This is a genomic window from Ferrovibrio sp. (assembly GCF_046297895.1).
In the GTDB taxonomy this organism is placed as follows: domain Bacteria; phylum Pseudomonadota; class Alphaproteobacteria; order Ferrovibrionales; family Ferrovibrionaceae; genus Ferrovibrio.
The window spans coordinates 334,056-389,131 of the sequence record NZ_JBKBHC010000001.1 but is presented as its reverse complement, the minus strand read 5'-3'; the positions used below and the strand labels follow the sequence as shown (position 1 = coordinate 389,131).

The 55,076-nt window shown below is 63.0% G+C and carries 55 protein-coding genes (2 of these 55 cut by a window edge); 31 read left to right on the top strand and 24 right to left on the bottom strand.

The window, feature by feature from the left end:
* The 4 genes in view from ACK4FK_RS01880 to ACK4FK_RS01865 are tightly spaced (at most 30 nt apart) and all read right to left on the bottom strand, a layout consistent with a single transcriptional unit that may run on beyond the window.
* Positions 1-503 carry the start of a mandelate racemase/muconate lactonizing enzyme family protein gene (locus tag ACK4FK_RS01880; protein WP_409740314.1) on the bottom strand. The gene continues 583 nt to the left of window position 1, outside the view, so only the first 503 of its 1,086 coding nucleotides appear in the window; its start codon is at positions 501-503; the stop codon falls past the left edge of the window.
* A 2-nt stretch (positions 504-505) separates the two neighbouring features.
* Complete coding sequence (locus ACK4FK_RS01875) at positions 506-1,327, bottom strand: NAD-dependent epimerase/dehydratase family protein (protein WP_409740311.1); 822 nt, start codon at positions 1,325-1,327, stop codon at positions 506-508.
* A gap of 11 nt (positions 1,328-1,338) precedes the next feature.
* Positions 1,339-2,250, bottom strand: a complete 912-nt coding sequence (gene kdgD, locus ACK4FK_RS01870) for a 5-dehydro-4-deoxyglucarate dehydratase (RefSeq protein WP_409740308.1) — start codon at positions 2,248-2,250, stop codon at positions 1,339-1,341.
* Positions 2,251-2,280: 30 nt separating this feature from the next.
* Positions 2,281-3,012: a FadR/GntR family transcriptional regulator gene (locus ACK4FK_RS01865; protein WP_409740304.1), complete on the bottom strand. Its 732-nt coding sequence runs from the start codon at positions 3,010-3,012 to the stop codon at positions 2,281-2,283.
* Between the two features lie 326 nt (positions 3,013-3,338).
* Here ACK4FK_RS01865 and ACK4FK_RS01860 point away from each other — a divergent pair, with 326 nt between their 5' ends.
* The 5 genes from ACK4FK_RS01860 (at position 3,339) to ppk2 (ending at position 7,853) form a co-directional block, all read left to right on the top strand.
* Entirely contained in the window at positions 3,339-4,319 is a 981-nt protein-coding gene (locus tag ACK4FK_RS01860; protein ID WP_409740301.1) for a TRAP transporter substrate-binding protein, read from the top strand.
* A gap of 40 nt (positions 4,320-4,359) precedes the next feature.
* Positions 4,360-4,860, top strand: a complete 501-nt coding sequence (locus ACK4FK_RS01855) for a TRAP transporter small permease (RefSeq protein ID WP_409740298.1) — start codon at positions 4,360-4,362, stop codon at positions 4,858-4,860.
* On the top strand, positions 4,851-6,140 hold the full coding sequence (locus ACK4FK_RS01850) for a TRAP transporter large permease (protein ID WP_409740295.1): 1,290 nt from the start codon (positions 4,851-4,853) through the stop codon (positions 6,138-6,140). The genes ACK4FK_RS01855 and ACK4FK_RS01850 overlap by 10 nt, the downstream gene beginning before the upstream one ends.
* A gap of 61 nt (positions 6,141-6,201) precedes the next feature.
* Positions 6,202-7,077, top strand: a complete 876-nt coding sequence (locus ACK4FK_RS01845; protein ID WP_409740292.1) for a pirin family protein — start codon at positions 6,202-6,204, stop codon at positions 7,075-7,077.
* Between the two features lie 2 nt (positions 7,078-7,079).
* On the top strand, positions 7,080-7,853 hold the full coding sequence (gene ppk2, locus ACK4FK_RS01840) for a polyphosphate kinase 2 (RefSeq protein WP_409740289.1): 774 nt from the start codon (positions 7,080-7,082) through the stop codon (positions 7,851-7,853).
* A gap of 10 nt (positions 7,854-7,863) precedes the next feature.
* Here the strand turns inward: ppk2 and ACK4FK_RS01835 are convergent, their stop codons facing one another.
* The 3 genes from ACK4FK_RS01835 to ACK4FK_RS01825 are packed head-to-tail and all read right to left on the bottom strand — an operon-like array spanning position 7,864 to position 9,383.
* Positions 7,864-8,073, bottom strand: a complete 210-nt coding sequence (locus ACK4FK_RS01835) for a ChaB family protein (RefSeq protein ID WP_409740286.1) — start codon at positions 8,071-8,073, stop codon at positions 7,864-7,866.
* 15 nt (positions 8,074-8,088) lie between these two features.
* Complete coding sequence (locus tag ACK4FK_RS01830) at positions 8,089-8,916, bottom strand: SDH family Clp fold serine proteinase (protein WP_409740283.1); 828 nt, start codon at positions 8,914-8,916, stop codon at positions 8,089-8,091.
* Positions 8,917-8,924: 8 nt separating this feature from the next.
* Positions 8,925-9,383: a host attachment protein gene (locus tag ACK4FK_RS01825; protein WP_409740280.1), complete on the bottom strand. Its 459-nt coding sequence runs from the start codon at positions 9,381-9,383 to the stop codon at positions 8,925-8,927.
* Positions 9,384-9,501: 118 nt separating this feature from the next.
* Between ACK4FK_RS01825 and ACK4FK_RS01820 the strand changes: the two genes are divergently transcribed.
* From ACK4FK_RS01820 to ACK4FK_RS01805, 4 genes are all read left to right on the top strand, one after another.
* The gene (locus tag ACK4FK_RS01820; protein WP_409740278.1) at positions 9,502-10,494 is read left to right on the top strand and encodes a zinc-dependent alcohol dehydrogenase family protein; all 993 of its coding nucleotides are present in this window, start codon (positions 9,502-9,504) and stop codon (positions 10,492-10,494) included.
* A gap of 91 nt (positions 10,495-10,585) precedes the next feature.
* Positions 10,586-12,043 carry an NAD-dependent succinate-semialdehyde dehydrogenase gene (locus ACK4FK_RS01815; protein WP_409740275.1) on the top strand — a complete coding sequence of 486 codons (1,458 nt, stop codon included), beginning with the start codon at positions 10,586-10,588 and terminating at the stop codon, positions 12,041-12,043.
* 119 nt (positions 12,044-12,162) lie between these two features.
* On the top strand, positions 12,163-13,296 hold the full coding sequence (locus ACK4FK_RS01810) for an NAD(P)/FAD-dependent oxidoreductase (RefSeq protein ID WP_409740273.1): 1,134 nt from the start codon (positions 12,163-12,165) through the stop codon (positions 13,294-13,296).
* Entirely contained in the window at positions 13,293-15,368 is a 2,076-nt protein-coding gene (locus ACK4FK_RS01805; RefSeq protein ID WP_409740270.1) for a molybdopterin oxidoreductase family protein, read from the top strand. Before ACK4FK_RS01810 ends, ACK4FK_RS01805 begins: the two co-directional genes overlap by 4 nt.
* A gap of 70 nt (positions 15,369-15,438) precedes the next feature.
* Here the strand turns inward: ACK4FK_RS01805 and ACK4FK_RS01800 are convergent, their stop codons facing one another.
* The 6 genes from ACK4FK_RS01800 to ACK4FK_RS01775 form a co-directional block, all read right to left on the bottom strand.
* On the bottom strand, positions 15,439-16,215 hold the full coding sequence (locus ACK4FK_RS01800; protein WP_409740267.1) for a 3'(2'),5'-bisphosphate nucleotidase CysQ: 777 nt from the start codon (positions 16,213-16,215) through the stop codon (positions 15,439-15,441).
* A 9-nt stretch (positions 16,216-16,224) separates the two neighbouring features.
* Complete coding sequence (locus ACK4FK_RS01795) at positions 16,225-17,580, bottom strand: TldD/PmbA family protein (RefSeq protein ID WP_409740264.1); 1,356 nt, start codon at positions 17,578-17,580, stop codon at positions 16,225-16,227.
* A gap of 25 nt (positions 17,581-17,605) precedes the next feature.
* Complete coding sequence (locus tag ACK4FK_RS01790; protein WP_409740261.1) at positions 17,606-17,887, bottom strand: hypothetical protein; 282 nt, start codon at positions 17,885-17,887, stop codon at positions 17,606-17,608.
* A 51-nt stretch (positions 17,888-17,938) separates the two neighbouring features.
* Positions 17,939-19,381 (bottom strand): adenylate/guanylate cyclase domain-containing protein, encoded by a 1,443-nt coding sequence (locus ACK4FK_RS01785; RefSeq protein WP_409740258.1) that lies wholly within the window; start codon positions 19,379-19,381, stop codon positions 17,939-17,941.
* A gap of 133 nt (positions 19,382-19,514) precedes the next feature.
* On the bottom strand, positions 19,515-21,029 hold the full coding sequence (locus ACK4FK_RS01780) for a UbiD family decarboxylase (protein WP_409740255.1): 1,515 nt from the start codon (positions 21,027-21,029) through the stop codon (positions 19,515-19,517).
* Between the two features lies 1 nt (position 21,030).
* Positions 21,031-21,942, bottom strand: a complete 912-nt coding sequence (locus ACK4FK_RS01775) for a DMT family transporter (RefSeq protein WP_409740252.1) — start codon at positions 21,940-21,942, stop codon at positions 21,031-21,033.
* Positions 21,943-22,048: 106 nt separating this feature from the next.
* Here ACK4FK_RS01775 and ACK4FK_RS01770 point away from each other — a divergent pair, with 106 nt between their 5' ends.
* Complete coding sequence (locus tag ACK4FK_RS01770) at positions 22,049-22,762, top strand: hypothetical protein (RefSeq protein ID WP_409740250.1); 714 nt, start codon at positions 22,049-22,051, stop codon at positions 22,760-22,762.
* On the opposite strand, the gene ACK4FK_RS01765 is transcribed toward ACK4FK_RS01770, so the two are convergent.
* Together ACK4FK_RS01765 and ubiA are read right to left on the bottom strand one after the other, a co-directional pair.
* Entirely contained in the window at positions 22,747-23,499 is a 753-nt protein-coding gene (locus ACK4FK_RS01765) for a hypothetical protein (protein WP_409740247.1), read from the bottom strand. The two genes, ACK4FK_RS01770 and ACK4FK_RS01765, sit on opposite strands and share 16 nt — an antisense overlap.
* A 47-nt stretch (positions 23,500-23,546) precedes the next feature.
* Positions 23,547-24,476 (bottom strand): 4-hydroxybenzoate octaprenyltransferase, encoded by a 930-nt coding sequence (ubiA, locus tag ACK4FK_RS01760; protein WP_409740245.1) that lies wholly within the window; start codon positions 24,474-24,476, stop codon positions 23,547-23,549.
* Between the two features lie 37 nt (positions 24,477-24,513).
* On the opposite strand from ubiA, the gene ACK4FK_RS01755 reads away from it, so the two are divergent.
* Positions 24,514-25,245 carry a 16S rRNA (uracil(1498)-N(3))-methyltransferase gene (locus tag ACK4FK_RS01755; RefSeq protein ID WP_409740242.1) on the top strand — a complete coding sequence of 244 codons (732 nt, stop codon included), beginning with the start codon at positions 24,514-24,516 and terminating at the stop codon, positions 25,243-25,245.
* 148 nt (positions 25,246-25,393) lie between these two features.
* Positions 25,394-26,758, top strand: a complete 1,365-nt coding sequence (locus ACK4FK_RS01750) for a glutamate--cysteine ligase (RefSeq protein ID WP_409740240.1) — start codon at positions 25,394-25,396, stop codon at positions 26,756-26,758.
* Here ACK4FK_RS01750 and ACK4FK_RS01745 read toward each other — a convergent pair.
* The 4 genes from ACK4FK_RS01745 to ACK4FK_RS01730 form a co-directional block, all read right to left on the bottom strand.
* Positions 26,739-27,674, bottom strand: coding sequence for a hypothetical protein (locus tag ACK4FK_RS01745; protein WP_409740238.1), 936 nt, complete (start codon positions 27,672-27,674; stop codon positions 26,739-26,741). The two genes, ACK4FK_RS01750 and ACK4FK_RS01745, sit on opposite strands and share 20 nt — an antisense overlap.
* Before the next feature lie 13 nt (positions 27,675-27,687).
* On the bottom strand, positions 27,688-28,500 hold the full coding sequence (gene cysE, locus ACK4FK_RS01740) for a serine O-acetyltransferase (protein WP_409740235.1): 813 nt from the start codon (positions 28,498-28,500) through the stop codon (positions 27,688-27,690).
* Between the two features lie 28 nt (positions 28,501-28,528).
* Positions 28,529-29,968: a metalloprotease TldD gene (gene tldD, locus ACK4FK_RS01735; protein ID WP_409740233.1), complete on the bottom strand. Its 1,440-nt coding sequence runs from the start codon at positions 29,966-29,968 to the stop codon at positions 28,529-28,531.
* A 119-nt stretch (positions 29,969-30,087) separates the two neighbouring features.
* Positions 30,088-33,402 carry an EAL domain-containing protein gene (locus ACK4FK_RS01730; protein ID WP_409740230.1) on the bottom strand — a complete coding sequence of 1,105 codons (3,315 nt, stop codon included), beginning with the start codon at positions 33,400-33,402 and terminating at the stop codon, positions 30,088-30,090.
* A 218-nt stretch (positions 33,403-33,620) separates the two neighbouring features.
* Here ACK4FK_RS01730 and coxB point away from each other — a divergent pair, with 218 nt between their 5' ends.
* The 14 genes from coxB (at position 33,621) to ACK4FK_RS01660 (ending at position 48,290) form a co-directional block, all read left to right on the top strand.
* The gene (gene coxB / locus ACK4FK_RS01725; RefSeq protein WP_409740227.1) at positions 33,621-34,502 is read left to right on the top strand and encodes a cytochrome c oxidase subunit II; all 882 of its coding nucleotides are present in this window, start codon (positions 33,621-33,623) and stop codon (positions 34,500-34,502) included.
* A gap of 29 nt (positions 34,503-34,531) precedes the next feature.
* Entirely contained in the window at positions 34,532-36,151 is a 1,620-nt protein-coding gene (gene ctaD, locus ACK4FK_RS01720) for a cytochrome c oxidase subunit I (protein WP_409740224.1), read from the top strand.
* Between the two features lie 33 nt (positions 36,152-36,184).
* A complete protein-coding gene (locus ACK4FK_RS01715; RefSeq protein ID WP_409740221.1) occupies positions 36,185-37,117 on the top strand; it encodes a heme o synthase in 933 nt (310 codons plus the stop codon).
* The gene (locus ACK4FK_RS01710) at positions 37,114-37,248 is read left to right on the top strand and encodes a hypothetical protein (protein ID WP_409740218.1); all 135 of its coding nucleotides are present in this window, start codon (positions 37,114-37,116) and stop codon (positions 37,246-37,248) included. The genes ACK4FK_RS01715 and ACK4FK_RS01710 overlap by 4 nt, the downstream gene beginning before the upstream one ends.
* Positions 37,245-37,829, top strand: coding sequence for a cytochrome c oxidase assembly protein (locus tag ACK4FK_RS01705; protein ID WP_409740215.1), 585 nt, complete (start codon positions 37,245-37,247; stop codon positions 37,827-37,829). Before ACK4FK_RS01710 ends, ACK4FK_RS01705 begins: the two co-directional genes overlap by 4 nt.
* Before the next feature lie 29 nt (positions 37,830-37,858).
* Positions 37,859-38,671: a cytochrome c oxidase subunit 3 gene (locus tag ACK4FK_RS01700; protein WP_409740213.1), complete on the top strand. Its 813-nt coding sequence runs from the start codon at positions 37,859-37,861 to the stop codon at positions 38,669-38,671.
* 11 nt (positions 38,672-38,682) lie between these two features.
* A complete protein-coding gene (locus ACK4FK_RS01695) occupies positions 38,683-39,063 on the top strand; it encodes a DUF983 domain-containing protein (RefSeq protein WP_409740211.1) in 381 nt (126 codons plus the stop codon).
* 4 nt (positions 39,064-39,067) lie between these two features.
* Positions 39,068-39,814 (top strand): SURF1 family protein, encoded by a 747-nt coding sequence (locus tag ACK4FK_RS01690; protein ID WP_409740209.1) that lies wholly within the window; start codon positions 39,068-39,070, stop codon positions 39,812-39,814.
* Positions 39,815-39,817: 3 nt separating this feature from the next.
* Positions 39,818-41,308: a carboxypeptidase M32 gene (locus ACK4FK_RS01685; RefSeq protein ID WP_409740207.1), complete on the top strand. Its 1,491-nt coding sequence runs from the start codon at positions 39,818-39,820 to the stop codon at positions 41,306-41,308.
* Between the two features lie 8 nt (positions 41,309-41,316).
* Entirely contained in the window at positions 41,317-42,729 is a 1,413-nt protein-coding gene (gene thrC / locus ACK4FK_RS01680) for a threonine synthase (RefSeq protein WP_409740204.1), read from the top strand.
* Positions 42,726-43,988, top strand: a complete 1,263-nt coding sequence (locus ACK4FK_RS01675; RefSeq protein WP_409740202.1) for a M16 family metallopeptidase — start codon at positions 42,726-42,728, stop codon at positions 43,986-43,988. Before thrC ends, ACK4FK_RS01675 begins: the two co-directional genes overlap by 4 nt.
* 18 nt (positions 43,989-44,006) lie before the next feature.
* Positions 44,007-44,591: a GNAT family N-acetyltransferase gene (locus ACK4FK_RS01670; protein WP_409740199.1), complete on the top strand. Its 585-nt coding sequence runs from the start codon at positions 44,007-44,009 to the stop codon at positions 44,589-44,591.
* A 96-nt stretch (positions 44,592-44,687) separates the two neighbouring features.
* The gene (locus ACK4FK_RS01665; RefSeq protein ID WP_409740196.1) at positions 44,688-45,866 is read left to right on the top strand and encodes an ABC transporter substrate-binding protein; all 1,179 of its coding nucleotides are present in this window, start codon (positions 44,688-44,690) and stop codon (positions 45,864-45,866) included.
* A gap of 24 nt (positions 45,867-45,890) precedes the next feature.
* Positions 45,891-48,290 (top strand): methyl-accepting chemotaxis protein, encoded by a 2,400-nt coding sequence (locus ACK4FK_RS01660; protein WP_409740193.1) that lies wholly within the window; start codon positions 45,891-45,893, stop codon positions 48,288-48,290.
* 9 nt (positions 48,291-48,299) lie between these two features.
* On the opposite strand, the gene ACK4FK_RS01655 is transcribed toward ACK4FK_RS01660, so the two are convergent.
* The gene (locus tag ACK4FK_RS01655; RefSeq protein ID WP_409740190.1) at positions 48,300-48,878 is read right to left on the bottom strand and encodes a YqgE/AlgH family protein; all 579 of its coding nucleotides are present in this window, start codon (positions 48,876-48,878) and stop codon (positions 48,300-48,302) included.
* 112 nt (positions 48,879-48,990) lie between these two features.
* On the opposite strand from ACK4FK_RS01655, the gene ACK4FK_RS01650 reads away from it, so the two are divergent.
* Together ACK4FK_RS01650 and ACK4FK_RS01645 are read left to right on the top strand one after the other, a co-directional pair.
* A complete protein-coding gene (locus ACK4FK_RS01650) occupies positions 48,991-49,791 on the top strand; it encodes a protein-disulfide reductase DsbD domain-containing protein (protein ID WP_409740187.1) in 801 nt (266 codons plus the stop codon).
* 123 nt (positions 49,792-49,914) lie between these two features.
* The gene (locus tag ACK4FK_RS01645) at positions 49,915-50,397 is read left to right on the top strand and encodes a peroxiredoxin (RefSeq protein ID WP_409740184.1); all 483 of its coding nucleotides are present in this window, start codon (positions 49,915-49,917) and stop codon (positions 50,395-50,397) included.
* A gap of 48 nt (positions 50,398-50,445) precedes the next feature.
* Here ACK4FK_RS01645 and rnhA read toward each other — a convergent pair whose 3' ends face one another.
* Genes rnhA through ispH form a run of 3 tightly spaced genes read right to left on the bottom strand, consistent with a single transcriptional unit; the run spans position 50,446 to position 52,865 of the window.
* Positions 50,446-50,901 carry a ribonuclease HI gene (gene rnhA / locus ACK4FK_RS01640; RefSeq protein ID WP_409740181.1) on the bottom strand — a complete coding sequence of 152 codons (456 nt, stop codon included), beginning with the start codon at positions 50,899-50,901 and terminating at the stop codon, positions 50,446-50,448.
* A 4-nt stretch (positions 50,902-50,905) separates the two neighbouring features.
* Entirely contained in the window at positions 50,906-51,895 is a 990-nt protein-coding gene (locus tag ACK4FK_RS01635) for a homoserine kinase (RefSeq protein ID WP_409740178.1), read from the bottom strand.
* Positions 51,896-51,902: 7 nt separating this feature from the next.
* Positions 51,903-52,865 (bottom strand): 4-hydroxy-3-methylbut-2-enyl diphosphate reductase, encoded by a 963-nt coding sequence (gene ispH, locus ACK4FK_RS01630; protein WP_409740175.1) that lies wholly within the window; start codon positions 52,863-52,865, stop codon positions 51,903-51,905.
* A gap of 210 nt (positions 52,866-53,075) precedes the next feature.
* On the opposite strand from ispH, the gene ACK4FK_RS01625 reads away from it, so the two are divergent.
* Complete coding sequence (locus tag ACK4FK_RS01625; RefSeq protein ID WP_409740172.1) at positions 53,076-53,621, top strand: hypothetical protein; 546 nt, start codon at positions 53,076-53,078, stop codon at positions 53,619-53,621.
* 13 nt (positions 53,622-53,634) lie between these two features.
* Positions 53,635-54,618: a YeiH family protein gene (locus ACK4FK_RS01620; protein ID WP_409740169.1), complete on the top strand. Its 984-nt coding sequence runs from the start codon at positions 53,635-53,637 to the stop codon at positions 54,616-54,618.
* Here ACK4FK_RS01620 and ACK4FK_RS01615 read toward each other — a convergent pair.
* The gene (locus ACK4FK_RS01615; protein WP_409740166.1) at positions 54,615-54,938 is read right to left on the bottom strand and encodes a winged helix-turn-helix transcriptional regulator; all 324 of its coding nucleotides are present in this window, start codon (positions 54,936-54,938) and stop codon (positions 54,615-54,617) included. The genes ACK4FK_RS01620 and ACK4FK_RS01615 overlap by 4 nt on opposite strands.
* 84 nt (positions 54,939-55,022) lie before the next feature.
* Between ACK4FK_RS01615 and ACK4FK_RS01610 the strand changes: the two genes are divergently transcribed.
* A protein-coding gene (locus ACK4FK_RS01610; protein ID WP_409740164.1) for a carboxymuconolactone decarboxylase family protein crosses the window boundary here: on the top strand, positions 55,023-55,076 show its beginning. The gene runs 495 nt beyond the window's last position; 54 of the gene's 549 nt are visible here — the first part of the coding sequence; the start codon lies at positions 55,023-55,025; the stop codon falls past the right edge of the window.

The window sequence follows — 55,076 nt, the reverse complement described above, 5'->3', positions numbered from 1 at the left end:
TCGTGCAGCTTAACGTCTTCATAGCCCTCCGCCACGGCTTTCTGCGCCATCGCAGCGACTGGCTCAGGGCCGCCATAGCGTACCAGGCTGGCATAGGCCTGCACCTGCCCGCGCCGCCGCCCCAGCAGGGCGGACAGGCTCTTACCGGCGCGTTTGCCGGCGATGTCCCACAGGGCGATATCAAGGCCGGAGAGCGCAAAGATGGTGATGCCGTAACGTCCCCAGATATGCAGTTCCTTCTGCAGGTCGCGGCTGAGTCCCGGGATATCTGCCGTATCCCGTCCAATGGCCAGCGGTGCCACCATGTCGATCACGGCGGCGCGCACAGCCGAAGCGCAGCTATAGGCGAAAGCCTCACCCCAGCCGACAATGCCGTCTTCAGTCTCGACTCGCACCAACAATGTGTCGAATTCGGTCCAGCCGCGGCGTTTGGCTCGTGGGCCATCGTATAGGTCGCCGAAGGGGATTTTCAGCGTAACGGTATCTATGCTTTTGATCCGCATCCTTATAGCCGCTTCTTCAGGGTCTCGAAATCGCCGTCAAATTCCTGACTGCAGAATGGCGTGCCGCCCTGAAAATGATCGCCGATGGGATCTTTCGGCAGTGTCTTCTGCGTTTCCAGCGCCTCGACCGCGAAATCTTCCGACTGCCCCGCTGGATGATAGCCAAGCCGCAGGGCATTGGCATTGTCCCACCACGCCCGTTTATTGTCGGACATGCCATAGACCACTTCATAGACCAGGTCCGGTTTTTCCAGGCCAATGCGGATCAGTTGTACCAGATCATCGGGTTTCAGCCAGATCGCCAGCCGTCGCTCGTCGATCGGTTTGTCGCCAAAATTGCCGATACGGATGCTGAGCACGCCCATGCCATGCTTGTGCGCGTAGAGCGCACCGACGCCTTCGCCGAACAGCTTGCTCAGGCCATAGCGGGTGTCGGGTTTGGGCACGGCTTCGATGCCGATTTTGCGGCTGCGCGGATAGAAGCCCATCACATGATTCGATGATGCGAAGACCACGCGCTTCACGCTCTTGCGACGGGCGGCTTCGAACAGGTTGTAGGTGCCGATGATGTTGGCGTTCAGGATGGTTTCCCAGGGGCCCTCCACCGAAAAGCCGCCCAGATGGACGATGCCCTCGATGCCGTCGCAGATCTTCTCGACGGCTGCCATATCGGCCAGATCCGCCTGGATGAAGGTCTCGTCCGGGCGTAGGTCGGATGGCGGTTTGATGTCGCTCAGGAGCAGATCGGGATAGATCGGCCTGAGCAACTGACGCAGGCGGGTGCCGACGCCGCCGCTGGCTCCGGTGAGCAGAACGCGTTTCATGCCGGCCTCCGTTATTGCGGACCCAGTTTGTCGATCAGTATCTTCAGCATGGCATGCTCTTCCTCGCTGCAATCCACCAGCGGCGTGCGTACTGGTCCGGCATCATAGCCGACCAGGCGGGCGCCCGCCTTGATGATGCTGACTGCGTAACCCGGCCGGCGGTTGCGAATCAGGGAATAGGGCATGAAGAAATCGTCGAGAATCCGCGTTGCGGTGACACTGTCATCCTTCGCAATGGCGCGATAGAAATCCATCGCGGTTCTCGGGATGAAATTGAACACGGCCGAAGAGTAGACCGGCACGCCCATCGCCTTGTAGGGGGCGGCGAAGAATTCGGCCGTTGGCAAGCCGCCCAGATACGCAAAGCGGTCGCCCAGCTTACGCCGGATGGCCACCATCAGTTCCAGATCGCCGATGCCGTCCTTGAAACCGATCAGGTTCGGGCATTGCTCGGCCAGGCGGGCCAGTGCGTCGGGGCCCAGGCGGCAGACGCCGCGATTGTAGACGATGGCCCCGATCTTCACTGATTTGCATATGGCGGCAATATGCCGGCTGATTCCCTCCTGATCGGCCTCCACCAGATAATGCGGCAGGATTAGCAGTCCGGCGGCACCCAGGCGTTCAGCCTCCTGCGCGTAGGCGATGGCTTGCCGGGTGCCGAAACCGGTGCCGGCCAGAATCGGCACCCTGCCTTTGCAGGTTTCAACGGCGGTGCGGATGACATCGCTGTATTCTTCCGGGGCCAGCGAAAAGAACTCGCCGGTACCGCCCGCGGCAAACAGGGCAGTGGCGCCATAGGGCATCAGCCATTCCAAGCGGCGGCGATAGCCCTTCGGCTCGAAATTTCCGGCAGTATCGAAATCGGTTACAGGGAAAGAAAGCAGGCCGCTGGAAATGGCCTCTTTCAGGACATACGGTTCCATTCTCTTCTCACCTTCAGGAAAATAATGGGTCTAGATGCTGGTTGCCGCGGTGGATTGCTCCATCGCCTTGCGCAGGCGTTCCCGGCTGTTGCTCAGATGCAGTCGCATGGCAGAGCGGGCGGCGTCGCTATCCTGCCGCAGGATCGCCTGGTAGATATCTTCATGTTCACGGTTGACCCGGCGCAGGTACTCGCTGCGGTCATCAGCAAAGAAGCGGAAAGTCTGCACCCGGGCGCGCGGGATCATCAGAGCGCCCAGGTAGCTGAACAGATGGGTGAAATGCGTATTGCCCGTTGCCTCGGCGATCGTCTGATGAAAATCAAGATCAGGGGCCACGGCATCCTCGGCCGCTTCGATCGCCGCTTCCATCAGATCCAGGGCCCGGCGCATTGCTTCCACATGCTCTGGCTTGCGCCGCTGCGCGGCCAGGGCGGCGGCCTCGGCCTCCAGCCCGATGCGCAACTCCAGCACGTTGATCACTTCCTTGATCAGGTCGAGGCTTGTTTCATCGATGCGGAAGGGTTGCGCGCTGGCGCCCGGCTGCACGAACGCGCCGACGCCCTGCTGGGTGGCGACCAGACCAGCGGCGCGCAGGCTCGAAATCGCCTCGCGCACCACCGTGCGGCTGACGCCGAATTCCTCGATCAGTTCCTGTTCGCTGGGCAGTTTGTCGCCAGGCTTGAGGCTGCCCTTCGCCACGCGCTCTGTCAGGGTCCTGACAAGCTGGGATGTCAGTGTCTCGCGTCGGCGCAGAGCCGTCACCGGTTGGTCTCCTGGTCCATGGCCGAACAAGCAGCCGGGGGATGATTGTCACGATTAGCACCCTTTATCTTGTATGACAACTGATAGGTTGTTCGAGTAGCGGAATGACAGGCACGAACGGGGTCATAAATCTGTTTTGTATTAAATATTTGATATATATCATATATATATATAGAATTTCTAGGTGGCGATGCAAAATTGATCAAAACCCCGCCAAAGGAGGATTGACTCAAAAATCCCCCCATGTTGTATGATGTCACGACGACTAAGCCATGTCGTTCAATCGGCCGGGCCGCAAAAACGCCCTGTATCACGGGAGGAAAAATATGAAGTCCAGAACAGCTATGCGCGCCCTGCTTGGCGCGGCCGTCGCGGTGGCGCTTTCGGGTGCGGCGACGGCGAAAGAGTTCCGCTCCGCGGATGTCCATCCGATGGACTATCCCACCGTTCAGGCGGTGGCCTATATGGGCAAGCTGATCAACGAGCGCACCAGCGGCAAGCATTCGGTGAAGGTGTTCGGCCAGAGCTCGCTGGGCTCGGAAAAGGACACGATCGAGCAGACCAAGCTCGGTGCGCTCGACATGGTGCGCGTCAACATCTCGCCATTCAACAATATCGTGCCGGAAACCATCGTTCCTGCGCTGCCTTTCGTGTTCAAGTCGAAAGATCACATGCGCCGCGTGCTGGATGGCCCGATCGGCGAGGAGATCCTGAAATCGCTGGAGTCGCAGGGCTTCGTCGGCCTGGCCTTCTATGACAGCGGCTCGCGCAGCTTCTACACCACCAAGAAGCCGATCAGGTCGGTTGCCGACATGAAGGGCATGAAGATCCGCGTGCAGCAGTCTGACATGTGGGTGGCGATGATGCAGGCGCTTGGTGCCAATGCCACGCCGCTGCCCTATGCCGAGGTTTATACCGCGCTGAAGACTGGCGTGGTGGACGGTGCCGAGAATAACTGGCCGTCCTACGATTCCTCGCGGCACTATGAAGTGGCCCAGATGTACAGCCTGACCGAACATTCGATGGCGCCGGAACTGCTGGTTTTCTCCAAGCGGGTATGGGACAGCCTGTCGAAGGACGAGCAGGACGTGATCCGCAAGGCGGCCAAGGAATCGGTACCCTACATGCGCAAGCTGTGGGACGAGCGCGAGGCGGCTTCGCGCAAGACGGTGGAGGCCGGCGGTTCCAAGATCATCAGCGATCTGGACAAGAAGTCATTCCAGGACGCGATGCAACCGGTCTATGCCAAATTCGCCGGCGATGCCAAGCTGCAGGCGCTGGTGAAGCGCATTCAGGAAACCAACTGACGTCCCGCAGGTCCTGTAACGTCAAGAACCGGGAGTATCCATGCTGCGCTGGCTCAGCCCCATCAACGCCTGGATCTCCCGGCTTTGCATGTATGTTGCCGTTGCCGGACTGCTCGGCATTGTCGGCGTGGTCGCCTATCAGGTTTTCGGACGGTACGTGCTGAACGACACGCCAACCTGGGCAGAAAGCCTGGCGCTGGTGCTTGTGCTCTATGTCACCATGTTCGGCGCCGCAGTCGGAGTGCGGGATGCCGGCCATATAGGCCTTGAATCCGTGCTGGTCATGGTGCTGCCTGAGCGGCACCGCATCTGGGTCGAAATCCTGATCCATGTTCTGGTCGCCTGCTTTGGCCTTGTGATGGGCTGGAATGCCTGGCTGCTGGCCGATTCCGTGATGGCCTACAAGATTCCCACCCTGGGCCTCCCCGAAGGGCTTAACCATCTGCCGCTGTCGATCGCCGGCGGCCTGATCGGCCTGTTCTCGCTTGAGCATATTCTCGCCCTGATCGCGGGCGAAGAGGTCCACCCCTCATGGCATTGATCATCCTGTCCGTAAGTTTCTTCGGCTTACTCGTTCTCGGCGTACCGGTCGCTTTCTCCATCGGGTTGTCCGCCGTCGCCACCATCCTCTATGAGGGTCTGCCGCTCGCCGTGGTATTCCAGCGGATGACAGCCGGCATGAACATCTTCTCGTTTCTGGCGATCCCGTTCTTCATCTTTGCCGGCGAATTGATGCTTTATGGCGGGGTAGCTGACCGCATCGTGCAATTCGCCAAGAACCTGATCGGGCATATCCGCGGCGGACTCGGCATGTCGAATGTGGTGGCCTGCACGCTGTTTGGCGGCGTGTCGGGTTCTCCGGTGGCCGATGTCTCGGCCATGGGCGCGGTAATGATCCCGATGATGAAGAAGGAGGGTTACGACGCCGATTACGCCGTCAATGTGACCACTCATGCCTCGCTGGTTGGCGCCTTGATGCCGACCAGCCACAACATGATCATCTATTCGCTGGCCGCTGGAGGCAAAGTCTCGATTGCCGCGCTGATCCTGGCCGGCATGATCCCGGCCGTGCTGCTCACCATCTGTATGCTGGTGGCCGCCTATCTGGTGGCGATTCGGCGCGGTTATCCGGCAGGTGTGTTTCCGGGCCGCCAGGCCGTGCTGCGTTCGGCGGCCGCTGCCATTCCCGGGCTGTTTGTCGTGGTGATCATCATCACCGGCATTCTTTCCGGCGTGTTCACCGCCACGGAGTCGGCTGCCATCGCGGTGATCTACGCGATCCTGCTGGCGACCCTGCTGTACCGCTCGCTGAAATGGGAGCATCTGATCAAGGCCGCCGCCAAGGCGGTCAAGACCACTGGCATTGTGCTGTTGCTGATCGGCGTGTCGAACACCTTTGGCTACCTGATCAGCCTCTACAGCGTGGCCGACCTGACCGGCCAGGCGCTCAGCAGCATCACGACATCGCCCTGGATGATCTTCCTGCTGGTCAACGTGATCCTGTTCGTGCTGGGCACCTTCCTGGATATGGCGGCCACCATCCTGATCTGCACGCCGATTTTCCTGCCGATCTGCATGCAGTACGGCATGGGTCCGGTGCAGTTCGGCATGCTGATGCTGATCAATTGCGCGCTCGGTCTCAATACCCCGCCCGTCGGCACCACGCAGTTCGTCGGCTGCGCCATCGGCGGAGTCTCCATCGGCACGGTGATGCGCACCATCTGGCCTTTCTATGGCGCCCTGATCGCGGCACTGTTCCTGGTCACCTATGTGCCGGCCTTCTCCCAGTTCCTGCCCGACTATTTCCTGGGCCGTCACTAAGCCCATCAAGAGGGTTGGGCCAAAAGGCATCCCGCGCTAGTCTGGCGTCGGAGGTGCCGCCATGTCCGAAGCCATCGATCTTGTCATCACCCCGCGCAGCCGCGATCTGGGCGAGGGTTTCATGGTGCGGCGCATTCTGCCTTACGCAAAGCGGCGCCATGTCGGGCCTTTCGTCTTTCTCGATCACATGGGGCCAGCGGATTTCCCGCCCGGGCATGGCCTCGATGTGCGCCCGCATCCCCATATCGGGCTGGCCACCGTCACCTACCTGTTCGAGGGCGAGATCATGCACCGCGACAGTCTTGGGGTGACGCAGCCGATCCGTCCAGGCGACGTGAACTGGATGGTGGCCGGGCGCGGCATCGTGCATTCCGAGCGCACGCGCGATGAACTGCGCCGCAGCGGAAGCGCCCTGCATGGCATCCAGTCATGGCTGGCCCTGCCGCAGACGCACGAGGAAACCGCACCTGATTTCCGTCACCACCCGGCCGCCAGTCTGCCTGAGATGGAGCAGTCCGGTGCACGCATGCGCCTGATCGCCGGGGCTGCCTTCGGTGCTGTGTCGCCGGTACAGACCTTTGCGCCAATGTTTTATCTCGATGTAGTCCTCGACGACGAGGCGGTGTTGCCGCTGCCCGGGGAATACGAGGAACGGGCTGTCTATGTGGCCATCGGCATGGTGGTGCTGGATGGCGAGCGCTATGAAGCCGGCAGCATGCTCGTGCTCAAGCCGGGCAGCCAGCCACGCATCATAGCCCAGGGGCCGGCACGGCTGATGTTGCTGGGCGGCGCGCCGCTGGATGGCGAACGGTATCTGTGGTGGAACTTCGTTTCATCGTCAAAAGACCGGATCGAGCAGGCCAAGACGGACTGGAAGAGCGGCCGTTTCACCATGGTGCCGGGCGATCCAGAGTTCATTCCCCTGCCAGAGGCCTAGGCATGGCCAAGCCAAAGGATAACGGCGAATATCGTGCGGCCCTGCGTGACCTGCAGATCGAACTGGTCAAGCTGCAACGCCATCTGATCAAGCACGAAGAGAAGGTGCTGATCGTTCTGGAGGGGCGGGATGGTGCGGGCAAGGATGGCACGATCAAGGCCGTCACCGAGCATATGAGCCCACGCGAGACCCGCGTCGTCGCACTGGGCAAACCATCTGACCGCGAACGCAGCCAATGGTATTTTCAGCGGTATGTGCCGCATCTCCCGGCAGGCGGCGAGATCGTGCTGTTTAACCGCAGTTGGTATAACCGCGCCGGCGTCGAGCGTGTGATGGGTTTCTGCACCAGGCAGGACTGTGAGGATTTCCTTGTCGCAGTTCCGATTTTTGAGGACCTGCTGGTGCGTTCCGGCATTCACTTATTCAAATACTACCTCGATATCGACAAGGACGAGCAGAAACAGCGCCTGCAATCCCGCCGAGGCGACCCGCTGAAGCAGTGGAAAATCAGCCCGATTGATAATGCGGCGCTGAAACACTGGAAGGATTACAGCAAGGCCCGCGATGCCATGCTGTCGCGGACCAGCAGCGCCGTGGCGCCATGGACCATCGTACGGGCCAACCACAAGCCGACGGCCCGGCTGAACCTGATCCGCGACTTGCTCGGGCGGCTGGATTATGCTGACAAGGCGAAGGCCAAACAGATCGCGCCCGACCGCGGCATCGTGTTCCCCTTCGATCTGGATGCCCTGCACGACGGCCGCCTGTCGGCTTGAGTCTGTCGGCCTAATCCTTTTCCACCCAGCGATCGCGCTGCTTGCGGTAACGCCGCTTCACGGCGGCCCAGGCGATGCGGTGGGCAATGGCTTCGCGGTCGGGATCATGACGGTGATCCTGCCAGGCATGATTGAAGACCGCGCGGAAGATGTCCTGCGCATGCGCGGGCAGAATGTCGCGCAGGTTATCCGGCAGATCGATATTGCTGGCGTATGGCATGACGCCCTCGCCGATTCAGCGCGGCGGGGCTTCGCGGCGCGGCGGGGCCGGCACGTATTCCACGCTGGGCGTGGCGCGCACCGGCTGCGGATACAGCGTCATCAATTCGGCAACTTCATCAGGCATGTCCGTGCTGACCGGCAGGCCCAGGCTGGCGGCCTCGTCGGCTGTGATCGGGTAATCGTGGGTCCACTGCCCTTTGCTGAGCTGGTCGGCCAGTTCGGCCGCTCTGGCCGCATCCATATGACGTCCCAGCAGTTGCGTGGCAGCAGCGCGCAACTGGCGCGTTGCCTTCTCGCCGATATCGGCCAGGATTACGGTCTGGTCATCGATCTCGGCCATCGGCTTGTCGCGCAATACCCGCGCGACCGAGGCCGCCGGAAAGCCACCCACCTGCGGATCGATCGGCCCCAGCATCGCATGCGGCGCCATCACAATACTATCGGCGGCCAACGCGATCAGCGTGCCGCCCGACATCGCCAGGTGCGGCACGAAGGCTGTGACCCGCCCGCCATGGCGGCGCAGGGCAGCAGCGATCTGCAGCGTGGCGATGGCCAGTCCGCCCGGCGTGTGCAGGATGATGTCGATCGGCATGTCCGGATCGGTGTCGCGTATCACCTGGATCACGTCCTCGGCATCGTCGATATCGATGTAACGCACCAGCGGGAAGCCCAGCAGGCGCATGGTTTCCTGCCGGTGCACCAGGGTGATGACCTGGCTGCCGCGCTGGCGCTGCAGTTGCATGGTCTTGCGGGCTCGCATCATGACCAGGATGCGCTGCCGCAGCATCGGCTGCAAAGCCATGCCGATAAAGAAGATCCAGATCAGGTCGCTGATCGACACTGCGGAACTCAGCTCAATTCCGCTTTGACATGGGCCAGAATGTCGGCGTTGTCGGCCTTTACCAGATCCTTGTGAATTTCGGCAGCCACCAGTTTCTGCACGGCAGCGCTGAATTCATCCCGCAGCACACCAAGCATCCGGGGTGGGGCGATCACCACCAGCTGGGCGAACAGCTTCTCCTCGCAGGCATGGTTAAGCCGTTCGGCCACGCTTTTGGCGAATTTGTCCTCGGCCATCTGGTGCGGATCGTGGCGCGGTTCCATGGCCGACCGCTGCCCGGTGCTGGCGAAGGCGCGACCGGGCTTGTCGCTTTTCAGGTCGCGCGAGAAGCCGTGCGTATCGGCGGCGGTCATGTCATAACCCGGCACGGCTCGCAGCGGTCCGGCCAGGATCGAGATTTCATACACATGGGCCTGACTGGCATCGGTGACCAGGATCCAGGTCGGGATCGGAAGCTGAAATGCCATGGCGCTTCTCCTCGTTCGGAACTGTGGCAGGCTGCCACAATTGCAGTCACGGCGGGTTGATATGCGTCAAAACGTCCGGCATTCGGTCTCGTTAGCATATCAGGAATGGAGGCCAGTGATGCGGGCGATGATGCTGCGGGCCGTTGGCCGGCCCTTGGTGATGACCGATCTGCCGGAGCCGCAACCCGGTCCCGGTCAGGTGGTTGTCGCCGTGCATGCCTGTGGCGTCTGCCGCACCGATCTGCATGTCGTAGACGGCGAATTACCCGATGCCAAATACCCGCTGGTGCCAGGACACGAGGTCGTCGGCCATGTCATCGCGCTGGGCGAGGGGGTGGCGGGATTTGCCCTTGGCGAGCGTGTTGGGATCCCCTGGCTGGGCTGGAGTTGCGGCACTTGTCGCTTTTGCATCGCTGGTGAAGAGAATCTCTGCGACCAGGCACGCTTCACCGGCTATCAGGTCGATGGCGGTTACGCCGACCGTATCGTGGTCGATCATCGCTACTGTTTCCCTATTCCCGATGGGATCAGCGATATCGAGGCTGCGCCGCTGCTCTGTGCCGGCCTGATCGGCTATCGCGCCTATCGCATGGCGGGCGCGGTCTCGGCGCTGGGGTTATATGGTTTTGGCGCGGCAGCACATATCCTGATCCAGGTGGCGGTGGCGCAGGGCATGCGGGTCTACGCGTTTACCCGGCCGGGCGACGCCGCGGCACAGGATTTTGCCCGCCGCCTGGGTGCGGCCTGGGCCGGGCCATCCGATGTCTTGCCGCCGGAGCCACTGGATGCCGCCATCATCTTCGCTCCAGTTGGCGATCTGGTGCCGCTGGCGCTGAAGGCCGTGCGCAAGGGCGGCCAGGTGATATGCGCCGGTATCCACATGAGCGATATCCCGGCTTTTCCCTATCGTCTGCTGTGGGGCGAACGCATGGTGAAATCGGTCGCCAATCTCACGCGGCAGGATGCCATCGATTTTCTGGCCCTGGCGCCTCTGATTCCCGTGCGTACACACCCCGTGCCCTATGCACTGCGGGATGCCAACCGGGCGCTGGACGATCTGCGGGCTGGTCGGCTGCAGGGTGCTGCCGTTCTGGTCACGGAAAGCGCATAGCGCCTGCCTTGCCACAGCTGGCGGATTGGGGAATCCTCTGCCATTCGCAACGGGCAGGCCACCTGTCCGGGATGCCAAAGGGAGGATTGCCGTGACCCATCTGAAACATGCCGATCTGCTGCGGCGCCAGGCCTATATCGATGGCGCCTGGGTGAATGCCGACAGCGGCAAGAGCTTCAAGGTCTCCAACCCCGCCGATGGCAGTCTGATCGCCGAAGTGCCCGATATGGGCCGTGCCGAGGCGAAGCGCGCCATCGACGCTGCTCATGCTGCCTGGCCGGCCTGGGCAGGACTGACAGCCAAGCAGCGCGCCGCCCTGCTGCGCAAATGGTATGACCTGATCCTGCAGCACCAGGATGATCTCGGTGCGTTGATGACGCTGGAACAGGGCAAGCCCTTGGCCGAAGCAAAGGGCGAGGTAGCCTACGGTGCCAGCTTTGTCGAATGGTTTGCCGAGGAAGGCCGCCGGATCTATGGCGACGTGATCCCCGCCCATGCGCCCGACAAGCGCATAGTGGTGATCAAGCAGCCGATCGGGGTGGTGGCTGCGATCACGCCCTGGAATTTCCCGGTCGCCATGATCACCCGCAAGGTGGCGCCGGCCCTTGCGGCCGGTTGCCCCGTGGTGGTGAAACCGGCCGAGGACACGCCGCTCTGTGCGCTGGCCCTGGCACGGCTGGCGGAAGAGGCCGGCATCCCGAAAGGCGTGTTCAACGTCGTCACTACCATGGATGGTCCGGGCGTGGGGATCGAACTCACCACCAACCCGAAAGTGCGCAAGGTCTCCTTCACCGGCTCCACGGAAGTCGGCAAGATCCTGATGCGGCAGAGCGCCGACACGTTGAAGAAACTGTCGCTGGAGCTTGGCGGCAATGCGCCCTTCATCGTGTTCGACGACGCCGATATCGATGCCGCCATTGCCGGCGCTATGGTCTCGAAATACCGTAACACCGGCCAGACCTGCGTCTGCGCCAACCGCCTGTTCGTGCAGGACGGCGTCTACGATGCCTTCGCCGCCAAACTGACCGAGGCGGTAAAAAAACTGAAAACCGGCCCGGGTTTCACCGATGGCGTCAACCAGGGCCCGCTGATCAACCAGGATGCATTGGACAAGGTCGAGCGCCTGGTGGCCGATGCCACTGCGAAAGGCGCGAGAGTTCTGGTCGGCGGCGCAAAGCATGAGTTGGGGGGCACCTTCTATCAGCCCAGCGTGATCACCGAGGCAACCACCGACATGGCCTGTGCGCAGGAAGAAATTTTTGGCCCGGTCGCCGTGCTGTTCCGTTTCAAGGATGAAGCCGAGGCAATCCGCCTGGCGAATGATACGCCTTACGGCCTGGCCGCCTATTTCTACAGCCGCGATATCGGTCGGGTGTGGCGCGTGGCCGAGAAGCTGGAATATGGCATCGTCGGGATCAATGAAGGGCTGATCTCCACTGCCGAGGCGCCATTCGGCGGCGTAAAGGAGTCCGGCACGGGGCGCGAAGGCTCAAAATACGGCATCGACAGCTTTGTGGAGATCAAATACCTCTGCTTCGGCGGGGTCTGACGGCTACAGCATCGCGCCATGCCGTCAAGGCATTGGTCGCCCGCATCGCCAGTCACTATAGTCAGGGTTGAGCCGACGGCGCATAGAACGCCGCGGTCCCCCTGACTGCGAGGATTGCGATGAACGAGCGTTGCGATGTGGTGATTATCGGCGGCGGAATTGCTGGCGCCGGAGCGGGCTATGCGCTGGCGCGCGACGGCAGAAACGTCGTTCTGCTGGAACGCGAGAACCAGCCAGGTTATCACACCACCGGCCGCTCGGCGGCTTTGTTCGCCGAGACCTACGGCAATGCGCCGATCCGCGCGCTAACGGTGGCCAGCCGCGATTTCCTGATGCACCCGCCGGCCGGCTTCAGCGACGTGGCAATCCTCACGCCGCGCGGTGCGCTCCATGCGGGCGGCGAGCAGAATGCCGCCCATCTGGACGCAGCCTTTGCCGACATGCACAGGCTGGTGCCCAGCGTCCGTCGCCTGAAACCGGCCGAGGTGATGGAGATCATGCCCGTGATGCGGCCTGAAGCTGCCGCTGGCGGCGGGCTGTATGAACCCGATGCCATGGATATCGAGGTCCATGCCCTGCATCGGGGATTTCTGCGCGGCATGACGGCGGCCGGCGGCCGCATGGTGACGGATGCTGAGGTGAAGGGTGTTTCGCGTGCCGGTGCTGACTGGCAGGTCGAAACCACACAGGGCCGCTTCAGCGCGCCGGTGGTGGTCAATGCCGCCGGCGCCTGGGCCGATGTGATCGCAGGCATGGCCGGCGTGGCGCCGATCGGCCTGAAACCGAAGCGTCGCACGGCGCTGACTTTCGATCCGCCGGCCGGCACCGATATTCACCGCTGGCCGATGGTGATCGATGCCCACGAGGACTGGTATTTCAAACCTGATGCCGGTCGCATCCTGCTGTCGCCCTGCGACGAGACCGATTCGGAACCCTGTGACGCCCAGCCCGACGAGATGGATCTCGCCATTGCTATCGACCGCCTGGAAACCGCCACCACGCTGCAGGTGCGAAGGCTGGCGGCGAAATGGGCTGGCCTGCGCAGCTTTGTGGCCGATCGCACCATCGTGGCCGGCTTTGATCCCGCTGCGCCGGGGTTTTTCTGGCTCGCCGCCCAAGGCGGCTATGGTATCCAGACCTCGGCGGCGATGAGTCGGGTGGCCGGAGCGCTGGCATCTGGCCGGACTTTGCCGCAGGATATCCTTGATCTCGGCGTGACCGAGCAGGATCTGAGCCCGACCCGATTGCGATGAATGCCCCCTTCGCCCCGGCCAAGCCGTCCGTCGGCTATAGCGCCTGTCCGCATGATTGTCCCTCCACCTGCGCGCTGGAGATCGACCTTTTGCCGGACGGCAGGATCGGGCGGGTGCGGGGCGCGGAAGCAAACAGCTACACCGCCGGCGTGATCTGCGCCAAGGTGGCGCGCTATGCCGAGCGGGCCAACCACCCCCAGCGCCTGCTGCATCCGCTGCTGCGGACTGGACCCAAAGGTTCGGGACAGTTCGCCCCGATTTCGTGGAGCGAAGCGCTGGACCGTACGGCCGAGGCCTTTCTGGCGGCGGAAAAGAAATACGGCAGCGAAACCGTCTGGCCCTATTACTATGCCGGCACCATGGGCCTGGTGCAGCGCGACGGCATCAACCGTCTGCGACATGCCAAACGCTATTCCGGCCAGCATTCCACCATCTGCGTCACGTTGGCGCGTGCCGGCTACATCGCCGCCACCGGGCATCTGAGCGGTCCCGATCCGCGCGAGATGGCGAAAAGCGATTGCGTCGTGATCTGGGGCACCAATGCCGTGCATACCCAGGTGAACGTGATGACCCACGCGATCCGCGCCCGCAAGGAACGCGGCGCCAAGATCGTGGTGGTCGACGTCTACAACAATGCCACCGCCCAGCAAGCCGACATGGCCCTGATCCTGCGGCCGGGTACCGACGGTGCGCTGGCCTGCGCGGTGATGCATGTGCTGTTCCGCGACGGCTATGCCGACCGCGACTACATGGCGCGTCATACCGACGTGCCGGCCGAACTGGAAGCACATCTGCAAAGCCGCACGCCGGAATGGGCCGCGGCCATCACCGGCTTGAGCGTGGCCGAGATCGAGACATTCGCGCGGCTGCTGGGTGAAACCAAGCGGCATTACATCCGTCTGGGCTATGGTTTCGCACGCAGCCGCAACGGCGCGGTAAACATGCATGCCGCCACCTGCATTGCCAGTGTGACCGGGTCCTGGCAATACGAGGGCGGCGGTGCCTTCCACAATAACGGCGCGATCTTCCACTGGGACAAGACGCTGATCGACGGGCTGGATGTGGTCGATCCCACGATCCGCATGCTGGACCAGTCGCAGATCGGGCCGGTGCTGACCGGCGATGCAAAAGCCCTGAAGAATGGCCCGCCGGTGACGGCTTTGCTGATCCAGAGCACCAATCCGATGGAGGTGGCGCCGGATTCCAATCTGGTGAAGCGCGGCTTCGAGCGCGACGACCTGTTCGTCTGCGTGCACGAACAGTTCATGACGGCGACGGCCAAGATGGCCGATATCGTGCTGCCCGCCACCATGTTCACCGAGCATGACGACATCTACCAGGCCGGGGGACAGCAGCATATCCTGCTGGGGCCCAAGCTGGTGGAAGCCCCGGGCGAGGCGCGTGAGAACCATTATGTAATCTGCGAACTGGCGAAGCGGCTGGGTGCCGAACACCCGGGGTTTGGCATGAGCGCCATGGATATGGTGGAGGCCACCCTGAAGAGTTCGGGCTGGCCCGATGTGGCCACCCTGCGCAGCCAGCGCTGGCATGATTGCCAGCCGGATTTCGAGACGGCGCATTTCCTCAACGGCTTTGGCTGGCCGGACAGAAAATTCCGCTTCGCGCCGGACTGGGCGGCGATGGGTCCGAACCATACCGGCATGCCGCGCCTGCCCGATCACTGGACCAGCATCGAGGAGGCGACGGAAGAACACCCCTTCCGCCTGGCCACATCGCCGGCGCGCAATTTCCTCAATACCAGCTTCACCGAAACGCCGACATCGACCAGCCGCGAGGCGCGGCCGACCGTGTTCATCCACCCCGAGGATGCCGCCGGCCTGCAGATTGTCGACGGGCAACTGGTGCGGCTTGGCAACCGGCGTGGCCAGATCCGCATCCATGCCAGGCTTTATGACGGCGTGCAGCGCGGCGTGGTGATCGTGGAAAGCATCTGGCCCCATGCCGCCTTCGTGGACGACATGGGCATCAACGCCCTGACCGGTGCCGATGCGGCCCAGCCCAATGGCGGCGGCGCCTTCCATGATAACGCTATCTGGATCCGCGCAGCCTAGGTCATCTGGAGTTCGTTAAGGTCCACGGCAGTCAGTGCAGATTGGGCTCCGCAACCCTGACCGGTTTGTGTCAGCGTGTTTTCAGCAGGTCGACCAAGTCATCGAATATATAGACGCCCGTGGCGATGACCGATGGATGACGGTGCTTGTCAGTGCCGTAGGCCAGCGGCGCGCCGTCGGCGGTGGAGACGCGACCACCGGCCTCGCGCACCAGCAGGTCGGCGGCGGCGATGTCCCAGTCGCTCTTTTCGGTCAGGCTGATGGCAGCATCGTATTTGCCGCAGGCCACCAGGGCCATGCGATAGGCGATGGAGTTGCGATAAGCGAAGTCGGCCTTGGCGGTGTGCGCCATCCAGCCGTGGCGCTCGAAGGTACGACGGCTGGCCAGGAAGCGGGCTTCCATCAGGCTGGCATGGCCTGAGGCATGGATCGGCTTGCCATTCAGCTTTGCGCCGCCGCCATGGGTGGCCTCGAAGAACTCATCGCTCGCCGGATTGAAGATCGCCGCCAGCACCGGCCGGGCGTCGTGCATCAGCGCGACACAGATGGTGAATTCCGGCTTGCGATCGATGAAGGCGCGGGTGCCGTCAATAGGATCGATGATCCAGGTGGCGCCGTTCCTGCCATGCTGGAGGCCGCTTTCCTCGCTGAGCCAGCCGTAATCGGGCCGCGCACCCAGCAGCCGGTCGCGCAGCAGGGCGTCGACGGCAATATCGGCTTCCGAAACCGGATCATTCGGCTTCTTGTTCCAGGACTTCAGGTCGCCTTTGAAATACTGCAGGGCAAGCTGGCCGGCCTCGCGTACTGCAGCGAGCAACAGGTCATGATCCTGCCTGAGGGACGTCATGGCGCGCCGTCAGCGGCCGGCGACGGTCATGCCGTCGATGCGGATTGTGGGCGCATCGGTGCCGAAACGAAATTCAAGGTCGTTGGCCGGGATGAGACGCGGGAACATCTCTTTCAGGTTGCCGGCAATGGTGATTTCCGAGACCGGTTCCGCCAGTTGGCCGTCGCGGATCACAAAGCCGGCGGCGCCGCGGCTGTAATCGCCGGTCACGCCGTTGACGCCCATGCCGATCAGTTCGGTGACGTAGAGGCCCAGTTTGATATCGGCCATCAGTTCTGCCGGCGTCTGCTTGCCGGGATTGAGATAGATGTTGGTCGGCGCGGGCGAAGGGGGTGACGAGGTACCGCGCGAGGCATGGCCGGTGCTGGCCATGCCCAGCTGCCGCGCCGTGGCGCAATCCAGCAGCCAGGTAGTCAGTCGGCCGTCCTCGATCAGGGTGCGGGCCTGGCGTGCCACGCCCTCCATGTCGAACCAGCGTGAGCGGAAGCCGCGCTGGCGCAAGGGGTCGTCGGTGATGGTGATGCCGGGTGCGAAAACCATCTGGCCGAGCTTGTCCTTCAGGAACGACGTGCCGCGCGCCACCGCGGCACCGTTGATGGCGCCGGCCAGGTGCCCGACCATGCTGGTCGCTACCCGCGGGTCGAACAGGATGGGCATCGCGGAACTGTCCAGTTTCACGGGATTGAGGCGACGCACCGCCCGTTCTCCGGCCTTACGACCAATGCTGGCCGGATCCGGCAGGTCGCTGAAATGGGTTTTCGCCTCATAATCCCAATCGCGCTCCATGCCGGTATCCTTGCCGGCAATGGCGGCGGCCGAAATGCTGTGCGAACCGCTGAAGCCACTGCCGCTGAAGCCGGCGGTATTGGCATAGGCGACCAGACCAAAGCCGCGGCCGGCGCTGCCTCCCTCGGAATTGGTCACGCCAGGTACCGCCAGTGCGGCTGCTTCCGCCGCCTTGGCGCGTTCCAGCAGTTGCGGCATTTCGAGCTCGATGCCGTCGAACAGATCGAGTTCGACCGGCTGACTGGCAAGTTGAGCGGGTTCGGGCAGGCCGCAATATTTGTCGTCCGGTGCCGCGCGCGCCATGCTGACGGCGCGGGTCACCAGTTCCTGCAACGCGGGTCGGGCAAAATCGGTGGTGGAGACGCAGGCCTGGCGCTGGCCGACCAATACTCGCAAACCAAGATCGCGGCTTTCCGAGGATTCGACATCTTCAGGCTGCCCCAGGCGTACGCTGGCACTGAGTGAGCGTGATTCATGATAGACCGCGTCGGCGGCATCGGCTCCGGCCCTGCGGGCGGCTTTGATCAGATCGGCAATCAGGCTCTGCGCATCCAGGGCGCGCTGGCGGGGATCGGACATTGGAATGCTTTTCTAAACGGGAGGGTCAGCTATCGGCCTTGTCGTCCATTCTATAGGACATATAGGAAACGAAAGCGACAAAACAACCGACCAGCCAGGCCAGCGGCTGCAGCGGATCGATCCAGTCACGCCAATGATCTCCGGCGATTTTCGCCACGATCTGGGCCGTCAGATCCAGGACGATGGCGCCGATGCCTACCCCCAGAGCAATTGAAAATGCCAGATTCCACACAGCCCGCAGCAGGGCATGGGGATGCCACCAGGGCAGGATATCGCGGTCGGAGGGTTTGGGCGGGCGGAACAGCATGCTTCCGTCATGCCACAGGCCGGGGCGACGCTTCCACGGTTTTCTTCCACCTCAATGGATCGTCGGCGTTGCCTTGGGGGCGTCGGCCTCGCTTCCCAGCGGTTGGCGCGGCAGGATCCACAGCACCATACGGTCGCGCAGGCCGCGGATCGGCTGCGGTTTCAGCGTCACCATGTCGCGCACCGCGCCCAGGTCGCCGCGGGTTTCATCGACCAGCTTGTCGATGAAGGCCTGGCTGAGGCAGAGCTGGGCATTCAGGCTGCGGGTCATCTGTTCCAGCCGGTGCGCAACATTCACGGTTTCGCCGATCAGGGCGAATTCCACGCGGCTTTCATCGCCGATATTGCCCAGGGTAAGAGGGCCGAAATGCACGCCGACTGCCAGATGTAGCGGCACCTGGCGCAGCAGGGCACGCTGGCGGTTGAGATGATCCATCTCGCGCAGCATGGCGCGCGCCGCCAGCAGGGCGGAGGATGCGTCGCGCTGGCCTGCCTGCGGCGTGCCGAAAGAGGCCATGATGCCGTCGCCCAGATACTTGTCGAGCGTGCCGCCATTCTCATGCACCGCACGGCCCAGTCGCTGATGGACCTCGCGCAAAATGGTAACCGTCTGTTCCGGTGTATGGTCGTCTGCGATCTGCGTGAAACCGACCAGATCGGCAAACAGCACGGCGGCGTTGAGCGATTTCACCTGACCGATGGCATCATCCATCTGCTCGATCTGTTGCGCGATGTGCGGCGAGAAATGGCGTGACAGGTTGCGGCGCGCGCGCTCACTTTCTACCTGTCGTGCAATCAGGTGGCGTGAGCGCATCACGGCGACAGCCAACAGGATGCCGATCATGCCGATGAGGATAAGACGCGGCAGGAATTCGCCCAGTCGGACGCTCCAGGGATCGAGGATGTATGCGATGCGGTCGGGCACCGGCATGCCGATAATATTGTCCAGGTTCAGGCTGAGCGAGACGCCGGGCTGCATGAGGATGTAGAGCGTGCCGGCCGTCCAGCAGACAATGGCGGCCAGCGTGGTCAGCAAAACCGTGCGCGCCGACTGTCCCAGGGCCGACAGTACGACAAACAGCGCGACATAGAGAATTGTGTCGAAGCCAAGCTGCATCGGCGGCGGCAGCGGCGTGGGGTCGAAGGGGTTCGGCAGCACGATGGCGCCGGTCAGCAGCGCCATGTCGATGAAGGGGAACAGCCAGTGCATCCATGGCTGGTCGAGGTCCGGCTTGCGCAGCAGCATCTGCAGATAGGCTGAGAAGGCGAAAGCGCCGAGATAGCCGTAATAGTTGAAGGCGAGCGGCCAGCCCATCTCGACAGTGAGGATGACGGCAACAATGGCGCAGACACCCAGCCGCAGGCCGAGCGTAAGACGCAGGGCCTCGAACTCCTCTTGGCGGATCGCCACATTGAGGCGGTCGCTTGCCGGATCGGGCAGGCAATCCTCGCCCTTGCCGCAGATCAGGTCATGCCATTGCTGCCATAAGCGCATCGCGCTCTCCGTCCTTGTCGGATGCAGTCAGGTCCGCCGGCAGATTAGCGGATCGACAGGATTTACACGAGGGGCGGAGCGGAACCGAATTGGCGCCGTCGTCACATCCGGACGGGCCAAAGCGGCCGGCCGGTCACTTCCAGATTGGTCGACCAGGGCCGGGCAAGCCGAGTTTCGGCCATTTTTCCGTCACCGTTCGCACCACCTCGGCATCCATGCGGATCTTCTCGCCCCATTCCCGCTTGGTCTCGGGCGGCCATTTGTTGGTGGCATCCAGGCCGATCTTGCTCCCCAGGCCGGATTCCGGCGAAGCGAAATCCAGATAATCGATCGGCGTGTTTTCGATCAGAGTGATGTCGCGTGCTGGGTCCATGCGGGTCGACATCGCCCAGATCACGTCCTTCCAGTCGCGGGCATCGATGTCGTCGTCCACCACGATCACCCATTTGGTGTACATGAACTGGCGCAGATAAGACCACACGCCCAGCATCACGCGCTTGGCGTGGCCGGGATAGGCTTTCTTCATGCTCACCACCGCGACACGGTAGGAGCAGCCCTCGGGCGGCAGCCAGAAATCGACGATCTCGGGGAACTGCTGGCGGATCAGCGGCACGAACACGTCGTTCAGCGCTTCACCCAGCACACTGGGTTCGTCGGGTGGCCGGCCAGTGAAGGTACTGAGATAAATCGGGTTGCGCCGCATGGTGATGGCGCTGATAGTGAAGACCGGGAACTGCTCCACCGAATTGTAATAGCCGGTATGATCGCCATAGGGACCTTCATCGCGGTATTCCTCTAGCGACACATGTCCTTCCAGCACGATCTCGGCCTCGGCCGGCACTTTAAGCGGCACCGTCTTGCAATCAACCAGTTCGACTTTCTTGCCACGCAGCAAGCCGGCGAACTGGTATTCCGACAGTGTATCGGGGACCGGTGTGACGGCGGCCAGGATGGTGCCGGGGTCGGCGCCGATCACCACGGCGGCGGGGAAAGGCTCGCGTTTTCCGGCCTGCTTCCAGCGCTGGTGCTGCTGTGCGCCACCGCGATGCTTGAGCCAACGCATCAGGGTCTGCTTTGTGTTCAGCACCTGCATACGATAGATGCCGAGATTGAAGCGGTCGGTCTTGTCCGACTTGTTCGGCCCCTGGGTCACCACCAGTGGCCAGGTAATTAGCGGCGCGGGTTCGCCGGGCCAGCAGGTCTGGATCGGCAGGGCCGAAAGGTCGATGTCATCGCCTTGCAGAACCACCTCGTGTACCGGCGCGCTGCTGACGGTTTTCGGCTGCATTGCCATCACGGTCTTCAGCAGCGGCAGCATGCCAAGTGCTTCCTTGAAGCCGCCGGGCGGTTCGGGCTGGCGCAGGAAGGCCAGCGTCTCGCCCACCTCCTTCAACTCGGCCGGTTTACGGTCCATGCCTAAAGCCACACGCTCCACCGTGCCAAACAGATTGACCAGCACAGGAATCGGGCTCGGGCTGCCATCGGCGCGCACGGGCCTTTCGAACAATACGGCGGGGCCGCCCTGACTGAGCAGGCGGGTCTGGATCTCGGTCATTTCCAGAACGGTCGAGACTGGCTCGGTGACGCGCGCGAGATTGCCGCTCTGCTCGAGCTGCGCCATGAAATCGCGGAGCGAGGTATAGGGCATATCAGCGCTTTCCCGGCAGCGAGGTGGCGATATAGAGGCCGGCCAGAACCAGCACGGCGCCGGCCCAATGGTAGGCAGCGAATTGCTCGCCGAGAAGCGCCCAGGCGAGGACGGCATTGTAGACCGGCGAGAGATAGAGAATCAGCCCCGCCTTGGAAGGGCCGAGATGCTTCGTGATATAGGCGTGGCAGGCATAGGCGGCAAGTCCGGGCACCAGGATCACGGTGGCGATCACGGCCAGCGTGCGGGTATCGGGCGTGGCCGGGCCGACGGTGGCCATCTCCCAGGCCAAGAAGGGCAGCATGACGATCACGCCGGCGGCAGCGATGGCGGCCAGCCGCCCGTTGATGCTGAGGGTTCCCGGCCAGCGTTTCAGCAGCACCGCATAGACCGCCCAGGCAATCGCGCAACCCAGGATCATCAGATCGCCGGGCACGAAGGTCAGTGATCTCAGCACGGTCAAGTCGGCCTTGGTCACGATGACCAGCATCCCGCCCAGCGCCAGTGCGGCTCCGGCCATCTGTCGCTTGGAGAGGCGGTCGGCGAACATGGCGCGGCTGAGCAAGATGATCAGGACGGGTGAGATTGCATAGATCAGGCCGATATTGGTGGCCGTGGTGGTCTTGCCGGCAGCGTAGACCACGGCACCGCAGATACCCATGCCAAGGGCGCCCAGAACCAGCAGCCGGCCGGCATCGCGCAGGAGGGCCCGGCGCTGGCGCCACAGTTCGAGGCCGCAGAAGGGCAGCAGGAGCACGACTACCCCGAGCCAGCGCCAGACGGCCAGGGCAACTGGCGGAATGAAGTCGGCCGAATAGCGGGCAAGCAGCATGTTGGCGCAGAACAAGGCCGGGGTGATAAAAATCAGGGCCTGGGCGAATTGCTGGTCGCGGCTGTGGGTGGCGGGTTGCATGGCGGCGGAGATTAGGCCGCCACTTGCGGCCTGACCAGTGCTTGACCCTGCCCGGGCAAGAGCTTAAGCCCTGATTATGCGCCGCTTTCCGACAGAATTTGCCGCGATGCTGTCACCGAGGGGCCAAGCCCTGCTGGCTGGACGGCACCCGGCTGCCGGCGCACTGGCCAATCCGCGCTGCCGGTTTCTGAGCCTGGAAGGCCTGATCGACCGGCGACAGGCCGCGGCTGCGGGGATGTTGCTGGAAAAGACAATGTTGCCGCATCTGCGGCTGCTGGAGGCGCCGATCCCGCCCGAGACGATCTGGGGCCAGACGCGCAACTACGCCGAACTGCTGCCCAAGACGATGCGCCAGCGCACCACGCATCTCGACAATCCGCGCTCGGCTGGCTTCCAAGCGGCCAATGAGATCGGCCTGATCGCCATGCTGCGCTCGGAGAGCTACCGTGCTTTCGCCGCCATGCTGGCCGGACGGCCCCTGAAGGCGAAATACGGCCTGCAGGCGATTGCCTACGCTGCCGGCGATTATGCCGGGCCGCATACCGACCATCATCCGGAAGAACCGGATGCGGCAAGCGGCTATCTGGATGTGCATTTAAGCTTCGTCACGCCGGGTGTGCGCGACCAGTTCCTGGTCTATGCGAAAACCGGCCATTTCACCGAGATGGTGGCAGCGACGAAGCCCGGCCTGATCACGGCCTATCGTCTGCCTTTCTGGCATTACACCACGCCGCTACGCGCGAAGGCAGGACAGGAACAAACCGCTCGGCGCTGGCTGCTGCTCGGCACGTTCCTGTTTAAAGATCAGGGTGCCAGATAGCCCTTTTTCGGTGCTGGATCGAGTTTGCCGCCAGCCGCCTTCACGGCGCGGATATAGGCGGCTTCCGACTTGTAGGGCCCGAACTTGTTGAAATCGTCGGGCGTGCAGGGTGTCAGCACGCCGCCCGAGCCGGGCTTGATCTTGAAATAGCCGCCGTCGCGGTGGATCAGCGGGATGATCTTCTTCTTGCGTGAAAACACCCGGCGCATGGTGGCCGAGTGGTCCTTCATCGTCTCGAATTCTTCCGGGTCGAGCTTGAAGATGCGGTCGAAGGCCGCGACCATCTCATCGACGAAGGCGCGTTCCACCACCTGCATGTTGGAGATGATCCAGCAGCGGTCCTCGAAATCCCAGTAATAGGTCAAGCCGATGAAATTACCGGCCTTATCGACATAGGGATAGAAGGGGAAGGAACGGCAGGCGATGGTGCGGTTGTCGCGCTCGCAGAAGGCCGCGCCCTTGCATTCGATGGCGCAGGCGTGGCTGGTCAACTCATTGACGATCTTGCGCGAGGCGGCATCGGTCGGCTTGTATTTGAACCACAGGTCGGTGCGGCTTTTCAGCAACTCGAACTCGGCCTTTTCCACCACTGGAATGGCGTTGTCGGTATCGCAGCAGACTGGCTGGCCCTTGTTCAGCGGGGCGCATTTGCGGCCGCAATCCACCTTGGCCAGGTTGGCGTTGTAGCGTTTGTAGATTTCGGCGAACTGGCGCGGGGTGATTCGGGGCTTGCTCATGGCGGCGCACCATACGCGGGCGGCCGGCTGCCGCCAAGCGGAAAGCTTCAACCCAGCAGAAAGCCGGCAAAGATGATCAGGCCGGCATCGCGGTTGGCGCGGAATTTCAACAGGCAGTCGGTGCTGTCGTCGGGTTTCAGTGTCAGTACCTGCCAAAGGAAATGCAGGGCGGCGATGCCCAAACAGATCCAGTAGGGCCAACCCAAACCGGCCATCCAGCCTACGACGGCGAGGCCCAGCAGGGTGAGGTCGTAGAAGCCGGCAATCCAGAGGTGGGCGTGATTGCCGAATAAACGGGCGGTGGATTTCACGCCGATCAGCGCGTCGTCTTCCTTGTCCTGCAGGGCATAGATCGTATCGTAACCAAGCGTCCAGACGATGCCGGAGGCGTAGAGAATCAATGTGATCCAGTCGAGCCGGCCAGTGACGGCGGCATAGCCCAGCACCGCCCCCCAGTTGAACGCCAGGCCCAGGAAGAATTGTGGCCACCAGGTATAGCGTTTCATGAAGGGGTAGATCGCGACCAGGCCCAGCGACAACACGCCCAGGGCAATGGCCAGCCCGTTCATCTGGATCAGCACGGCGAAACCGATCAGGGACTGCAGCACCAGCCATATCCAGGCCTGTGTCACGCTGACCTGGCCCGAGGGGATGGGGCGAAGGCGGGTACGCTCCACCTTGTCGTCGAAATCGCGGTCGACGATGTCGTTGAAGGTGCAGCCTGCTCCCCGCATCACCAGCGCGCCGATGCCGAACAGCAGGATCAGCCAATGGTCCAGCGGCAAATCCTGGGGCCTGGCCAACGCAATGGCCCACCAGCCGGGCAGCAGCAGCAGCCAGGTGCCGATCGGCCGGTCCAGCCGCGAGAGCCGGGCATAGGGCCGCCAGCCGGCCGGCAGCCAGCGCTCGACCCAGTGGCCCCGCACGGCATCGGCGGGGGCGGCATGATCGGTGACTTCGGGGTCGGGCTTTGCCATAACGCTCCTGTAGTCCGTCCGAGGATACCGTACAAGCATGAGCAATGCAGCCAAGGCCCGCCTGTTCGTGCCTGCCGCCCTGAGCGGCGGGGCCGAGGTCGTGCTGCCATCCGACCAGGCGCATTACCTGCGCCATGTGCTGCGGCTAGGCGAGGGCGATGTGGTGGCCCTGTTCAACGGCCGTGACGGCGAATTCCATGCTGTCCTGGCTGCGGTGGGCAAGAAGGATGTCCGCTTGCAGGTGGGGATGCAGACGCGACCCTTTGCGATGGCGGCCGACCTATGGCTGTGTTTCGCGCCGATCCGCCAGGGCCGCATCGAAATGGTGATCGAGAAGGCCACCGAACTGGGGGTCGGCCGGTTACTGCCGGTGCAGACGCGGCGCTGCCAGATCCCGAAGGTAAACGGTGAACGGCTGTCGGCCATCGCGCGCGAAGCGGCCGAGCAGAGCGAGAGGCTGGATGTGCCGCCGGTCGAGAACCTAGTCACGCTGGAGAAACTGCTGGCCGAATGGCCTTCGGGCAGAAGGCTGTATGTCTGCGCCGAACGCAGCGAGGCTTTGCCGCTGCTGGCCGCTGTGCAGCCGCGGCCCAAGGATGAGCCCTGTGCCCTGCTGATCGGTCCCGAAGGCGGCTTCGCGCCCGAAGAACTGGGAACGATACTACGTCATCCCGCCATCGTGCCGGTAACGCTGGGGCAGAACATCCTGCGGGCCGAGACGGCGGCGATCGCCGCCCTCGCCATTTTACAGGCAGGGCGGCAGAATTAATCTGCCTCACCGAACGTCATGGCGCAGTCACTGCCAGGCGGTATCGGGGTACTAGACAGGTCGCGTATTCTGCCCCATATGCCGGAGGCAGCCGCTCGGCCGGCCGCCCAACCCCAGTAACGATAACAATAATCATTTCGAGGTTCTCATGTCCGGACCGGCCCAAGCCCCAGAAACGCCGATCACCGCAAAGGCGCAGCTTGTCGAGTATCTGGCGCAGGGCAGCAAGCCGAAGGCCGATTGGCGCATCGGCACCGAACACGAGAAATTCGCCTATAGCACCGCCGATTTCCGTCCATTGCCCTATGAAGGCGACGCGAGCATCAAGCGCCTGCTGGTCGAGTTGCAGCGTTTCGGCTGGCAGCCGGTGACGGAGGGCGACAAGATCATCGCGCTCACCATGGAAAACCAGTCGATCACGCTGGAACCGGGCGGGCAGTTTGAATTGTCCGGCGCCCCGCTGGAAACCATCCACCAGACGTGCATCGAGGTCTCGACCCACCTGAAGCAACTGCGCGAGATCGACAGCGAGATCGGCGTGGCAATGATGGGGCTGGGGTTCAATCCGAAATGGCGCCGCCAGGACATTCCGGTGATGCCCAAGGGCCGTTACGGCATCATGAGCGCCTATATGCCCAAGAAGGGCAATCTTGGCCTAGACATGATGTTCCGCACCTGCACCGTGCAAGTGAACTTGGATTTCGCCGACGAAGCCGACATGGTGAAGAAATTCCGCGTCGGCCTCGCCCTGCAGCCGCTGGCCACCGCGCTGTTCGCCAATTCGCCCTTCACCGAGGGCAAACCGAATGGCTACCTGAGCTATCGCAGCCAGATCTGGACCGATACCGATCCGGACCGCACCGGCATGCTCGGTTTCGTGTTCGAAGACGGCATGGGCTTCGAGCGCTATGTCGACCACGCGCTCGACGTGCCGATGTATTTCGTCTACCGCGACGGCAAATACATCGATGCTTCTGGGCAGAGTTTCCGCGATTTCATGGCCGGCAAGCTGCCGGCCCTGCCAGGCGAAAAACCCACCCTGCGCGACTGGGCCGACCATATCACCACGCTGTTCCCCGAGGTGCGGCTGAAGCGCTATCTGGAAATGCGCGGGGCCGACGGCGGCCCGTGGTCGCGGCTATGTGCCTTGCCCGCTTTGTGGGTTGGCCTGTTGTATGAGCAGGAAGCGCTGGATGCCGCCTGGGACCTGTGCCGCGACTGGACCATCGCCGAACGCGAGCAGTTACGGATCGATGTGCCGAAATTCGGCCTGCATACCGAACTGCGCGGCCGGCGCCTGCAAAGCTATGCCATCGAGATGATGAAGATCGCCATGGCCGGACTAAAGGCACGCAAGCGCATCTCGCCCGCCGGCGAAGACGAGACCCATTTCCTCGAACCGCTGATGCGCATCGCCGAGTCCGGTGAGACGCCAGCAGAAGTCCTGCTCAAGCTCTATAACGGGCGCTGGAACCGGTCGGTCGATCCGGCCTTCACCGAACTGGCTTACTGAGCCAGGCGGCCAGCCGTTCCCGGTTATAGAGCGAGCGAGACAGGTCGGCAGCGAATGCGGCCGGCGGCGTGGCGATAGCGGCTCGCAGGTCGGCAAGACGTTGTCTGGCTTCGGGCCAGCGGCCATCCTCAGTCAGTTGCAGTATGCCCATCAATTGCCGCGACCATTCCTCGAGCGCGGAGCGACTGCCGCGCAAGTCTTGATCGGCGAAGCGCTCGTGGATGAAGCCGAGCTGGCCGCGGATCATCGTGGCGATGCGGCCGGACAGGGCGGCGTTCTCCTCGGCCAGCGGCACGCGCAGGGTATCGAGATGGTCGAGAATGTCGGTCAGGTCCTGCTGCAATGTGACCGGCTGCAGGGTTTCGGTGATCGGTTGCAACTTTTCCTGATAGGCGACCAGGGCATCGAGCAGCAGGCCGTCGGGTTCGTCGCCGGCGAACTCCATCACGATCACCCGGCGGGTGAAGTCGCGCAGCGATGTCGTGCGGGCATCGTGGCCAAAGCGGTCTTTCGTTTTAACGCCCCGAAGTGACGGAATCTTCAACGGGTTGTTGATGCCATCCTCGCCGCGCAAATGCCAGAAGGCATTGGTCACGTCGATGCGGCCGGGGCGGTCGGACAGGCCTGGAATGAAGAAGGCATGGGTGGCAAAGCCGTTGGCGTGGCAGGCCTGGCAGGACAATCCCGCCTTGCGCGCCGTGCCGCCAAGAATATCCGGCGAGCGGAAGGCCAGTCGGCCGAAGGCAACATAGAAATTGTGGCCATCTTCCAGTCGCTCGTCCGGCCGCTGGCTTAAGGTTTCCAGTGACAGGCTGCCAGGCGGCAACCACTCGCGGGCACCGCTCAGCGACTGCGCTTCAGCCCCGTCGGCCGTAAGCCCAAGAAGCAGAGCAAGGGTAATGGCCGGTCGGCGCATGGCCGCCCAGGGATCAGTCGACCTGCGGCGGCAGGGCGTGATCCATCTCGCGGGCCGGCTGGTCGCAGCCGCAATCGCCCAGCAGTTTGGCCGGCACGCCGGCCGCCGTGCAATGCGGTGGGACGGGGATCAACACCACGCTGCCGGCACCGATCTTGGCGCCTTCGCCGATCTCGATATTGCCCAGGATGTTGGCGCCGGCGCCGATCAGCACGCCGCGGCGGATCTTGGGATGGCGGTCGCCGGTTTCCTTGCCGGTGCCGCCCAGGGTGACGTTCTGCAGCAGCGACACATCGTCTTCCAGCACCGCGGTCTCGCCGATCACCACGCCGGTGCCATGGTCGATCATGATGCCGCGGCCGAAGCGGGTGGCGGGATGGATGTCGACGGCGAAAACCTCGGAGGCGCGGTTTTGCAGCAGGAAGGCCATGGTCTCGCGCTTCTGGTGCCACAACCAATGCGCCACGCGATGGGTCTGGATGGCCTGGAAGCCCTTGAAGAACAGCAAAGGCTTCAGGAAGCCACGGCAGGCCGGATCGCGCTCGTTCACTGCCACCAGGTCGGCGCGCACGGCATTGCCGATATCGGGATCGGCGGAGAAAGCTTCCTCGATCACCTCGCGCATGCCCAGCACTGGCAGGGCGTCGCTGCCCAGTTTCTGCGCCAGGATGTAGCTCAGGGCATTTTCCAGGCGCTGATGGTTCAGCACGGCGGAATGGGCCAGACTGGCCAGCAACGGCTCTTCCGCAGCGGCGCGCAGGGCTTCCTCGCGGATCGAGGCCCAGACCGGGTCGTGGCTTACGATCTTGTTGGCGATGACGGGCATGAGGCTCCCCTCGGTTCGTTGCGCCAGTTTACGCGGCTTTTGCGGTGCCGCCCACCGTCAATCCATCGATCAGCAGGGTAGGCTGTCCCACGCCGACCGGCACACCCTGGCCCGACTTGCCGCAGGTGCCGATCCCGGCATCTAGCTTCAGGTCATTGCCAACGGCTTGCACCTTCTTCAACACCTCGGCGCCGGCGCCGATCAGGGTCGCGCCCTTGATCGGGGCGCCGACCTCGCCGTTCTCGATCATGTAGGCCTCGGTGCAGGAGAACACGAACTTGCCCGAGGTGATATCGACCTGGCCGCCGCCGAAATTCACGGCGTAGACCCCCTTTTGCACGCCGGCGAGGATTTCGCCGGGATCGCGGTCGCCGGCCAGCATGTAGGTGTTGGTCATGCGCGGCAGCGGGCTGTGGGCGAAGGATTCGCGCCGGCCGTTGCCGGTCGGCTTCATGCCCATCAGGCGAGCATTCATGCGGTCCTGCATGTAGCCCTTCAGTATGCCGTCCTCGATCAGTACGGTGTTCTCTGTCGGCGTGCCTTCATCATCGACGCTGAGCGAACCGCGTCGGCTTTCGATGGTGCCATCATCGACAATGGTGACGCCGGGGGCCGCCACGCGCTCACCCATCAGGCCGGCGAAGACCGAGGTTTTTTTGCGGTTGAAATCGCCTTCCAGGCCATGGCCGATGGCTTCGTGTAGCAGGATGCCGGGCCAGCCGGGGCCGAGCACCACGGTCATCTCGCCGGCCGGAGCCGGCACGGATTCGAGATTCACCAAAGCCTGGCGCAGGGCATCGTCGACTTCCGCCTGCCAGTGCGCGGGATCGAAGAAGCGGGCATAACCGACGCGGCCGCCAGCGCCGCGGCTGCCGCTTTCCATACGGTCGCCCTGGGCCGCGACGACGGAGACGTTCAGGCGCACCAGCGGTCGGATATCCTCCACCATCGTGCCGTCGGCGCGCAGGATGGCGACGGCCTGCCACGAGCCTGCCAGCGAGGCAGAAACCTGTTTCACACGTGGGTCTTTCGCCCGGGCATAGGCATCGATGGCCTGCAGCAGGGCTACCTTCTGCTCGAAGGGAATTTCGTTCAGCGGGTTGTCGTCGCCATAAAGGTGGCGGTTGGTCGGCTGAGGCGGCTGGCTCATCACGCCGCTATGGCCGGCGCGCACAGCCCGCACGGTGGTACCGGCTCGGCGGATGGCTTCCTCGCTCAGTTCCGAGGCATGGGCATAGCCGGTCTGCTCGCCCGATACGGCGCGCAGGCCGAAGCCCTGGCTTGTGTCGAAACTGGCTGCCTTCAGCCGGCCGTCATCGAAGCTGAAGCTTTCCGACTGGCTGTATTCCAGGAACAGTTCGCCATCGTCGGCGCCGTGCAGAGCGTCGCCGACAAGTCCCTCCAGACGCACGCGGTCGAGGCCGGCGCGGGTGAAGAAGAGTTCCTGGGCGGCGGATGTGCCGGTCATGACAGCCTCACGCAAAGCAATGGAAAAACTGGAAAAATTTGAGCCAGCCGGGCCGGCAGCCAATTATATGGCGCAGGAAGGGGGGAAATACAGCCCCCAACCGTGTGGCTTGGGCAGGGTCACCGCCGCCGGCGTTCGCTCTGCCTCAACAATACCGACATTTCCTCGGCCGGCACCGGCTTACTGATCAGATAACCCTGCATCTCGCTGCAGCCGACCCCGCGCAGGAAATCGCGTTGCGCCGCGGTTTCCACGCCTTCGGCAACCACCGGCAGGTCAAGACCGGTGGCCATACCGATCATGGCGCGGACCAGGGCGATGTCGCGTTCGTTCCCGGGCAGGTCGGCGATGAAGGCGCGATCTAGCTTGATCTTGCGGATCGGCAGACGCTGGATGTAGCTGAGAGACGAATACCCGGTGCCAAAATCGTCCAGGGCCGCATCAATGCCGATCTCGGCCAGGTCCCGGATCGCCTGCACCGTGGCTTCCATGTTCTGGATTGCCGCCTGCTCGGTGATCTCGATGCCAAGGAAGGGTATCAGTTCCGGCTCGTCCTGCACCATCTTGCGGAAATGGGCGGGCAGGTCGTCGCGTATGAATTGTTGGCCCGAGACGTTGACGAAAACGCGACGCGGCTCGATGCCGTCCCGGCGCCAGGTGCGGAGCTGCTCGGCCACCTTGGCAAAGACCCAGCGCGTGATCGACACGATGCTGCCGGTTTCCTCGGCCAGCGGTATGAATTCCGCCGGCGAGATCGCCCCCAATTCCGGATGGCGCCAGCGCAGCAGCGCCTCGATGGCGCAGATTGCGCCTGTCGAGGTTTCCACCACGGGCTGATAGACCAGATGGAACTCGTTACGGTCGATGGCGGCATCAAGGTGCATGGTGAGCTGCAGTCGCCGCTCGGCCGCACGCGTCATTTCCGGGCTGTAGAAGCGGGCGGAATCGCCGCCGGAGGAGCGTACCAGTTTCATTGCCAGCTCGGCCTTGGCCAGAGCGTCGCTGATCTTTTCGGCGGGATCATCGATGATCGCGGCACCCATGCTCACCTTCAGTGGCACGACGCGTCCATCCACCGCCAGCGGCTTGGTCAGGTGGGCGTGTACGGCCTGAGCCAGATTGAGGGCGTTGTTGAGATCGTTCACGGCGGCCAGCGCAGCAAACTGGTCGGCAGCGATTCGACCGATCAGCGCTTCGCGCGGCAACACTTCGGCAAGCCGATCAGCGGTGTATTTCAGCACCATGTCGCCGATGTGGTAGCCGAAACCCTCGTTGACATCCCGGAACCCGTCCATGTCGAGGTTGAACAACACCCACAAGCCACCATCGAGGCGATGCTGGGCGCCAAGCATGCGCTCGGTCTCGGCGATAAAGCTGGCTCGGTTGAGGATGCCGGTCAGCGGATCGTTGCGGCTGGCGAATTCTGCACGCAACTCGACGTCGCGGCGGTCAGAGATGTCTCGCACTATGCCAACAAAACCGGGGCCATCCTCGCCGTCATATTCGCCAACGCTGAGGTGGATCGGGAAAATCTCTCCGGATTTTTTGCGGCCCAGCGTGTCGCGGCCCAGGCCCAGGATCTTGGCGCGGCCGGTGCCCAGGTAGTTGCGGATGTAGGAGTCATGGCCGGAACGGAATGGTTCGGGCATCAGGACTTTCACATTCTGCCCGACCAGTTCGCCAGAGGGATAGCCGAAGATTGCGGCACAAGTATCGCTAACGCTGGAGATGTTGCCGTTGCCATCGATACACAGCAGGCCCTCGTTCATCGTCTCGATCAGGCTGCGCAGAGTCTCGCCCAGGCCGTTATCGGATTTGATCGCCGGCTTTTTGACGGCCGGCGGCTTCATCGGCACAACGGCAGATGGCTTGGTAGGTGTGGGTGCCGGGGCTGGCGGCGTCCACTCCTGATCGACGTCGGAGAGCAGCCGCCAGTTCGGGAAGGTCATCTGCGCCTGCGTGCCTGCGCCGACCGTGCTGCTCAGGCTCAGCGATCCGCCATGCAGCTCCATCAGGCGCTTGCTGATCGACAGGCCTAGGCCGGTGCCGCCGTGCTGGCGTGCCACTTCCGCCTTGGCAAGCTGGAAGGGCTCGAAGATGTGCTCCAGGCGTTCGGGCGGAATGCCGATGCCGGTGTCGATCACGGTGAGCGACGGGGTGCCGTCGGGCAACTGGCGGAACAGCACATCGATGGTGCCGCCGCCAGGCGTGAACTTCACCGCGTTGCCAAGCAGGTTGATCAGCACCTGCTTGACGACACGCTCGTCGGCACGCAATTGCGGCAGGTTCTCCGGTGACAGGTTGCGCAGCGTTATGCCGCCGCGTTCGGCCTGAGGTTTCACCATGGTCAGGGCCGACTGGATCACGGCCGAGAGGTCGACTGCCTTTTCATCCAGCGCGTAATAGCCGGCCTCGATGCGCGACATGTCGAGGATGTCGCCGATCAGGGCCAGCAGGTGGGTGCCTGAGGCATTGATGTCGCGCGCATAATCAACATAGCGAGGCACGCCAACCGAGCCGAACATCTGGTCGCGGATGATTTCCGAGAAGCCGATGATGGCATTCAGCGGGGTGCGCAGTTCATGGCTCATGTTGGCCAGGAACTGGCTCTTGGCGCGACTGGCCTCCTCAGCCTGGCGCAGGGCCGCCTCGATGCGGCGTTGCTGGCGGTATTGTTCGGTGATGTCGCGGCCGGAACCGCGATAGCCCATGAAGCGGCCGTTGGTATCGAAGACCGGCTTGCCGTTGATCTCGATCCAGATCTCATCCCCGGTCAGCAGCGAGCAGTAGCGGAAACCCCGGAAGGGCTCATGGTTATCGAGCTGACGGCGGTGTTCCTGCCAGAACAGCATGTCGGTTTCACTGTCGCCCTGGACCGCCACTTCCCAGCGGCAGCGTCCCAGCATGGTGGCGCGCAAACTGCTGGTATGGGCGGAGGAGGAGTCGGAAATCCAGGTGAAACGGTGATCGGCATCGGTCTCCCAGAACCAATCCGAGGCCAGTTCGGCGAAATCACGCAGCTTGTATTCGGCCACCTGCAGGGCCACCTGATGCATCTTTTCAGGCGTCGATGCCTCGGCGATCACCATCAGGCCTGCGACGCGGCCGGTGCCGTCATTGAGCGGCGCCACGGTCAGGCCCTGGCAGAGCCAGCCATTGGCCCAGCGGATGAGGGTGTTGCCGATCTGCCGGCGGCCCTCGCGGCGGGTGGCGTCGAGCAGGGCGCGCACCTTGTCCGCTTCGCCCAGCGCAAAGCCGGCCGGCAGACCCTGGCCAGCCAGGGTCTCGGCGCTCATTTCGGTCAATGCAGCATAGGCAGTGTTGCAGGACACGTATCGGTAGTCGTCACCAGGGCCATACTCAACCGTAAAGGCGGGGCGATCCAGCCAGTCGAGGATGTCTTGAGTCAATTTCCGCTGATTGGGATCGAGCATGCCTGCAAACCTTGCGCGCAGGCAGCTTAGGGGGCTGACTGCGGTGGCGCAAGCACAAGCCAAATCAAGGGCTAAGGGGCTGAAACGGGTGTGCGCCAGGGCGCAGCGACAAATCGTCGCACAAGGGCGCCGGGCTTGGTCGGCCGGCAAGGGCTCGGTGTATGTTCCCGCGACGAAGAGTGAGACTCTGTCTCTAGTTACAAGCGAGGGTATCGACGATGGGGTGGAATACGATTGCCGGGGCCTGCCGGGCTGCGCGCCGTGTTTCGGTTTCGGCCGCTTTGGGGGCGCTGGGCGCCGTACTTTTCCTGAACGCGCCGGCTTCGGCTCAGACGCCGGGCCTGCCGTCTCCCTGGCATCTCGGCATGCAGCCTGCGGTCAGCCCGGTCGCCCGGGACATGCAGAATTTCCATGATCTGCTGCTGTGGATCATCACGCTGATTTCGGTTTTCGTGCTGGCGCTGCTGGTCTACGTGATCCTGCGCTTCCGCGCCTCGGCCAACCCGGTGCCGTCGAAGACCTCCCACAACACGCTGATCGAAGTGGCATGGACAGTCGTGCCGATCCTGATCCTGATCGTGATCGCCGTGCCCTCTTTCAAGCTGCTGTATTTCGCCGACAAGACCAAGGAAGCCGAACTGACCATCAAGGCCATCGGCAAGCAGTGGTACTGGAGCTACGAATACCCCGACAACGGCAACTTCACCTTTGACGCCACGATGGTGCAGGAAGCCGATCTCAAGCCCGGCCAGGTCCGCCTGCTGGAAACCGACAACCCGGTGGTGGTGCCCGTGAATACCAACGTGCGCCTGCTGGTGACCGCGGCCGACGTGATCCACGCCTGGGCCATGCCGGCCTTCGGCGTCAAGAAGGATGCCGTGCCGGGCCGCACCAACGAGACCTGGTTCCGTGCCGAGCGTGAGGGCGTCTATTACGGCCAGTGCTCGGAAATCTGCGGCGCCTATCACGGCTACATGCCGATCAAGGTGGTGGTGGTTTCCAAGGACGCCTATGCGAAATGGGCAGAGGAAGCCAAGCAGAAATTCGCCACCGTAGACGGTTCGTCGCCGCGTCTCGCCGACGCGCGCGCCGCCCAGTAACACATCAGTTCAAGGAACAGGGGAGCGCCATGTCCCAGGCTCACGCCCACGCAGCCCACGATCATCACGACGATCATCACACCCCGACCGGTTTTCGCCGGTGGGTCTATTCGACCAACCACAAGGATATCGGCACGCTGTATCTGATCTTCGCCATCGTCGCCGGCCTGATCGGCGGTTTGATGTCGGTGCTGATGCGCGCCGAACTGATGAACCCCGGCGATGGAATCCTTGCGGGCAATCACCATCTGTTCAACGTGCTGGTCACCGGCCACGGCCTGATCATGATCTTCTTCATGGTCATGCCAGCGATGATCGGCGGCTTTGGCAACTGGTTCGTGCCGCTGATGATCGGCGCGCCGGACATGGCCTTCCCGCGCATGAATAACATCTCATTCTGGCTGCTGATCCCGGCCTTTGGCTGTCTGCTGCTCTCCACCATGGTCGAGGGCCCGGCCGGCGGCCTGGGCGTTGGCGGCGGCTGGACGATCTATCCGCCGCTTTCATCCGATGTCGGCCATCCCGGGCCGGCGGTCGGCCTAGCCATCCTGAGCCTGCATATCGCTGGTGCCTCGTCGATTCTCGGCGCCATCAACTTCATCACCACCATCTTCAACATGCGCGCGCCGGGTATGACCCTGCACAAGATGCCGCTGTTCGTGTGGTCGGTGCTGATCACCGCCTTCCTGTTGCTGCTGTCGCTGCCGGTGCTGGCGGGCGCCATCACCATGCTGCTGACCGACCGTTATTTCGGCACCTCCTTCTTCAAGCCTGAGGGTGGCGGCGACCCGATTCTGTTCCAGCACTTGTTCTGGTTCTTCGGCCATCCCGAGGTGTACATCCTGATCCTGCCGGGCTTTGGCATCGTCAGTCAGGTCATCTCGACCTTCTCGAAGAAGCCCGTGTTCGGCTATCTCGGCATGGCCTACGCCATGGTTGCGATTGGCGTCGTCGGCTTCGTCGTCTGGGCGCACCACATGTATACCGTAGGCCTGGATGTCGACACCCGCGCCTATTTCACCGCCGCCACGATGGTGATCGCGGTGCCGACCGGCGTGAAGATATTCTCGTGGATTGCAACGATGTGGGGCGGCTCGATCCGCTTCACCGTGCCGATGCTGTTTGCGGTTGGCTTCATCTTCCTGTTCACCGTCGGCGGCGTCACCGGCGTGGTGCTCGCCAACGCCGGCGTCGACACCTATCTGCACGACACCTATTACGTGGTGGCGCATTTCCACTACGTGCTCAGCCTTGGTGCCGTGTTCGCCATCTTCGCCGGCTTCTATTACTGGTTCGGCAAGATGTCGGGTTACGAGCTGAGCGAGACGGCGGGCCAGATCCATTTCTGGACCACCTTCATCGGTGTGAACCTGTTGTTCTTCCCGATGCACTTCCTTGGCCTGCAGGGCATGCCGCGGCGCATCCCGGATTATCCGGATGCCTTTGCGGGCTGGAACTTCGTCGCTTCCATCGGCGCCTATATCGCCTTTGCCTCGACACTGTTTTTCGTCGGCTCGGTGATCTATGCCTTCATCAAGAAGAAGAAGGCCGCCGACAATCCGTGGGGCGAGGGCGCAACGACGCTGGAATGGACCCTGTCGTCGCCGCCGCCGTTCCACCAGTACGAAAAGCTTCCGGTCATCAAGTAAGACCGGAAGACTCCACGCCCCGGGAGTTGAAGTTTGTCTGACGCCAGCTACAGCGTTGAGCGCCGCGAGGCCGGCTCTGCCGGTCTCGAAGGCGTTCATGATGCCCGCCCGGCCGATTATCTCGCCCTGCTGAAGCCGCGCGTGATGTCGCTCGTGGTATTCACCAGCCTTGTCGGCATGGTGCTGGCGCCGGGCAGCCTGCACCCGACTCTGGCAATCACAGCCGTGCTGTGCATTGCCATTGGCGCCGGCGCCTCGGGCGCAATCAACATGTGGTATGACGCCGACATCGATGCGCTGATGGCGCGCACTCAGGACCGGCCAATCCCACAGGGACGCATCAGCCGCGATCAGGCGCTGGGGTTCGGGACCGTGCTGTCCTTTGCTTCCGTGCTCGTGATGGGGCTGGCGGTCAACTGGGTGGCCGCCTCGATCCTGGCGCTGACCATCGGGTTTTATGTTTTCATCTACACGATGTGGCTCAAACGCCGCACGCCGCAGAACATTGTGATCGGCGGCGCGGCCGGCGCCTTTCCGCCGATGCTCGGCTGGGCTGCGGTGACGGGCGATCTTTCGCTGTTGCCGGTGCTGCTGTTCGCCATCATTTTCATGTGGACGCCACCGCATTTCTGGGCCCTGGCACTCTATCGCTCGGACGATTATGCCCGTGCCGGTGTACCGATGCTGCCGGTGGTGGCCGGCGACCGCGAAACCCGCCGCCAGATCCTCATCTACAGCTTGCTCCTCGTACCGGTTACCCTGAGCCCCTGGCTGCTCGGCCTCGCCGGCCATCTTTATGGCGGCGTCACCGCCGTGCTGGGCGCGATTTTCATTGGCCTTGCTTGGCGTATCTGGCGCAGCAACGATGATCGCGCGCCAAAGCATATGTTCGCCTTTTCAATCCTCTATCTTTTCCTGCTGTTCGCCCTGCTGCTGGCTGAACGCGGGCTTGGCTGGGGGGCATGAGCACCGTGCCGCTGCATGATGAACACAAGCGCCGCCGGGCGCGCAACATCGCCCTTGGTCTGGTGCTGGGCGCCTTGGTTGTGCTGTTCTATTTCATCACCATCGCCAAGATGACGGGCCGCGCCGCATGACCGATGCCGCCCGCAGAAACCGCCGCATAGCGCTGAGCTGCGCCGCCGTGGTGGCCGGCATGGTCGGTCTCACCTTCGCCTCCGCGCCGCTCTACGATCTGTTCTGCCGCGTTACCGGCTTTGCCGGCACGCCGCTGCGTGCCACCAGCGCGCCAGGTGCAGCGCAGACAGGCGAGAAGCTGATCACCGTGCGCTTCAATTCCGACACCGCCCCTGGCCTGCCCTGGCGGTTTCAGCCGGTGCAACGCGAGGTGCGCGTCAAGCCGGGTGAGGAGATGCTGATCTTTTACCGCGCCTCCAATCCGACCGCCGAACCGGTCAGCGGCCAGGCAAGCTTCAATGTCACGCCAGAGAAGGCCGGGCAGTATTTTAACAAGATCGCCTGCTTCTGCTTTACCGAACAGCGGCTGGATCCGGGCCAAAGCGTCGACATGCCGGTATCGTTCTTCGTCGATCCCGACATCCTGACGGATCCGAAGACTCGCGACGTTTCCACGATCACCTTGAGCTACACGTTCTTCCGCATGCCGGAGGAAAAGCGCGTTTCCGACCGCGGCGGCCCTGTCCGGCCGGTCAACTGAGATCAACTTGCGTAACCAGGGGGTACACCATGGCTGCAGATAGCGCCCGCAATCACGATTACCATCTTGTCGATCCAAGCCCGTGGCCATTCATCGGCTCGATGGGGGCTTTCGCCCTGGCAATCGGCAGCGTCGCCGGCTTCCATGGCTACAGCTATCTTTGGGCTGTGCCCGGCCTGCTGGTCGTGCTCTACACCATGGCAGCCTGGTGGGCCGACGTGGTGAAGGAGGCCGAGCATGACGGTCACCACACTCCGGTGGTGCAACTCCATCTGCGCTACGGCATGGTGATGTTCATCGCCTCCGAGGTGATGTTCTTCGTCGCCTGGTTCTGGGCGTATTTCAACGCCGCACTGTTCCCGACCGAGGCGATCGGCAATGTCTGGCCGCCGGCCACGATCGAAACCTTCGATCCCTGGCACCTGCCGTTCATCAATACCCTGATCCTGCTGCTGTCGGGCACCACGGTGACCTGGGCGCATCACGCTCTGCTGCATGACGACCGCAAGGGTCTGGTCCAGGGGCTGACCCTGACGGTGATCCTCGGTGCATTGTTCACCGCTCTGCAGGCCTATGAGTACAGCCATGCCGCCTTTGGCTTCAAGGATGGCATCTATGCCTCGACCTTCTACATGGCGACCGGCTTCCACGGGTTCCATGTGATTGTCGGCACCATCTTCCTCTTGGTCTGCCTGATCCGCGCCATGAAAGGCCATTTCAAGTCGAACCACCATTTTGGCTTCGAAGCGGCTGCCTGGTACTGGCACTTCGTGGACGTGGTGTGGCTGTTCCTGTTTGTCGCGATCTACTGGTGGGGTGCCGGCACACCGGCCGCCCACTAACGGTCACAACGATGGCGGCTGCATTTTATCCGCCGCTATCGCCGTTCTCGACGGGGCTTCGCTGCAGGTGTCCCCGCTGCGGCGAAGCCCCGCTGTTTGATGGGTTACTGACGGTCAAGCCGCGTTGCCCGTCCTGCGATCTGGATTATGCCAAGATCGATGCCGGCGACGGGCCGGCGGTTTTTGTCATCCTCATTCTCGGTTTCATCGTCGTCGGCCTGGCGCTGTGGGTCGAGTTGCGCTTTGGCCCGCCGCTCTGGCTGCATATGGTTTTGTGGGCGCCTCTGATCCTGGGCGGCTCCATTCTTATGCTGCGGCCCTTCAAAGCCACGCTTATCGCGCTACAATTCCGCCACAAGGCTTCGTCCGACATCGAATTACTGCGCGAGTAATCCATTGAAATTGCTAGGTTTTAGGCCGGCCCTGTGGCCGACCGTCTTCACCATTCCCGCCCTGATCCTGCTGTTCGCCCTGGGCAGCTGGCAGGTGCAGCGGCTGTTCTGGAAGCTCGACCTGATAGAAACAGTCGAAGCCGGCCTGAAAGCCGCGCCTGTGCCATTGCCGGCCGGCTCCCTCGATCCGGCCGATTGGAATTATCGTCCGGTCACGGTGCGCGGCAGTTTCGACCACAGCCGCGAGTTCCATCTGCTCGCGCATTCCGAACGCGGAAATTTCGGCTACCACATCATCACGCCGCTCAAGCGCAGTGACGCGCCGGGCTGGGTTCTTGTCAGCCGCGGCTGGGTGCCGGCCGATGACAAGGATCCTGCCCGCCGTGCTGCGGGACAGGTGACGGGCGAGGTGACGATATCCGGCATCACCCATCTGCCCTGGGGCAAGGGCTGGTTCCCCCCTGACAACGACCTGCAGCGCAATCTTTGGTATTACGGCGACGCTGCCGGCATGCTGAAGGCCGCTGGTATTGCCGATGCACCGGAACTTTTCGTCGATGCCGATGCCTCGGTGACGGTGCCGGGGGGCTGGCCGCGGGCTGGCCATACAAGGCTGACTTTCACCAATAATCATCTGGCCTATGCGGTCACCTGGTACAGCGGCGTCATCGTTCTGGCAGTGATCTATGTGCTGTGGCATCGGCACCGGGACCGCGAAGCGGCGGCGAAGTCCGGTCAACCGGGAGCCTGAGGGATGAAAAGCTACAAGGCTCTCGAACAGCGTTTCCGCCGCATTGGTGCGGTGAATGGCGCATTGGCCATGCTGGGCTGGGATCAATCCACCATGATGCCCGAGGGCGGCGCCAAGGCACGAGCCGAGCAGATGGCCGTTCTCAGCGTGGTTCGTCACGAATGGCTGACCGACCCGCGGCTGGCCGACCTGCTGGGCGAGGCGGAGGCCCAGCGGAAGGGTCTGAACGACTGGCAGAGCGCCAACCTGCGTGAAATGCATCGGCAATGGCGCCATGCCACGGCACTGACGCCGGAGTTGGTGGAGGCACGGTCCAAGGCCAGCATGGCCTGTGAGATGGTGTGGCGAAAGGCCCGCCGGGACGACGATTTCAAATCCTTCGCCAAGGCCTTCAGGCCCGTACTGGAACTGACCCGCGAGGTGGCCGCCGCCAAGTCTGCGGCCTTCGGGCTGGATGCCTATGATGCGCTGCTGGATGAATATGAGCCCGGCGGCAGGTCGGCCGTCATCGACAAGCTGTTCGCCGATCTGGGCGGCTTTCTGCCCGGGTTCATCGACAAAGCCCTGGCCAAACAGGCCAAGCGGCCGGCCCCCCTGCCGCTGCAGGGACCGTTTCCGACTGAGGCGCAACGCCAGGTCGGCCTGCGGTTCATGAAGGCGCTGGGCTTCGATTTCAATCATGGGCGACTGGATGTCAGCCTGCATCCTTTCACTGGCGGCGTGCCAGACGATGTACGCATTACCACGCGCTACTCCGATGATGATTTCACCAAAGCGCTGATGGGCGTGCTGCACGAGACCGGCCACGCGCTTTATGAACTCGGTCTGCCGAAAACTTGGCGTGAGCAGCCGGTAGGCGAGGCGCGCGGCATGGTGCTGCATGAAAGTCAGAGCCTGCTGGTCGAGATGCAGGTCTGCCGCGGCGCGGAATTCCTCCGTTATGCCGCGCCGATCCTGCGCAAGGCCTTCAATGGCAGCGGCCCGGCCTGGTCGGATGAGAATCTGCTCAGCATCTATGCCCGGGTGAAGCCCGATCTGATCCGTGTGGATGCAGATGAGGTAACCTATCCGGCCCATGTCATCCTGCGCTATCGCCTGGAACAGGCCATGCTGCACGATCATCTGCCGATCGACGACCTGCCCGATGCCTGGAACGACGGCATGCAGACGCTGCTGGGCGTCGACGTGCCCGATTATGCCCAGGGCTGCATGCAGGACATCCACTGGGCCGTCGGCTCAATCGGCTATTTCCCGACCTACACCCTCGGCGCGCTCTCGGCGGCGCAGCTTTTTGCCGCTGCTAGGAAGCAGGATGGCGATATCCTGCCCGGCATTGCCCAGGGCGATTTCAAGCCGCTGCTGCGCTGGCTGCGCGCCAATGTCCATGGCAAGGGGTCGCTGCTCACCACCGATGAATTGCTGCGCGAAGCGACGGGCAAACCCTTAGGCACGGCCGCCTTCAAAGCGCATCTCAAAGCCCGTTATCTGAACTGAGCCCGCTCATGCGCTACGTTTCCACCCGCGGCCAAGCGCCGGATCTCGATTTCGAAGGCGTATTGCTGGCCGGTCTGGCCGGTGACGGCGGGCTTTATGTGCCGGCGGAATGGCCTCAGTTTTCGGCCGCCGACTGGCGTGCCATGCGTGGCCTGCCTTATGCCGAAGTTGCCTTTCGGGTGATCAGGCCGTTTATTGGCGGGTGCATACCGGATGCCGATCTCAGGCGCATGATCGACGAGGCCTACGCCACTTTCGGCCACAAGGCCGTGGTGCCGCTGCGCCAGATCGACGCCAATGACTGGCTGCTGGAACTGTTTCACGGCCCGACGCTGGCCTTCAAGGATGTGGCCCTGCAGCTGCTCGGCCGGCTGTTCGACTGGGCGCTGGCGCGGTCAGGCAAACGTGCCACCATCGTAGGCGCCACCTCGGGCGATACCGGCTCGGCAGCCATCGAGGGCTGCCGCGGACGCGCCAATCTCGACATCTTCATCCTGTTCCCTCATGGCCGCGTCTCTGACGTTCAGCGTCGGCAGATGACGACGGTGCCCGATGCCAATGTGCATGCCATCGCACTGGAAGGCACCTTCGACGATGCCCAGGCGATGGTGAAGGCGCTGTTCAACGACGCTGATTTCCGCAAAGCGGCGGGTCTTACGGCGGTGAACTCGATCAACTGGGCTCGCGTCATGGCCCAGATCGTATATTACGCGACGGCGTCTTTAAGTCTGGGCGGACCGGACCGCGCGCCGGCCTTCTGTGTGCCGAGCGGCAATTTCGGCGATGTCTTTGCCGGTTATTGCGCCGCAAAGATGGGGCTGCCCATCGCCAAGCTGGTCGTCGCCACCAACCGCAACGACATCCTGGCCCGTTTCTTCGAGAGCGGCGAGTACCGCAAGGGTGGCGTCAATCCCACCATCAGTCCCAGCATGGACATCCAGGTGGCGAGCAATTTCGAGCGTCTGCTGTTTGATATGCATGGCCGTGATGCGGCCCATGTGCGCAAGCTGATGGCCGACCTTGACCGAAATGGCGGTTTCACCGTTTCTGCCAATGCCCTGGCCGAGACCAAGCAGCTTTTTGCTGCCGGCCGCGCCGACGAGGCGGCCACCAAGGCCATGCTGAAAGCGGCCTTTACGGCTGCCAATGGTCAATTGGTCGATCCTCATACGGCCGTGGGACTTGTGGTGGCGGCCGAGCAGCGCGCGACGGTGTCGTTGTCGCCCGACACGCCCCTGGTGACGCTGGCGACCGCCGATGCGGCCAAATTCCCGGCGGCCGTCCAGGAAGCCACTGGCCGGCACCCGGCCCTACCACCGCGCATGGCAGATCTGTTCGAGCGCCCGGAACGCCAGACCGTGCTGTCCAATGATGTGGCGGGGGTGCGCGCCTTCATCGAAAGCCGTAGAGTAAGAGTATGACAGTACGCATCAGCACACTTTCCAACGGCATGCGGGTGGTCTCCGAGGCCATGCCGCTTGTCAAGACCGTGTCGGTCGGCATCTGGGTCGATGCCGGCGCGCGCGACGAGACACCCGAGATCAACGGTGTCGCCCATATGCTGGAGCATATGGCTTTCAAGGGCACTGAACGCCGTTCGGCACTGGCCATCGCCGAGGAGATCGAGGCAGTCGGCGGGCACCTGAATGCATTCACCTCGCGCGAGCAGACAGCCTATTATGCCCGCGTGATGGCTGGAGATACCCGACTGGCTCTCGATATCCTGGCCGATATCCTGCAGCATTCCGTCTTCGATGCCGATGAACTGGAGCGCGAGCGCGAAGTGATCATCCAGGAAATCGGCCAGTCGGAAGATACGCCTGACGACATCATCTTCGACCATTTGCAGGAAACCGCCTTCCCGGGGCAGCCACTGGGCCGCTCGATCCTCGGTACGGTGGAGCGGGTCTCCGCTATGCAACGCAGCGACCTGCAGGGTTTCCTCGATCGCTACTACCACGGGCCCAGCTTAGTGCTGGTGGCGGCAGGCGCGGTGGATCACGAGACACTGGTGGCTGAGGCCGAAAGACTGTTCGCCCGTCTGCGTCAGACACCCCGCGCGAGGCAGCAAGATGCCCGCTACGGTGGTGGCGGCGAGAGGCGCGCCATCCGCGATCTGGAGCAGGCCCACGTCGCCATTGCGCTGCCGGGCCTCGCCTTTGATGATCCCGATTATTACGCCATGCAGGTCTACGCCACGGTACTGGGCGGCGGCATGTCGTCGCGGTTGTTCCAGGAGGTGCGCGAGAAGCGCGGTCTGGCTTATTCGGTCTATGCCTATCCCAGTTCATATCGCGATGGCGGCCTGCTGACTATCTACGCCGGCACAGGCGCCGAGAAACTGGGCGAACTGACGCCCGTTCTGGCCGAGGAACTCGGCAAGCTCTGCGGACGGATCGACGATGCAGAATTGCAGCGTGCCCGCGCACAGTTGAAGGTCGGGCTGGTCATGTCGCTGGAAAGCTCGGGGGCCCGCATCGAACAGCTTGGCCGTCAGATGCTGCTGTTCGGCCGGCCGCTGGATATCGACGAGGTGCTCGCGGCCGTCGATAATGTCGATGCAGCGGCGGTGCGCAAGGTGGCCGAACGCGTGATGCGCACCGCCCCGCCCACGATGGCGGCGCTGGGGCCGGTGGAGAGGCTGGAGCCGTACCAGCGTTTCGCCGCACGGTTCGGCTGAGGGCGCGGGCGGGGCGGCATGCTGTTCGGGCGCTTCCTCCCTGGCGCTGCGCCTGTCCTGAATGGCGAACACCTTTATCTTCGTGCGCCCGAGATCAATGACTACGAAGCCTGGGCCACTCTGCGCGCGGTCAGCCGAGAGCATCTGCAGCCCTGGGAGCCAACCTGGGCGGAAGACTCCCTGAGCCGGGACGGGTTTCGCCGCCGGCTTGCCTGGTTCGAACGCTTGCGCCGCCAGGAGCATGGCGAGGCGTATTTCATTCTTCTGCGCCGCAGCGACAGCCTGCTTGGCGGCATCACGCTATCCAATATCCGCCGCGGCGCCTCCCAATGCGGCGAACTGGGCTACTGGATCGGCAAACCGCATGCCGGCCAGGGCTACATGACCGAAGCCCTTGCGGTCATGGTGCAGCATTGTTTCGGGGCACTGAAGCTGCACCGCCTGGAGGCGGCCTGCCTGCCGGAAAACCAGCCCAGCCGGCAGCTGCTGGCCCGGGCCGGATTCCGCAGCGAGGGTACCCTGCGCGAATATCTGAAGATCGACGGGGCGTGGCGCGATCATGTGCTTTATGCCCGGCTGGCCAGCGACCGGGGCGCTGGTTAACCATATATCGTCGTATACAACTTTATTTTGATTGCGACTTTCGTCTAGGCTCATCCCACAGGGAGGCTGGGAAAACCGGCCCAGGGGATGAAAACGATGACGACTACAATGAACCGCCGCGCTGTCGGCGTTGCCTCGGCTTTATTCGCGCTGCTTATGATCCAGGCGTCCGGAACGGCCCGTGCCGCCGATCCTGGTGTGCTTCCAGATCGAATCGTGTTCGGTCAGGCCGCGGCCATCGAAGGACCGGCCTCTGCACTCGGGACAGGCATGCGGGACGGCATCCTGGCCGCTTTTGCCGAAGCCAATGCGGCCGGCGGCGTAAAGGGACGAAAGCTGCAACTCGTGGTGCGCGACGACGGCTATGAGCCTGCCAAGTCAGCGGCCGCCACGCGGGCATTGCTGGCCGAGGACAAGGTGTTTGCCCTTATCGGCCCTGTCGGCACGCCCACGGCCGCTGCGGCGTTGCCCCTGGCCGCCGCCGAGAACGTGCCTTTTATCGGGCCCTATACCGGTGTGGAGTTCCTGCGCAATCCCTATAAGCCGAATGTGGTCAACCTTCGTGCCTCCTATTTCCAGGAAACCGAGGAGATGATCGAACGCCTAACCAAGGATCTGGGGCATACCCGTGTCGCGATCCTGTATCAGAACGATGCCTTCGGGCGTGCCGGCCTGGCCGGCGTTGAGCGTGCACTGAAGAAACGCAACATGGAGCTCGCTGGATTCGCCACCTTCGAGCGGAACACCACGGCGGTAAAGCGGGCCCTGATCGAGTTGCGAAAGGTGCAGCCGCAGGCGGTTATCATCATCGGCCCCTATGCGCCAGCCGGCGAGTTCATTCGCGTTGCCAAAAAGATCAACCTGAATGCCGTCTACGTGAATATCTCGTTCGTCGGATCCGATGCCCTGGCCGACAGCCTGGGGCCGGACGGGGCCGGCGTAGTCGTCACCCAGGTAGTGCCATTTCCACGCGACACATCAATTCAGGCGGTGGATCGCTACCAGAAGGCGTTGCGCGAGCATGTGCCCAATGCCTTCGCGGGTTTCATATCACTCGAGGGCTATCTCGTCGGTCGCATGACGATCATGGCACTGGAGCGTATCGAAGGCGAACCGACCCGTGCAGCCCTGCTCAGGGCGTTGCAGCAGGGCGATTATGATCTCGGCGGCATAAAGCTGACCTTTGGACCGAATGACAATCAGGGTTCCGATCAGGTCTTCCTTACGGTCATCGACCGAGAAGGTCGTTTCCGCGCCGCAACCGCATTGAAGTAATCGGAATCAGAAGGATCAGACGCCATGGCAAGCATTGACATGATTCCGGCCGGCAACCTTCACAATCGGCCCGCGCCTTCGGCGCAGACCGTGCATCGCTTCGGCATCCGGCGCAAAATTTACCTGGCTTTCGGCGCGATTGCCGCGATGACCATCATATCGACGATCATAGCCGAACTGTTCTTTACCCAAATTAATTCCGCGCTGGAGAAGGTGGCCGACGAAAGCCTGCCGGCGGTGATCATATCCCTCGAATTATCGGCGCAGAGCGCCCAGCTTGCTGCGACGGCGCCGGCGTTGGCGAATGCTGCTACTGAAGCTGATCGCATCGAGCAGGCGAATTATACCAGGCAACTGGGCGAAACCATCCAGGCCGGCCTGGATTCCATGCGCCGCAGCAACAGTGCTGCCGAAGTCGCCAAACTGGAAGGAGCCGTCGAAAAACTCAATCAGCAGATCACCATGATCAGCGTGAATACGGCGCGGCGCCTGCAGATCGAGGCACAGCGTGCGGAGCTGGGGCGCAGGATCACGGCTACCGGCGACAGTTTCATCGCCGCGACTTCGAAGCTGTCAGACGATACGGCTTTCAATATCGTCACCGCGCTCGAGAATGTGGGCAAGGGCGGCCGCAGCCTGGAGGATACTGCGGCCGACATGAAGGCGCTGGCGGAATTCGAATTTGCCATGGTCGATGGCCTGTCGGAGCTGGCAGCCGGCATCAGTCAGGCGGCCAGCCTGCTGGAATCGGCCGGCAATGCTCCTTCGCTGCCGGCTCTGAACGGCCTGCGCGACCGTTTCGAAGGCGCTGTGACTCGCATGCAGCAGTCGTTGAAGAAGGTCCTCGATGCCTATAACGACGAAAGCATAAAACAGCCTGTGGATGCCATGATCGCGCTGGGGCGCGGTGACGGCGGCATGTTCAGTCTGCGGCAGCAGGAACTGGACGCCAATGCCAGTACGACAAAAGCCTTGGTCGATGCGCGCGCAGCGGCGACGGTTCTGGTCGAGGAGACCCGCAGATTCGTCGCAACGGCCAATGATGGCGCCAGTGAGGCAGCGCAGAGCGCCTTCTCCACCGTGCGGATAGGTATCGTTGTGCTGAGTATCCTGGCAATCGCAAGCATCATTGCCGCCATTGCCGTGGCTTGGCTGTATGTTGGCCGCAAGGTAATTGCCAACATGGTTGATCTGACTGGTGTGATGGCCCGATTGGCCAATCGCGACTGGACTGCCGAGGTACCTGATCGCGATCGGGCGGACGAAATCGGCGATATGGCTCGTGCAGTGCAAGTATTCAAGGAGAATGGTCAGGAGAACGAGCGCCTGCAACGCGAAGTCGAGCAGGGTCGTGCAGTATTCGAGCGCGAACGGCAAGCACAAGAAGATCTTGTCGATCGCTCGGTCGGAATGATCGTCTCGGCCGCAGCGGCTGGTGATCTGCAACAGCGCATCGATGTTGATCCGCTGAAAGGCGTAATGCGCAAGCTGGGCGATGGCGTCAATACGCTTCTCGATTCCTTTGCCAGTACGATCAGTGCTGTCAATCGTGTTCTGGACGGCATGGCACATGGCGATCTCAGCCGCCGGGTGGAAGGCTCGTATCAGGGTGTATTTGCCGAACTGCAGGAGAATACGAACAAGAGCGCCGAGCAGCTTGGAGAGGTGGTGCGCCGCATTGCCGATACGGCCCGCACGGTACGGGATGCCGCCGGCGAGATTTCATCCGGGTCGACCGACTTGGCCAGCCGCACCGAGCAGCAGGCCGCCAGCCTGGAAGAGACAGCCGCCTCGATGCATGAGATCACCGCGACGGTGAAGCAGAACGCCGACAATGCCCAGGCCGCCAGCCAACTGGCGACGGCGGCGCGAAACACCGCCAATACTGGGGGCAAGGTGGTGGAGGATGCGGTTGCGGCGATGGGCGGGATCGAGAGCAGTTCGCAGAAGATCGTCGATATCGTGGGGCTGATCGACGAGATCGCCTTCCAGACCAATCTGCTGGCGCTGAACGCGTCGGTCGAAGCCGCCCGTGCGGGCGAGGCCGGCAAGGGTTTTGCGGTGGTAGCGCAGGAGGTACGAGCGCTGGCACAGCGTAGCGCAAACGCCAGCAAGGAAATCAAGGATCTGATCCAGGCGTCCAATTCCGAGGTGCGGCGCGGCGCCGAGCTGGTCAATCGCGCTGGCGGCGTGCTGACCGAGATCGTCACTTCGGTGAAAAAGGTGGCCGACATCATTTCGGAAATTGCCTCTGCCAGCCGCGAACAGGCTACCGGCCTGGACGAGGTGAACACGGCAGTGGCGAATATGGACGAAATGACCCAGCGCAACGGCGCCCTGGTCGAGCAGACGACGGCCTCGGCGCAGGCAATGGCAGCGCAGGCCGATCAGCTGAACGAGCTCGTCGCCTATTTCAGGCTGTAGACAGCAGGTTCAGGCGTGACCGGATACGCTGGCGAGCTTGGCCACATCAATGCCGATCTTGCGGACCGCACGATCCCATAGCGAGTCCAGGTTGGGGTCAAAAAGCAGGTCGAAATCCGCCGGTGCGGCCAACCAGGCGTTTTCGTGAATTTCGGCATCGAGTTGGCCGGCACCCCAGCCGGCATAACCGAGCGCGAATAGGCTGTGCTGCGGGCCATTGCCTGCGGCTATGGCGCGGAGGACGTCCAACGTGGCGGTCAGGCCTATCCCCATATCCTCGTCGATCTTCACGCTGCCTTGGCGCATGTAGTCGGTGGAATGCAGGACGAAGCCGCGGCCGGTTTCCACCGGGCCACCCTGGCGCACAATGATGTCGTTCTCGGCCGTCGATTCGATGCCGAGCTGGCTGAGCAGGTTGGGAAAGGTCAGGCCGGGATAGGGTTTGTTGATCACCAGTCCCATGGCGCCCTCGGCATTGTGGGAGCACATATAGATGACGGTGCGAGCGAAGCGGGGATCGCCCATGCTCGGCATGGCGATCAGCAACTGCCGCTCAAGATAGCCGGATATCGCCTTGCTTTCGCTCATGATCATGCGCCTGCTCCGGTTTCACTCGAATGTTACCCCAGTCCTTCCGCTTGTCCATATATGGGCTGCTCAAGACCCTTGCAATCTGCGGGCCAGTCCGCAGATTTACGGCATGACCCAAATCCTGCCCGCTTGCTACGTCATCAAGGCGCTGGCTCTGTCTCTGATTCTGCTGGTATTTCCGGCGGGGTATGCTCTGGCCCAGGGTATTCAATTGCCCCATGCCCCGGTTCGCGCCACCCTGATCCCGGGCGGCGGCAACGAGATCGGCCTGCAGGTCCGGCTGGGCCCCGGCTGGAAATTCTACTGGCGTACCCCGGGTGAGGGCGGCGTACCGGCACAGTTCGACTGGAGCGGCTCGCAGAACCTGGCGAACGCCGAGGTTGCCTGGCCCGCGCCGCGCCGCATCGCCATCGGTCAGGTCGAACTATATGGCTATACCGACGAGGTGGTGCTGCCAATCCGGCTGCTGCCTGCAAAACCCGACGAGGCGGTCCACGTACATCTCACGCTCGATTATGGCGTATGCAAGGATATCTGCATCCTGCGTACCGATCGATTGCAGCACAAGGCTGGGGGCAAGCCGGCGCCCGCCGATCTGGATCTGTTGGCGAAATGGCAGGCGCGGGTGCCGCAGCCGGCGATGGCAGCCGGATTGCAACTTAAGGCGATCAAACGGTTGCCCGACGCCCTGATCGTCACGTTGCAGAGCCGCGCCCCGCTGGTCGCTCCGGACCTGTTCGTCGAGGCCGGAACGGACAGTTGGTTTGGCCGACCCGATGTGTGGCTGAGCGCCGATGGGCGCGAGGCGAAATTCAGGCTTGCGGCCTCCGCGACCGACAGCGTGAGCCAGCCCCTGCGGCTGACGCTGGTCGATCCAGCTCTTGCAGCCGAGATGGTGCTGAAACCCTGAAGGGACCATGTGACGGCCGGCCTCTGTTTGGGACTTGTTTCCCGACCCGCATCGGCCCATTTTATCTCAGCCGTTTTTGCGGCGTTGGACCTTCCGCTAACAACAGACGATAACGAGGAAACCATGACCATCAAGGTTGGCGACCGCATTCCCGAAGCCACGCTGTATGTGATGTCCGATCAGGGCCCGCAGGCCGTGAAGGCGAGCGAATTCTTCTCGGGCAAAAAAGTGGCGCTGTTCGCCCTGCCGGGTGCTTTCACTCCCACCTGTTCGGCCAAGCATCTGCCGGGCTTCATCGAGAAATACGACGACCTGAAGAAGAAGGGCGTGGATACCATCGCCTGCCTCTCGGTGAACGATGCCTTCGTGATGGGTGCCTGGGGCAAGGCACAGAATACCGGCGACAAGGTGGTGATGCTGGCCGACGGCTCCGGCGAACTGACCAAGGCTATTGGCATGGAATTCGACCTGACCGCCCGCGGCCTCGGAGTGCGGTCGCAGCGTTATTCGATGCTGGTGGATAACGGGGTGGTCAAGCAGCTAAATCTGGAAAAGCCGGGTGCCTTCGAGGTGTCGGACGCCAATACGCTGCTCGGTCAGATCTGATCTGCAACGATTGCGCCAAGGCCGGTCCGGCTTGCCGGACCGGCCTTTTCATTTTACGGGTTTGCCCGCTATCTCCGTCGCGGCTGCACGCGCCAGCACATCGACGCGCTCATTCTCGACATGGCCGTCATGGCCGCGCACCCAGTGCCAGTCCACCTGGTGCGGTGCCATGGCGGATTCCAGCCGCTGCCACAGGTCCACGTTTTTCACAGGTTTGCGGTCAGCAGTCTTCCAGCCGCGCGCCTTCCAGCTACGCAGCCACTTGGTGACCCCGTCAATGACATAGCGGCTGTCGGCATAGAGTGCGACGTGGCAGGGGCGCTTCAGCGCCTCCAGCCCCATGATCGCGGCCATCATCTCCATGCGATTATTGGTTGTGGGCGCCTCGGCACCGCTCAGTTCTTTTTCACTGCCGTTGAAACGCAGCAAAGCGGCCCAGCCACCGGGACCGGGGTTTCCCAGGCAGGCGCCATCGGTGAAAATCTCCACCGTTTCCAACGTCATGCGGTCAGCGCTCGATGCCATAGGCCGAGGCACCCAGCACCTGACGGTGGAATTTCAGCTTCTTCCAGTATTCCAGCGGGTCTTTCGGCTTGACCAGCGCGCCCGGCACCTGGTTCAGCCAGTCATACAGTCGTGTCAACAGGAAGCGCAGGGCCGCGCCGCGGGCAAATAGCGGCAGGCTGTGTACCTCGCCGTCCGTCAATGGCCGCACGCTCTCGTAGCCGCTGAGAAAAGTTTTGGCTTTGGTGACATTGAAGGCGCCGTCGCTCTCGAAGCACCAGGCATTCAGGCAGATCGCGATCTCGTAGGCGAAATAGTCGTTGCAGGCGAAATAGAAGTCGATGAAACCGCTGAAACGCTCAGCCAGAAAAAACACATTATCGGGGAACAGGTCGGCATGGATCACGCCATGCGGAAGCGGACGGTCGCCAGCCCGGCCTGGTGCATCGGGCCATGCAGCCTTCAGACCATCGAATTCGCGCAGGATTTCCCGCGCCAATCCCGATTGGACGCTGTCTGCGCCGGCCTGGCAGTCCGCCACCAGCCTGGCCCAGCCATCGACGCTCAGGGCATTGATGCGTTGCATCGGGAAATCCCGACCCGCCAGGTGCAGCCTTGCGGTTGCCGCGCCCAGCTCCTGGCAATGGCGGGCATTGGGTTTGCGCGGCCAGACGCCCTTTAGGAAGCTGATAATGGCGCAGGGGCGCCCTGCCACCTCGTTCAGCGTATTGCCCTCGCGGTCATGGATCGCGATCGGACAGGCCAGGCCCTTGCCGGCCAGATGATTCATAAGCCCTAGGAAATAGGGCAAGTCCGCGCGGTTTACCCGGCGCTCGTACAGCGTCAGGATGTATGTGTCTTTTTCAGTGACCAGCAGATAGTTGGAATTCTCGACGCCTTCGGCAATGCCCTTGCAGGATATCGCAGCGCCAATGTCGTAGCGGGCAAGAAGGGCGGCGAGTTGCTCGTCGTCGATTTCGGTATAGACGGCCATGGCGTGGTCAGGTGACCGGGGTTTCGAGGGTGGCGGGTAGCTTGAATTGCACGGATTCTGTGGCGGTTTCGATTTCACGCATGGTCACGTCGAAACGCTGGCGGAAGGCGTCGATCACTTCCTCGACCAGTACTTCCGGCGCGCTGGCGCCGGCAGTAATGCCCACGCTACGGATGCCGTCCAGCGCGGCCCAGTCAATATCGGCGGCACGCTGCACGAGATGAGCCTGTTTGCAGCCCGCCCGCCTGGCTACCTCCACAAGCCGCAAGGAATTGGAGGAATTGGGCGCGCCGATCACCAGCACGGCATCGCTGTCGCGCGCGATTGCCTTCACGGCAGCCTGGCGGTTGGTGGTGGCGTAGCAGATGTCTTCCTTCTTTGGCCCTTCGATCTGTGGGAAACGTCGGCGCAGGGCGGCGATGATCTCGGCAGTATCATCCACCGAAAGAGTCGTCTGGGTGATGTAGGCCAGCGGCTCACCCGGCGTGACGGCGAGGCCATCCACGTCGGCCACGGTTTCGATCAGCAGCACGGCGCCGGCCGGTAACTGGCCCATGGTCCCGATCACTTCCGGATGGCCGGCATGGCCGATCAGCACGATGCGGCGACCCTCGCGGTGATGGCGCTCGGCCTCCCGATGCACCTTGCTCACCAGCGGGCAGGTGGCATCGAGGTAGGAGAGGGCGCGAGCCTGGGCATCCGCAGGGACCGATTTCGGCACGCCATGGGCCGAGAAGACGACATGGGCGCCGGGCGGCACTTCGTCGAGTTCGTCGACGAAGACGGCCCCTTTGGCGGCAAGGCTGTCGACCACGAAGCGGTTATGTACGATCTCATGACGGACATAGACCGGCCCGCCGAACCGCTCCAGCGCCCGTTCCACGATCTGGATGGCCCGATCCACGCCGGCACAGAACCCGCGGGGAGCGGCCAGCACAAGGGTTATCGGGGGGCGGGCAGTGGAGGTCATGACGATCGGGCCTTAAAATCAGCCTTTGCAGATCAACGGGTTGCGACCAGGTCGGGCAGGCCAGTCGCTTGTCTGGGGCGGCCCCCTCTTCTATACAGGAGGGGCCCTGAAACTGCCGGGCAAGCTAGTACACTCGTCGCGCGAAGGGAAGGCTGCCATCACTGGCCGGCCATTGCCCCGAGCGGGCACGCTGATCGGTGAGCGCCGCATATGACACTGCGTTTTTCCCGCCTGTCCACATTGTCCGTTCCGGCTCTGCTGATTGCGGCCAGCCTGTTGGCGGCCTGCGGCTCTAAGAAGCCCAATCTGCCGCCCTGCCCCCGCGTCGGCATCCTGGGGGATGCACAGAAGGCAACTCAATTCCGCGACGGACCCGGCCGCGATCTCACCGACGTGACCTTCGAGACAGAATTGCTCGATTACAACGGCGAATGCCGGTACGAAGACAAGCAGGCCGCCGTGGTGGTCACATTCGTGCTGCAGGTTGCCGCCACACGCGGCCCCGCCGCGACGTCGGCCGAGGCGCAGGTGCCGTATTTCATTGCTATTGTCGACAAGCAGCAGAACGTGCTGTCGCGCGAGCGCTTTGTTGCCCGCATACCGTTCCGCGATGGCCGCCGCCGCTTGGCTGTTGCCGAGGAGCTGGAGCAGCGCATTCCACTGGCCGGCCGCCGCACGAGCGAGATCGAGATCCTGATCGGCCTGGAAATGCCGCGCGACCAGTTGGAACGAAACCGTCAGCAGCGCGGCTTCTGACCGGCACTTCCTCATGGAACGATTGCGCCGTCCTTTGCCTGGCCTGACGGTGGCGGTCACCGTCGCGCTGGCGGTTGGTTTCATCGCCGATCATTACGGCGGCCCGCCTTTCCTGCTCGCGTTATTGCTTGGCATGGCATTCAATTTCCTCAGCGCCGACGCCCGCGTGCGTCCGGGCATCGATCTGGCAGCGCGCAGCGTGCTGCGCATCGGCGTGGCGCTATTAGGTATCCGCATCACATTCGACCGCATTGCCGATCTTGGCCCGGTGCCTGTCTTGCTGGCGATCTGCGGTGTGACGGTGGCCTTGGGCAGCGGCCTGCTGCTGGCCCGGCTGGCCGGCCGCTCTGCCGCCGAGGGCGTGTTGTCCGGCGGTGCAGTCGGCATCTGCGGCGCTTCGGCCGCGATGGCGATCTCGGCCGCCCTGCCACGTTCGCCGCAATCCGAACGCCTGACCCTGCTGACCGTGATCGGCGTGACGGCGCTCTCCACCCTCGCGATGATCGTCTATCCGCTGCTGGCCAAGACGCTCGGGCTGGATGAAATCGCGGCAGGCATACTCTTCGGCGCCACCATCCATGATGTTGCCCAGGTGCTGGGCGCCGGTCTGACCGTGTCGCCCCAGGCCGGCGATGTGGCCACCTTCGTCAAACTGGTGCGGGTGGCCTGCCTGCTGCCGGTCGTGGTGATGATCGGCTGGGCCTTCCGCGCCGCTGGTGAAGGCAAGGCAGCGCAAACCCAGCCGTTGCTGCCGTTTTTCCTGATCGGGTTCGTGGCGCTGGTCGTGCTGGGCAGCGTGGTGAACCTGCCGGTAGTGGTGGTGAATGGCGTTTCGGAAATATCGCGCTGGTGCCTGCTGGTGGCGATCTCGGCGCTGGGCGTGAAGACCTCGTTTGCCGAACTCTTCGCCCTGGGCTGGAAGCCGCTGGCGCTGATCCTGGCCGAGACGGTGATCCTGCTCGGCTTCGTCCTTCTGGGCCTGCTGATCCTGCTCTAGGTACGGCCTTTCGCCCAATCCTCGGCCCAGGTGTTCAGCGCCAGCAGGGTGGGCATCAGGGCCCGCGCCGAAGCGGTCAGGGCATAGCCTTCGCCATCATGATCCACCAGCGCGCCCTGGCGCAGGTCCTTCAGCCGCTGCTGCAGCACGCTGGGCGAGATGTCGTCGCAGGCGGCCTGCAATGCCCGGAAGGTCAGGGGAGCATCCCGCAATTCCCACAGCACGCGCAGGCTCCAGCGCCGGCCCAGCAGGTCCAGCACGGCCATGATCGGGCGGCCGGTGGTGGAACCGCGGACGGAGCGACGGGGCGAAGCAGGCATGCGGACCTCGCACGGGGCTTGCGCTACGAATTTCGCAGCGTTATGTTGCTACTGAATTCGTAGCATATTGGAGAAGCTTCCGCCATGCCCCGCCTCAATCCCCTGGCCCCGCCGTATTCCCCCGAGGCCGCCGCCGCC

Excerpts from the sequence above, each read along its gene's own strand:
- ACK4FK_RS01875 (WP_409740311.1), bottom strand. The coding sequence starts at position 1,327 with ATGAAACGCGTTCTGCTCACCGGAGCCAGCGGCGGCGTCGGCACCCGC.
- kdgD (WP_409740308.1), bottom strand. The coding sequence starts at position 2,250 with ATGGAACCGTATGTCCTGAAAGAGGCCATTTCCAGCGGCCTGCTTTCT.
- ACK4FK_RS01860 (WP_409740301.1), top strand. The coding sequence starts at position 3,339 with ATGAAGTCCAGAACAGCTATGCGCGCCCTGCTTGGCGCGGCCGTCGCG.
- ACK4FK_RS01855 (WP_409740298.1), top strand. The coding sequence starts at position 4,360 with ATGCTGCGCTGGCTCAGCCCCATCAACGCCTGGATCTCCCGGCTTTGC.
- ACK4FK_RS01850 (WP_409740295.1), top strand. The coding sequence starts at position 4,851 with ATGGCATTGATCATCCTGTCCGTAAGTTTCTTCGGCTTACTCGTTCTC.
- ACK4FK_RS01845 (WP_409740292.1), top strand. The coding sequence starts at position 6,202 with ATGTCCGAAGCCATCGATCTTGTCATCACCCCGCGCAGCCGCGATCTG.
- ppk2 (WP_409740289.1), top strand. The coding sequence starts at position 7,080 with ATGGCCAAGCCAAAGGATAACGGCGAATATCGTGCGGCCCTGCGTGAC.
- ACK4FK_RS01835 (WP_409740286.1), bottom strand. The coding sequence starts at position 8,073 with ATGCCATACGCCAGCAATATCGATCTGCCGGATAACCTGCGCGACATT.
- ACK4FK_RS01825 (WP_409740280.1), bottom strand. The coding sequence starts at position 9,383 with ATGGCATTTCAGCTTCCGATCCCGACCTGGATCCTGGTCACCGATGCC.
- ACK4FK_RS01820 (WP_409740278.1), top strand. The coding sequence starts at position 9,502 with ATGCGGGCGATGATGCTGCGGGCCGTTGGCCGGCCCTTGGTGATGACC.
- ACK4FK_RS01810 (WP_409740273.1), top strand. The coding sequence starts at position 12,163 with ATGAACGAGCGTTGCGATGTGGTGATTATCGGCGGCGGAATTGCTGGC.
- ACK4FK_RS01805 (WP_409740270.1), top strand. The coding sequence starts at position 13,293 with ATGAATGCCCCCTTCGCCCCGGCCAAGCCGTCCGTCGGCTATAGCGCC.
- ACK4FK_RS01800 (WP_409740267.1), bottom strand. The coding sequence starts at position 16,215 with ATGACGTCCCTCAGGCAGGATCATGACCTGTTGCTCGCTGCAGTACGC.
- ACK4FK_RS01795 (WP_409740264.1), bottom strand. The coding sequence starts at position 17,580 with ATGTCCGATCCCCGCCAGCGCGCCCTGGATGCGCAGAGCCTGATTGCC.
- ACK4FK_RS01790 (WP_409740261.1), bottom strand. The coding sequence starts at position 17,887 with ATGCTGTTCCGCCCGCCCAAACCCTCCGACCGCGATATCCTGCCCTGG.
- ACK4FK_RS01785 (WP_409740258.1), bottom strand. The coding sequence starts at position 19,381 with ATGCGCTTATGGCAGCAATGGCATGACCTGATCTGCGGCAAGGGCGAG.
- ACK4FK_RS01780 (WP_409740255.1), bottom strand. The coding sequence starts at position 21,029 with ATGCCCTATACCTCGCTCCGCGATTTCATGGCGCAGCTCGAGCAGAGC.
- ACK4FK_RS01775 (WP_409740252.1), bottom strand. The coding sequence starts at position 21,942 with ATGCAACCCGCCACCCACAGCCGCGACCAGCAATTCGCCCAGGCCCTG.
- ACK4FK_RS01770 (WP_409740250.1), top strand. The coding sequence starts at position 22,049 with ATGCTGTCACCGAGGGGCCAAGCCCTGCTGGCTGGACGGCACCCGGCT.
- ACK4FK_RS01765 (WP_409740247.1), bottom strand. The coding sequence starts at position 23,499 with ATGAGCAAGCCCCGAATCACCCCGCGCCAGTTCGCCGAAATCTACAAA.
- ubiA (WP_409740245.1), bottom strand. The coding sequence starts at position 24,476 with ATGGCAAAGCCCGACCCCGAAGTCACCGATCATGCCGCCCCCGCCGAT.
- ACK4FK_RS01755 (WP_409740242.1), top strand. The coding sequence starts at position 24,514 with ATGAGCAATGCAGCCAAGGCCCGCCTGTTCGTGCCTGCCGCCCTGAGC.
- ACK4FK_RS01750 (WP_409740240.1), top strand. The coding sequence starts at position 25,394 with ATGTCCGGACCGGCCCAAGCCCCAGAAACGCCGATCACCGCAAAGGCG.
- ACK4FK_RS01745 (WP_409740238.1), bottom strand. The coding sequence starts at position 27,674 with ATGCGCCGACCGGCCATTACCCTTGCTCTGCTTCTTGGGCTTACGGCC.
- cysE (WP_409740235.1), bottom strand. The coding sequence starts at position 28,500 with ATGCCCGTCATCGCCAACAAGATCGTAAGCCACGACCCGGTCTGGGCC.
- tldD (WP_409740233.1), bottom strand. The coding sequence starts at position 29,968 with ATGACCGGCACATCCGCCGCCCAGGAACTCTTCTTCACCCGCGCCGGC.
- ACK4FK_RS01730 (WP_409740230.1), bottom strand. The coding sequence starts at position 33,402 with ATGCTCGATCCCAATCAGCGGAAATTGACTCAAGACATCCTCGACTGG.
- coxB (WP_409740227.1), top strand. The coding sequence starts at position 33,621 with ATGGGGTGGAATACGATTGCCGGGGCCTGCCGGGCTGCGCGCCGTGTT.
- ctaD (WP_409740224.1), top strand. The coding sequence starts at position 34,532 with ATGTCCCAGGCTCACGCCCACGCAGCCCACGATCATCACGACGATCAT.
- ACK4FK_RS01710 (WP_409740218.1), top strand. The coding sequence starts at position 37,114 with ATGAGCACCGTGCCGCTGCATGATGAACACAAGCGCCGCCGGGCGCGC.
- ACK4FK_RS01705 (WP_409740215.1), top strand. The coding sequence starts at position 37,245 with ATGACCGATGCCGCCCGCAGAAACCGCCGCATAGCGCTGAGCTGCGCC.
- ACK4FK_RS01700 (WP_409740213.1), top strand. The coding sequence starts at position 37,859 with ATGGCTGCAGATAGCGCCCGCAATCACGATTACCATCTTGTCGATCCA.
- ACK4FK_RS01695 (WP_409740211.1), top strand. The coding sequence starts at position 38,683 with ATGGCGGCTGCATTTTATCCGCCGCTATCGCCGTTCTCGACGGGGCTT.
- ACK4FK_RS01685 (WP_409740207.1), top strand. The coding sequence starts at position 39,818 with ATGAAAAGCTACAAGGCTCTCGAACAGCGTTTCCGCCGCATTGGTGCG.
- thrC (WP_409740204.1), top strand. The coding sequence starts at position 41,317 with ATGCGCTACGTTTCCACCCGCGGCCAAGCGCCGGATCTCGATTTCGAA.
- ACK4FK_RS01675 (WP_409740202.1), top strand. The coding sequence starts at position 42,726 with ATGACAGTACGCATCAGCACACTTTCCAACGGCATGCGGGTGGTCTCC.
- ACK4FK_RS01670 (WP_409740199.1), top strand. The coding sequence starts at position 44,007 with ATGCTGTTCGGGCGCTTCCTCCCTGGCGCTGCGCCTGTCCTGAATGGC.
- ACK4FK_RS01665 (WP_409740196.1), top strand. The coding sequence starts at position 44,688 with ATGACGACTACAATGAACCGCCGCGCTGTCGGCGTTGCCTCGGCTTTA.
- ACK4FK_RS01660 (WP_409740193.1), top strand. The coding sequence starts at position 45,891 with ATGGCAAGCATTGACATGATTCCGGCCGGCAACCTTCACAATCGGCCC.
- ACK4FK_RS01655 (WP_409740190.1), bottom strand. The coding sequence starts at position 48,878 with ATGAGCGAAAGCAAGGCGATATCCGGCTATCTTGAGCGGCAGTTGCTG.
- ACK4FK_RS01650 (WP_409740187.1), top strand. The coding sequence starts at position 48,991 with ATGACCCAAATCCTGCCCGCTTGCTACGTCATCAAGGCGCTGGCTCTG.
- ACK4FK_RS01645 (WP_409740184.1), top strand. The coding sequence starts at position 49,915 with ATGACCATCAAGGTTGGCGACCGCATTCCCGAAGCCACGCTGTATGTG.
- rnhA (WP_409740181.1), bottom strand. The coding sequence starts at position 50,901 with ATGACGTTGGAAACGGTGGAGATTTTCACCGATGGCGCCTGCCTGGGA.
- ACK4FK_RS01635 (WP_409740178.1), bottom strand. The coding sequence starts at position 51,895 with ATGGCCGTCTATACCGAAATCGACGACGAGCAACTCGCCGCCCTTCTT.
- ispH (WP_409740175.1), bottom strand. The coding sequence starts at position 52,865 with ATGACCTCCACTGCCCGCCCCCCGATAACCCTTGTGCTGGCCGCTCCC.
- ACK4FK_RS01625 (WP_409740172.1), top strand. The coding sequence starts at position 53,076 with ATGACACTGCGTTTTTCCCGCCTGTCCACATTGTCCGTTCCGGCTCTG.
- ACK4FK_RS01620 (WP_409740169.1), top strand. The coding sequence starts at position 53,635 with ATGGAACGATTGCGCCGTCCTTTGCCTGGCCTGACGGTGGCGGTCACC.
- ACK4FK_RS01615 (WP_409740166.1), bottom strand. The coding sequence starts at position 54,938 with ATGCCTGCTTCGCCCCGTCGCTCCGTCCGCGGTTCCACCACCGGCCGC.